This window comes from Spirochaetota bacterium (assembly GCA_025061835.1).
In the GTDB taxonomy this organism is placed as follows: domain Bacteria; phylum Spirochaetota; class Brevinematia; order DTOW01; family DTOW01; genus SKYB106.
Genome location: JANXAC010000007.1, coordinates 1 through 57,671, shown reverse-complemented (window position 1 = coordinate 57,671; position 57,671 = coordinate 1). Strand labels below are relative to the sequence as shown.

At 34.8% G+C, this 57,671-nt stretch carries 56 protein-coding genes and 2 tRNA genes; 34 read left to right on the top strand and 24 right to left on the bottom strand.

Annotated elements, in window-relative coordinates; genetic code table 11:
• The first annotated feature begins 162 nt into the window (after positions 1 to 162).
• The 5 genes from NZ579_04225 (at position 163) to NZ579_04205 (ending at position 6,144) form a co-directional block, all read left to right on the top strand.
• Entirely contained in the window at positions 163 to 696 is a 534-nt protein-coding gene (locus tag NZ579_04225) for a hypothetical protein (protein MCS7299156.1), read from the top strand.
• A gap of 3 nt (positions 697 to 699) precedes the next feature.
• Complete coding sequence (gene nusA / locus NZ579_04220) at positions 700 to 2,001, top strand: transcription termination factor NusA (protein MCS7299155.1); 1,302 nt, start codon at positions 700 to 702, stop codon at positions 1,999 to 2,001.
• Complete coding sequence (gene infB / locus NZ579_04215; protein ID MCS7299154.1) at positions 2,002 to 4,293, top strand: translation initiation factor IF-2; 2,292 nt, start codon at positions 2,002 to 2,004, stop codon at positions 4,291 to 4,293.
• A 62-nt stretch (positions 4,294 to 4,355) separates the two neighbouring features.
• Complete coding sequence (locus NZ579_04210) at positions 4,356 to 5,201, top strand: transketolase (GenBank protein MCS7299153.1); 846 nt, start codon at positions 4,356 to 4,358, stop codon at positions 5,199 to 5,201.
• The gene (locus NZ579_04205; GenBank protein ID MCS7299152.1) at positions 5,194 to 6,144 is read left to right on the top strand and encodes a transketolase family protein; all 951 of its coding nucleotides are present in this window, start codon (positions 5,194 to 5,196) and stop codon (positions 6,142 to 6,144) included. Before NZ579_04210 ends, NZ579_04205 begins: the two co-directional genes overlap by 8 nt.
• Here NZ579_04205 and NZ579_04200 read toward each other — a convergent pair.
• Complete coding sequence (locus tag NZ579_04200; GenBank protein MCS7299151.1) at positions 6,141 to 6,803, bottom strand: hypothetical protein; 663 nt, start codon at positions 6,801 to 6,803, stop codon at positions 6,141 to 6,143. The genes NZ579_04205 and NZ579_04200 overlap by 4 nt on opposite strands.
• A 320-nt stretch (positions 6,804 to 7,123) precedes the next feature.
• On the opposite strand from NZ579_04200, the gene NZ579_04195 reads away from it, so the two are divergent.
• Positions 7,124 to 7,465 carry an STAS domain-containing protein gene (locus NZ579_04195; protein MCS7299150.1) on the top strand — a complete coding sequence of 114 codons (342 nt, stop codon included), beginning with the start codon at positions 7,124 to 7,126 and terminating at the stop codon, positions 7,463 to 7,465.
• A gap of 3 nt (positions 7,466 to 7,468) precedes the next feature.
• The gene (locus NZ579_04190) at positions 7,469 to 7,894 is read left to right on the top strand and encodes an ATP-binding protein (GenBank protein ID MCS7299149.1); all 426 of its coding nucleotides are present in this window, start codon (positions 7,469 to 7,471) and stop codon (positions 7,892 to 7,894) included.
• On the opposite strand, the gene NZ579_04185 is transcribed toward NZ579_04190, so the two are convergent.
• Positions 7,889 to 8,284 (bottom strand): CBS domain-containing protein, encoded by a 396-nt coding sequence (locus tag NZ579_04185; protein MCS7299148.1) that lies wholly within the window; start codon positions 8,282 to 8,284, stop codon positions 7,889 to 7,891. The genes NZ579_04190 and NZ579_04185 overlap by 6 nt on opposite strands.
• Positions 8,285 to 8,438: 154 nt before the next feature.
• On the opposite strand from NZ579_04185, the gene NZ579_04180 reads away from it, so the two are divergent.
• From NZ579_04180 to NZ579_04170, 3 genes are all read left to right on the top strand, one after another.
• Positions 8,439 to 8,990, top strand: a complete 552-nt coding sequence (locus NZ579_04180) for a hypothetical protein (protein ID MCS7299147.1) — start codon at positions 8,439 to 8,441, stop codon at positions 8,988 to 8,990.
• Between the two features lie 53 nt (positions 8,991 to 9,043).
• Positions 9,044 to 10,222, top strand: a complete 1,179-nt coding sequence (gene tyrS, locus NZ579_04175; GenBank protein ID MCS7299146.1) for a tyrosine--tRNA ligase — start codon at positions 9,044 to 9,046, stop codon at positions 10,220 to 10,222.
• 92 nt (positions 10,223 to 10,314) lie between these two features.
• Positions 10,315 to 10,977, top strand: a complete 663-nt coding sequence (locus NZ579_04170) for a riboflavin synthase (protein ID MCS7299145.1) — start codon at positions 10,315 to 10,317, stop codon at positions 10,975 to 10,977.
• Position 10,978: 1 nt separating this feature from the next.
• Here the strand turns inward: NZ579_04170 and NZ579_04165 are convergent, their stop codons facing one another.
• The 5 genes from NZ579_04165 to NZ579_04145 are packed head-to-tail and all read right to left on the bottom strand — an operon-like array spanning position 10,979 to position 15,577.
• Entirely contained in the window at positions 10,979 to 11,551 is a 573-nt protein-coding gene (locus NZ579_04165; protein ID MCS7299144.1) for a DUF2231 domain-containing protein, read from the bottom strand.
• Between the two features lie 26 nt (positions 11,552 to 11,577).
• Positions 11,578 to 13,284 (bottom strand): cbb3-type cytochrome c oxidase subunit I, encoded by a 1,707-nt coding sequence (locus tag NZ579_04160; protein MCS7299143.1) that lies wholly within the window; start codon positions 13,282 to 13,284, stop codon positions 11,578 to 11,580.
• A 22-nt stretch (positions 13,285 to 13,306) separates the two neighbouring features.
• Positions 13,307 to 14,026 carry a cytochrome c oxidase subunit II gene (gene coxB, locus NZ579_04155; protein ID MCS7299142.1) on the bottom strand — a complete coding sequence of 240 codons (720 nt, stop codon included), beginning with the start codon at positions 14,024 to 14,026 and terminating at the stop codon, positions 13,307 to 13,309.
• Positions 14,023 to 14,802 carry an SCO family protein gene (locus NZ579_04150; protein ID MCS7299141.1) on the bottom strand — a complete coding sequence of 260 codons (780 nt, stop codon included), beginning with the start codon at positions 14,800 to 14,802 and terminating at the stop codon, positions 14,023 to 14,025. Before NZ579_04150 ends, coxB begins: the two co-directional genes overlap by 4 nt.
• Position 14,803: 1 nt before the next feature.
• Positions 14,804 to 15,577, bottom strand: coding sequence for a heme-copper oxidase subunit III (locus NZ579_04145; GenBank protein MCS7299140.1), 774 nt, complete (start codon positions 15,575 to 15,577; stop codon positions 14,804 to 14,806).
• Between the two features lie 211 nt (positions 15,578 to 15,788).
• On the opposite strand from NZ579_04145, the gene NZ579_04140 reads away from it, so the two are divergent.
• The 3 genes from NZ579_04140 to glmS all read left to right on the top strand — a co-directional run bounded on the left by NZ579_04140 (position 15,789) and on the right by glmS (position 20,038).
• A complete protein-coding gene (locus NZ579_04140; protein ID MCS7299139.1) occupies positions 15,789 to 17,276 on the top strand; it encodes a leucyl aminopeptidase in 1,488 nt (495 codons plus the stop codon).
• Between the two features lies 1 nt (position 17,277).
• Entirely contained in the window at positions 17,278 to 17,982 is a 705-nt protein-coding gene (locus NZ579_04135; GenBank protein ID MCS7299138.1) for a response regulator, read from the top strand.
• 211 nt (positions 17,983 to 18,193) lie between these two features.
• Positions 18,194 to 20,038, top strand: coding sequence for a glutamine--fructose-6-phosphate transaminase (isomerizing) (glmS, locus tag NZ579_04130; GenBank protein MCS7299137.1), 1,845 nt, complete (start codon positions 18,194 to 18,196; stop codon positions 20,036 to 20,038).
• A gap of 4 nt (positions 20,039 to 20,042) precedes the next feature.
• On the opposite strand, the gene acpS is transcribed toward glmS, so the two are convergent.
• A complete protein-coding gene (gene acpS / locus NZ579_04125) occupies positions 20,043 to 20,408 on the bottom strand; it encodes a holo-ACP synthase (protein ID MCS7299136.1) in 366 nt (121 codons plus the stop codon).
• Positions 20,409 to 20,505: 97 nt separating this feature from the next.
• On the opposite strand from acpS, the gene NZ579_04120 reads away from it, so the two are divergent.
• Entirely contained in the window at positions 20,506 to 21,372 is an 867-nt protein-coding gene (locus NZ579_04120; GenBank protein MCS7299135.1) for a hypothetical protein, read from the top strand.
• A 33-nt stretch (positions 21,373 to 21,405) separates the two neighbouring features.
• Here NZ579_04120 and rplS read toward each other — a convergent pair whose 3' ends face one another.
• On the bottom strand, positions 21,406 to 21,768 hold the full coding sequence (gene rplS, locus NZ579_04115; protein ID MCS7299134.1) for a 50S ribosomal protein L19: 363 nt from the start codon (positions 21,766 to 21,768) through the stop codon (positions 21,406 to 21,408).
• Between the two features lie 12 nt (positions 21,769 to 21,780).
• Positions 21,781 to 22,125, bottom strand: coding sequence for a 50S ribosomal protein L20 (rplT, locus tag NZ579_04110; GenBank protein MCS7299133.1), 345 nt, complete (start codon positions 22,123 to 22,125; stop codon positions 21,781 to 21,783).
• A 295-nt stretch (positions 22,126 to 22,420) separates the two neighbouring features.
• On the opposite strand from rplT, the gene NZ579_04105 reads away from it, so the two are divergent.
• The gene (locus tag NZ579_04105; protein ID MCS7299132.1) at positions 22,421 to 23,578 is read left to right on the top strand and encodes a type III PLP-dependent enzyme; all 1,158 of its coding nucleotides are present in this window, start codon (positions 22,421 to 22,423) and stop codon (positions 23,576 to 23,578) included.
• A gap of 211 nt (positions 23,579 to 23,789) precedes the next feature.
• On the opposite strand, the gene topA is transcribed toward NZ579_04105, so the two are convergent.
• The 3 genes from topA to NZ579_04090 all read right to left on the bottom strand — a co-directional run bounded on the left by topA (position 23,790) and on the right by NZ579_04090 (position 29,818).
• Positions 23,790 to 25,487 (bottom strand): type I DNA topoisomerase, encoded by a 1,698-nt coding sequence (gene topA, locus NZ579_04100; protein ID MCS7299131.1) that lies wholly within the window; start codon positions 25,485 to 25,487, stop codon positions 23,790 to 23,792.
• Positions 25,488 to 27,086 carry a phosphoglycerate dehydrogenase gene (gene serA, locus NZ579_04095; GenBank protein ID MCS7299130.1) on the bottom strand — a complete coding sequence of 533 codons (1,599 nt, stop codon included), beginning with the start codon at positions 27,084 to 27,086 and terminating at the stop codon, positions 25,488 to 25,490.
• A 170-nt stretch (positions 27,087 to 27,256) separates the two neighbouring features.
• The gene (locus NZ579_04090) at positions 27,257 to 29,818 is read right to left on the bottom strand and encodes a hypothetical protein (protein MCS7299129.1); all 2,562 of its coding nucleotides are present in this window, start codon (positions 29,816 to 29,818) and stop codon (positions 27,257 to 27,259) included.
• A gap of 197 nt (positions 29,819 to 30,015) precedes the next feature.
• Here NZ579_04090 and NZ579_04085 point away from each other — a divergent pair, with 197 nt between their 5' ends.
• Complete coding sequence (locus tag NZ579_04085; protein MCS7299128.1) at positions 30,016 to 30,504, top strand: DNA starvation/stationary phase protection protein; 489 nt, start codon at positions 30,016 to 30,018, stop codon at positions 30,502 to 30,504.
• Positions 30,505 to 30,515: 11 nt separating this feature from the next.
• Entirely contained in the window at positions 30,516 to 31,385 is an 870-nt protein-coding gene (gene dapF / locus NZ579_04080) for a diaminopimelate epimerase (protein ID MCS7299127.1), read from the top strand.
• Here the strand turns inward: dapF and NZ579_04075 are convergent.
• Positions 31,374 to 32,315 (bottom strand): ROK family protein, encoded by a 942-nt coding sequence (locus tag NZ579_04075; GenBank protein MCS7299126.1) that lies wholly within the window; start codon positions 32,313 to 32,315, stop codon positions 31,374 to 31,376. The genes dapF and NZ579_04075 overlap by 12 nt on opposite strands.
• Before the next feature lie 95 nt (positions 32,316 to 32,410).
• On the opposite strand from NZ579_04075, the gene fliH reads away from it, so the two are divergent.
• Both fliH and NZ579_04065 read left to right on the top strand, forming a co-directional pair.
• Positions 32,411 to 33,355 carry a flagellar assembly protein FliH gene (fliH, locus tag NZ579_04070; GenBank protein MCS7299125.1) on the top strand — a complete coding sequence of 315 codons (945 nt, stop codon included), beginning with the start codon at positions 32,411 to 32,413 and terminating at the stop codon, positions 33,353 to 33,355.
• 4 nt (positions 33,356 to 33,359) lie between these two features.
• Positions 33,360 to 33,926 carry a PAS domain-containing protein gene (locus NZ579_04065; GenBank protein ID MCS7299124.1) on the top strand — a complete coding sequence of 189 codons (567 nt, stop codon included), beginning with the start codon at positions 33,360 to 33,362 and terminating at the stop codon, positions 33,924 to 33,926.
• Here NZ579_04065 and tilS read toward each other — a convergent pair.
• Both tilS and NZ579_04055 read right to left on the bottom strand, forming a co-directional pair.
• Positions 33,918 to 35,294, bottom strand: coding sequence for a tRNA lysidine(34) synthetase TilS (gene tilS, locus NZ579_04060; GenBank protein ID MCS7299123.1), 1,377 nt, complete (start codon positions 35,292 to 35,294; stop codon positions 33,918 to 33,920). The genes NZ579_04065 and tilS overlap by 9 nt on opposite strands.
• A 254-nt stretch (positions 35,295 to 35,548) precedes the next feature.
• Positions 35,549 to 37,003 (bottom strand): hypothetical protein, encoded by a 1,455-nt coding sequence (locus NZ579_04055; GenBank protein MCS7299122.1) that lies wholly within the window; start codon positions 37,001 to 37,003, stop codon positions 35,549 to 35,551.
• A gap of 310 nt (positions 37,004 to 37,313) precedes the next feature.
• On the opposite strand from NZ579_04055, the gene NZ579_04050 reads away from it, so the two are divergent.
• Both NZ579_04050 and NZ579_04045 read left to right on the top strand, forming a co-directional pair.
• Positions 37,314 to 37,556, top strand: a complete 243-nt coding sequence (locus NZ579_04050) for a sulfurtransferase TusA family protein (GenBank protein ID MCS7299121.1) — start codon at positions 37,314 to 37,316, stop codon at positions 37,554 to 37,556.
• Positions 37,557 to 37,573: 17 nt separating this feature from the next.
• Positions 37,574 to 38,065 (top strand): DsrE/DsrF/DrsH-like family protein, encoded by a 492-nt coding sequence (locus tag NZ579_04045; GenBank protein MCS7299120.1) that lies wholly within the window; start codon positions 37,574 to 37,576, stop codon positions 38,063 to 38,065.
• Positions 38,066 to 38,219: 154 nt separating this feature from the next.
• On the opposite strand, the gene NZ579_04040 is transcribed toward NZ579_04045, so the two are convergent.
• Complete coding sequence (locus NZ579_04040; GenBank protein ID MCS7299119.1) at positions 38,220 to 38,828, bottom strand: hypothetical protein; 609 nt, start codon at positions 38,826 to 38,828, stop codon at positions 38,220 to 38,222.
• Between the two features lie 168 nt (positions 38,829 to 38,996).
• On the opposite strand from NZ579_04040, the gene NZ579_04035 reads away from it, so the two are divergent.
• From NZ579_04035 to NZ579_04025, 3 genes are read left to right on the top strand one after another with little or no spacing between them, the layout of a single operon-like run.
• Complete coding sequence (locus NZ579_04035; GenBank protein ID MCS7299118.1) at positions 38,997 to 39,863, top strand: YicC family protein; 867 nt, start codon at positions 38,997 to 38,999, stop codon at positions 39,861 to 39,863.
• A 3-nt stretch (positions 39,864 to 39,866) separates the two neighbouring features.
• A complete protein-coding gene (gmk, locus tag NZ579_04030) occupies positions 39,867 to 40,454 on the top strand; it encodes a guanylate kinase (GenBank protein ID MCS7299117.1) in 588 nt (195 codons plus the stop codon).
• Positions 40,455 to 40,473: 19 nt separating this feature from the next.
• Positions 40,474 to 42,159 (top strand): hypothetical protein, encoded by a 1,686-nt coding sequence (locus NZ579_04025; protein ID MCS7299116.1) that lies wholly within the window; start codon positions 40,474 to 40,476, stop codon positions 42,157 to 42,159.
• Here NZ579_04025 and NZ579_04020 read toward each other — a convergent pair.
• Entirely contained in the window at positions 42,146 to 42,943 is a 798-nt protein-coding gene (locus NZ579_04020) for a TonB family protein (GenBank protein MCS7299115.1), read from the bottom strand. The two genes, NZ579_04025 and NZ579_04020, sit on opposite strands and share 14 nt — an antisense overlap.
• A 207-nt stretch (positions 42,944 to 43,150) precedes the next feature.
• Here NZ579_04020 and NZ579_04015 point away from each other — a divergent pair, with 207 nt between their 5' ends.
• The 7 genes from NZ579_04015 to NZ579_03985 all read left to right on the top strand — a co-directional run bounded on the left by NZ579_04015 (position 43,151) and on the right by NZ579_03985 (position 48,495).
• Positions 43,151 to 44,086, top strand: coding sequence for a hypothetical protein (locus NZ579_04015; protein MCS7299114.1), 936 nt, complete (start codon positions 43,151 to 43,153; stop codon positions 44,084 to 44,086).
• A gap of 8 nt (positions 44,087 to 44,094) precedes the next feature.
• Positions 44,095 to 44,841, top strand: a complete 747-nt coding sequence (truB, locus tag NZ579_04010) for a tRNA pseudouridine(55) synthase TruB (protein MCS7299113.1) — start codon at positions 44,095 to 44,097, stop codon at positions 44,839 to 44,841.
• 97 nt (positions 44,842 to 44,938) lie between these two features.
• Complete coding sequence (locus NZ579_04005; GenBank protein MCS7299112.1) at positions 44,939 to 45,253, top strand: flagellar hook-basal body complex protein FliE; 315 nt, start codon at positions 44,939 to 44,941, stop codon at positions 45,251 to 45,253.
• 2 nt (positions 45,254 to 45,255) lie between these two features.
• Positions 45,256 to 46,380: a bifunctional diaminohydroxyphosphoribosylaminopyrimidine deaminase/5-amino-6-(5-phosphoribosylamino)uracil reductase RibD gene (ribD, locus tag NZ579_04000; GenBank protein MCS7299111.1), complete on the top strand. Its 1,125-nt coding sequence runs from the start codon at positions 45,256 to 45,258 to the stop codon at positions 46,378 to 46,380.
• 6 nt (positions 46,381 to 46,386) lie between these two features.
• Positions 46,387 to 47,523 (top strand): tetratricopeptide repeat protein, encoded by a 1,137-nt coding sequence (locus NZ579_03995; GenBank protein ID MCS7299110.1) that lies wholly within the window; start codon positions 46,387 to 46,389, stop codon positions 47,521 to 47,523.
• Between the two features lie 2 nt (positions 47,524 to 47,525).
• Positions 47,526 to 48,050 (top strand): hypothetical protein, encoded by a 525-nt coding sequence (locus NZ579_03990; GenBank protein ID MCS7299109.1) that lies wholly within the window; start codon positions 47,526 to 47,528, stop codon positions 48,048 to 48,050.
• A 4-nt stretch (positions 48,051 to 48,054) separates the two neighbouring features.
• Positions 48,055 to 48,495: a hypothetical protein gene (locus NZ579_03985; protein ID MCS7299108.1), complete on the top strand. Its 441-nt coding sequence runs from the start codon at positions 48,055 to 48,057 to the stop codon at positions 48,493 to 48,495.
• 1 nt (position 48,496) lies between these two features.
• On the opposite strand, the gene NZ579_03980 is transcribed toward NZ579_03985, so the two are convergent.
• The 4 genes from NZ579_03980 to fabG form a co-directional block, all read right to left on the bottom strand.
• A tRNA-Pro gene (locus tag NZ579_03980) sits at positions 48,497 to 48,570 on the bottom strand.
• Complete coding sequence (locus tag NZ579_03975) at positions 48,571 to 49,113, bottom strand: flagellar basal body-associated FliL family protein (protein MCS7299107.1); 543 nt, start codon at positions 49,111 to 49,113, stop codon at positions 48,571 to 48,573.
• A gap of 46 nt (positions 49,114 to 49,159) precedes the next feature.
• Positions 49,160 to 49,233 (bottom strand) — tRNA-Arg (locus NZ579_03970).
• Positions 49,233 to 49,982: a 3-oxoacyl-ACP reductase FabG gene (gene fabG, locus NZ579_03965; protein MCS7299106.1), complete on the bottom strand. Its 750-nt coding sequence runs from the start codon at positions 49,980 to 49,982 to the stop codon at positions 49,233 to 49,235. Before fabG ends, NZ579_03970 begins: the two co-directional genes overlap by 1 nt.
• A gap of 153 nt (positions 49,983 to 50,135) precedes the next feature.
• Between fabG and NZ579_03960 the strand changes: the two genes are divergently transcribed.
• Positions 50,136 to 51,446: a hypothetical protein gene (locus NZ579_03960; protein ID MCS7299105.1), complete on the top strand. Its 1,311-nt coding sequence runs from the start codon at positions 50,136 to 50,138 to the stop codon at positions 51,444 to 51,446.
• 331 nt (positions 51,447 to 51,777) lie between these two features.
• Positions 51,778 to 53,358, top strand: a complete 1,581-nt coding sequence (locus NZ579_03955) for an HD domain-containing protein (protein ID MCS7299104.1) — start codon at positions 51,778 to 51,780, stop codon at positions 53,356 to 53,358.
• A gap of 13 nt (positions 53,359 to 53,371) precedes the next feature.
• Here the strand turns inward: NZ579_03955 and lon are convergent, their stop codons facing one another.
• Together lon and NZ579_03945 are read right to left on the bottom strand one after the other, a co-directional pair.
• On the bottom strand, positions 53,372 to 55,891 hold the full coding sequence (gene lon, locus NZ579_03950) for an endopeptidase La (GenBank protein MCS7299103.1): 2,520 nt from the start codon (positions 55,889 to 55,891) through the stop codon (positions 53,372 to 53,374).
• Positions 55,892 to 55,900: 9 nt separating this feature from the next.
• A complete protein-coding gene (locus tag NZ579_03945) occupies positions 55,901 to 56,260 on the bottom strand; it encodes an Hsp20/alpha crystallin family protein (protein ID MCS7299102.1) in 360 nt (119 codons plus the stop codon).
• A 205-nt stretch (positions 56,261 to 56,465) separates the two neighbouring features.
• Between NZ579_03945 and NZ579_03940 the strand changes: the two genes are divergently transcribed.
• Positions 56,466 to 57,671: HAMP domain-containing protein (locus NZ579_03940; protein ID MCS7299101.1), on the top strand; the 1,206-nt coding region annotated here is incomplete at its 3' end.

Here is a 57,671-nt window from a genome sequence, read left to right as displayed (position 1 = left end):
ATTTGACCTACCTTATAGACAGGAAGGATTTGGAAACTGTATGGATGAGTTATGAGCACGAGGTGTTAAGAATTACTCTTCCAAAAAAATGCCAAACTCTTGATCAAACTTCAGGACTTTTCATTTGAATATAGCACTTGAAATTTTATATAATTACATCGTATGTCAAAGAGTTTGAGAAAACAAAAAGAACATGATACATACATTGACATTGAAGGAATAAGTAGTATGGTGAAACCTAAAATTCTCAAAGTTCTAAGCGATATGGGATATCATCTTCTCAATATGGAATTGAAGCGTGGAAAAGTCCTAACACTGGAGATAGAGATATTTTCAAAGGATAAGAACATATCTCTCAAGGATTGTGAAAAGGTGTCTAATGTTGTATCAAGAGTCCTTGATGTTGAGGATCCGATACCTTTGAGGTATAATCTTGTTGTTAGTTCTCCTGGTGCTAATAGGGTCCTGAAGAATACCAGAGAGTATGAAATGTTCGCTGGTAGAGATGTTGAAGTAAAAGTCAAAAACTTCTCAAGCTACAACTTGACAAAAGATACTTTCACAGCAAAGATTCTAGGCGTTGATGGTGATGTTGTTAAATTTGAGTTTTCTGATAGAGAGGTTTGGATTGACCTTTCTGACATAACCTATGTCAAACTACATTTTGATTTAGGTAAATACTTCGGAGGTGTCTAATTTATGACTTTTGAGAATATAAAACAAATAGTTCAGGCTATGGAGTTGCCTGAAGATATTGTTCATAAGATGCTTGAAAAAGCTCTACTGGCAGGATACAAGAAAGAGTATGGAAAAGATTATGATAATATGGTATTTAGGATAAGTGAGGATGGTAAAAAAGCTGAAATATTAGCAATCAAGGAGGTTGTTGAGGAAGTAAAAGATAGTGTCTTGGAAATATCTTTAGAAAACGCAAAGAAATACAAAGATAACCCAAAGATTGGAGATAAGGTAGAAGTTCCAGTTCTGCCGAGCAAGTTTAGCAGACATGCTATTGATGTGATAAGAAATGTCCTTTTATCACAGAAGGCCGAGATAGAAAGAGATAAGGTGAACTCAATCTTCAAAGCGAAAGTAGGTGATATATTCCTGTGCAAAATTAGCAACATGAAAGGTAGGAATATTGATTTAATCATTGATTTCGGGAATTTTAAGATAGATGGTTTCATACCTTACGAACACCTTATGCCTGAGGACCATAAGTTATTCAAAGTAGGCGATACCATAAAAGCAGTCCTTATTGATATATTCAACCCACAGGATAAACAAGAATCTAACAGAAAGATTAACAGGGATGCAAAACTAATACTATCACGAACTGTTCCTGAATTTGTGAAGAAACTATTTCACAACAATATACCTGAAGTTAGTAAAGGTATAGTTGAAGTTAAAGCAGTAGGTAGAATACCAGGTGAGCGTTCTAAAGTTGCGGTTTATTCAGTATTTCCTGATGTTGACCCCGTTGGTGCCTGTATAGGTGTTGGGGGAAGTAGGATAATGAGTGTATCAAAAGAGATAAGTGGTGAGAAGATAGATGTTGTCTTATGGAGTCCTGATACACAGGAGTTTGCCAAAAATGTGTTCGGCAGATCCTCGGTTCATTCAGTTGAGGAGCGGCAGAACGAAATTCTCATTAGGATTTACGAATCATACTTATATGTCTTGGGTAAAAACTCAATAAATGTAAAGATATTTTCACAGATGGTCGGTAAGGACGTTAAGGTTATGCTCGTTGAGGAGAAAACGAGTCAAAAACCTGAAATATTTATAGAGGAGGAAGAAGTTAACGAAAATACCTATGTTGATTATCTACCTTTTGATAAAGACATACTGGACAAAATAAAGAGTAAGAATATAAAAACTATAGGTATGTTGTTGGAAAGAATGGAGGATCTTAAATCTCTGGGATTTTCTTCCAGAGAGATATCACATATAAACAAGATAGTCAATGAGTATATAGAGGTTGAGGTAGAGGAGGAATAAATGGAGGAGAAAAAGAGGTTTAAAATAAAAATAAAGAAGAAGGTTCAGTCTCAACCGATTGAGACTCCTCAACCTGAAAAGACATTTGATAGCAATGTCTCATCAGACTCCTCTTCAGATAATAGCGTTTCTAGTGAAGTTATCAATAAAGAGAATATTACTACAAGGAAAGATTTTCGTAAAAGAGATAACTTCAAAAGCAATAGATATGTAAGACACGGGGGAGAAAGACCTTACTCCTTCAAAGAAGGAGGAGAAGGGAATGGAACATTAGAGCGAGGTGGTTTGACTAGAGAAAGGAGAGATGAAAGATATTTTGGTAGAGATAGTTTCCAGAAGAACAGAGAAAATAAACAAGGACAGAGAGCAGAAAGAAAGTTCAGCATAAGAGATAAGGTTCAGCCACGACCTACTACCTCAAAAACACTTGTTCAAAAACCTACTATACCTAAGAGACAGATACTGAGACGTCCTAAAAAGGAAGTTGAAAACCTTGAAGTCACAGAGGAGTCTTTTGAATCAAAGCTTGACTCAGAGCTTACAAGGCTTCAAAAACAGAAAGTCTACGCAGTTCCTGAAGAGATAGAGATATACGATGTTATAACTGTTGGTGATCTGGCAAAAAAAATGAATGTCAAAGCTGCTGACCTAATAGAAACTCTTGAAAAACTTGGATTATCAGTGACGATAAACGACAAGATAGATTCAGATACCGCCATCGTTGTAGCAGAGGAGTTTGGAACCAAAGTTATAGTTAAATCTGTATTTGATGAGATAAATGTTCCGGAAGAACCAGATGATCCAAAGAATTTAAAGGAGCGAACACCAGTAGTGACCATAATGGGGCATGTTGACCACGGAAAGACAACATTACTTGATGTAATAAGAAATACCAGAGTAGCACAGTCTGAGACAGGAGGCATAACTCAACACATAGGTGCTTCAGTCGTTGAGATTAACGGCAAAAAGATAACATTTATTGACACACCAGGTCATGAAGCATTTACTGCAATGAGAATGAAAGGTGCAAAAATTACCGACATAGTTGTGTTAGTTGTCGCTGCTGACGATGGAGTAAAGGAACAAACAGTGGAAGCATTGAATCACGCAAAAGATGCTAAAGTTCCTATAATAGTTGCGATAAATAAAATTGATGCCCCAGGTTCAAATCCAGATAGAGTTAAAAATCAACTAAGTGAGATGGGACTAATACCCGACGAGTGGGGTGGTGATACGATGTATGTTGAGGTATCTGCTCTCAAAAAACTAAACATTGATAAGTTACTTGAGGCTATACTACTACAGGCAGAGCTTATGGATCTTAAGGCTGATTTTAAGAAAAGAGGAGTTGGATTTGTTATAGAGAGTAAGGTTGAACAAGGAAGAGGAATTGTTTTTACTGTGATACCCAAAAATGGAGTAATAAGAGTAGGGGATAACTTTGTTGTCGGGATCACTTATGGAAAAGTAAGAGCCATATTCAACGACAAAGGCAATAAAATAAATGAATTGTTACCAGGATTACCTGGTGAGATAATAGGTGCAGATGAACTACCATCAGCGGGAGATAAATTAAACATCGTTGAATCAGAGGATATTGCTAAAAGTATATCTGAAAAGAGAAAATACTATTCAAAGATAGAGAATACAAAAAGTTTAAAGAGTAGTAAAAACCTTTTTGAGGAAGTTAAGGAGATTAAATATATTATCAAGGGTGACGTTTTTGGAAGTGTTGAGGCTATAAAATACTCACTTGAGAAACTTTCAACAGATGAGACAATTATCAGAGTTATACACTATGGCGTAGGTCAGGTCAATGAAAGTGATGTTATGCTTGCATCTGCAGGAGGTGCTTCAATAATAGCGTTTAGAACTAAAGTTGTCCCCAAAGCGAGTGAGATTGCTGAAAAGGAGAAAGTAAGAATAAGGAAGTATAATATCATTTATGAGATAATAGAAGATATTAAGAAAGAGATGAAAGGTATGAAAGAACCAACATTTGTTGAGAAAATTCTGGGAACCGCTGAAGTTAGGAAAGTCTTTAGAATAAGTGGTGTTGGTAATGTGGCAGGATGTTATGTAAAAGAAGGAGTAATCCAGAGAAAAGCTAAAGTGAGAATATACAGAGATAATTCACTAGTTTTTGACGGTCAGATATCTTCATTAAAACATCTCAAAGATGACGTTAGTGAAATAAAGGCAGGACTTGAATGTGGTATATCCTTTAAAAACTTTGAGGATGTAAGGGAAGGAGATACGATAGAATGTTACGATATTTTTGAGGATGCTTAGTATTTGAGTTTTTTTATTATGCACTTAAATCTTTATAATTATTGTATTATTAGGAGGTAAATATGTTAGGACAAAAGGTCAGCATGGAGAACCTCAAGGAAATGGCGAAAGATATAAGAGAGAAAATACTGATAATGACACACAATGTTAATAGTGGTCATCCTGGGGGTTCTTTATCTCTGGTTGAAATAATGCTATCACTGTATTTTTACAAGATTAGGTATAATCCTAAGGATCCAAATTGGGAAGATAGGGATAGAGTTGTAATTTCAAAAGGACATGCAACTCCTGTAGTTTATCTTACATTAGCGAAGGCTGGCTTTTTTGAGGAAGAAGAGGTGATGAAAGGTTTTAGAAGGCTAGGTTATAACTTTCAGGGACATGTATACACTGGTGTTCCCGGGGTTGAGTTTAGCACAGGCTCATTGGGACAGGGGTTGTCAGCAGGTATCGGTATGGCACTCGCGGCAAGATATAAGAATAAAGATTATAATGTTTATGTAATACTAGGTGATGGTGAGGTTCAGGAAGGAAGCATTTGGGAAGCGGCTATGTTTGCATCATTCCATAAGATTAATAACTTGTGTGCTATAATTGATTATAACAAGATACAGCAAAATGGTTTTGTGAATGAAATCTTGAGTATAGAGCCTCTTAAGGACAGATGGGAAGCTTTTGGCTGGAACTACATAGAGATAGATGGGCACAACTTTGACGAAATTTTTCAGGCTTTGGATGCATTTGAATCAAGTAAAGTATCTGGAAAACCTACAGTAATAGTATCCAATACAATTAAAGGTAAAGGAATTTCATTTATGGAGTACAATAATGCTTTTCACGGGCGAGCCCCAACAAAAGAAGAACTAGACAGAGCACTACAAGAACTTAGAGGAGGTAACCATGGGTGATTTACAAGCAAAACCTACTAGAGACGGATTTGGTGAAGAGTTATTAAACCTTGGATACGAGAATGAGAATATAATAGTTCTCTCAGCCGATGTTGAGGATTCAACTAGAGCAGAGTATTTTAAAAAGAAGTTTCCTAATAGGTTTTATAATGTTGGAATAGCAGAACAGAACTTGGTTGGAATCTCTGCAGGCTTGGCAAAAGAAGGATTCACAGTTTTTGCAACATCGTTTGCAGTCTTTCTAACAAACAGAGCTTATGACTTTATAAGAATATCTGTATGTTATAATAATCTGAATGTGAAGTTGTGTGCATCTCACGCAGGACTTATGATAGGAGAAGATGGTGCGACTGCCCAATCACTTGAGGACATTTCTATAATGTCTGTATTACCAAATATGAGAGTTGTTTGCCCTGTTGATTATATTGAGACGAAGAAGATAACTAGATACATAGCAAAGGAATTCGGACCATTCTACATGAGACTTGGTAGAACCCCTTATCCAATTGTTACCTCTGAAAGTGATGTGTTTGAATTTGGTAAAGGTAGAGTCTTGATGGAAGGTGAGGATCTTACAATTATATCATATGGTGTAACAGTTTCAGAAAGTTTAAAAGCCTCGGAGGAACTGAGGAAGGAAGGGATAAGTGCAAGGGTCATCAATATGAGCACTATAAAACCATTTGATGAAGAGATTGTCCTCAAGTCTGCTGAAGAAACCGGAGCGATAATGGTTGTTGAAGAACACGAAGTCATAAATGGACTTGGAAGCATGATAGCGAGATTCCTAGCTACAAAAAAACCTATACCTATGGAATTTGTTGGTGTAAATGACGAATTCGGGGTTTCTGGAAAACCTTACGAATTACTTGAGCGGTTTGGATTAGACTATAAATCTATCAAAGAAGTAGCGAAAAGATTAATCAAAAGGAAGAAATCTTAGTTCTTCTCGTAGTGAAAATAGTCAAAATATAGGTTTCTAGTGTAATACTGTATATCATAAGATTTAAAGTATGTATTTATTCTAACTTCAAACTCCCTTGGTGTCTGAATATTAACTCTTCCTACTTCAGAACCTTCTAACTTAAAAACTATACTGTTATAACTAGCATCTACTGTGATAAGTATCTTATTAGTTAGGTTTACATTGTTCGTGTAGGTAGATGTTATGTTCGTTAGGGGTGATACCACTTCGTACTGTAGAACTCCTACATTGTATATAGAAGAAAAGAAAACACTTATAGAAACTCTTAAATTATCTCTGCGGGAATAAATCTCTAGTTCTGATGCTACATTAGTCTGGTAATTCTCAAGATAAACAGAAAACCTACCTCTTGGAAACTCAACCACAGATTGTATACCACCTGTGTCCGAAGTATTAGCAGGTATCACTATGACCAGATTACCATTTGAGATGATAGAGTTCTCTCTCTTGAGCTGAGAAAACCCAATAAATACTTCTCTTTTATCCCAGATTTTGGTATCAAATGTTTGGAAATCATCAAATAAAAAATCCTTATCGTAGAGTTTGTTTTGCTGTTCAAAAATGGGATTACATGATAGAACTAATATAGATAGGATGATAACTAACAGTATCATCATAAAACTACATAAAGTATAATAAAGGATTCGTTGAGTTTCAATTAACGGTCTCAAAAATATATAGTTTAGTTATAAGTTTATCTTTATATCGTAGTTCCTTTCAGGACTGGGTGAACCTCCTCATAACAAGCATCTAAAGACTATCTTGAACTAAAATTTCACAACTTACGGACATTATTTATACCTGAAATGGTGATTAATCAAAAATCTAGGATCTTGTCTTACTCATCTAATGAAAGTTGAGATTTATTAATTTCTTTAGTAAAATGTTGTTTTTGGGGAAGTTATTATATAAAATATTCATCAAGACGGAGGGAATTATGGAAGTCGCAACTGAGATAGTTGGTAATGATATTGTCAAGGTTAAAGTTAAAGGAGAATTGAGTATATTTTACATTGATCCCTTTGAAAGTGTAGTTCAAAAGAATATAATTGACGGCAAAGTCAAGTTTATTTTTGATTTAAGAGAAGTAACATACATTGACTCTATGGGGATTGGCCTTTTATCCATAGCAGCTAATAATGCCTTCCAAAAAGGTGAGAAGGTTGTAGTTATAGTAACAAACCCTAAGATAAAATATACATTAAATGTATCCAGACTACATGATGTAATAAGTATAGTGGAGTCAGAAGAAGAAGCACTAAAATTATTCGGAAAGTAGTCTATGGTCTTCAAGAAAAAAATCCTATCTACCTTTTCTGATTTAAAAGATCTTGAAAATGATATTGAATGGTTTATGAAGATCAACAGAATACCAGGTAGTGAAGTCTATGATGTGAAAATGGCAATTCATGAGTATATACTAAATATTATGGAACACGGATACCATTGGAGTCAAGACAAAGAAATAATATTAGAAGCATCAATTGAAAAAAGTGATAATAACCTAGAAATAAATATAACTATTCAAGACTTCGCACCAAAGTTTGAGATATCCAAGGAAAAGATATTAAAATCCGTTAATAACAGAAGCTTCAGAGGGAGAGGATTACTAATGATAATGACATTCATTGATGACCTTATCTACGATAGTTCTTTTGAGGAAGGAAATAGAGTAATTATGAAGAAATCTCTGAAAATCACTTCATAGCAATTCTATGAGATGTTTGACTACATCAAAAATACTGAATACACCGATAACTTCTCCGTTTTTGTTAACCACAGGGAGCTTTCTTCTGTTCTTTGCTATCATTAGCTTTAGAGCATCCTTTATTAACATATCCTCTTGTAAAACAATTTCTTCCTGTTTCTCAATTATATCTTCAACTACGACATCCTTTGCCTTGTCCTGAGCGAAGATATATTTCACCAGGTCCGTAGCATATATCATACCGACAGGTCTGTCTTTATCAAGAACTATAACCCCACTTATCTTTGACTTTATCATCTTGTCAACAACCTTTGTCAAAGTATCTTTGATACCGACATGATATACAGGAGTAACCATAAGATCCCTAACTTTCATCTTTGAAAGATCCATATCGCCCCCTTAATCTAAGTATAACTAAATTTTGTAATAAATCACAAAGTAGAATCAAAGTATCAAACATTCTATATTGCTTCCGAACATTGTTTTAGGTATAATTCAGATTATGAAAATAGGTTTGTTATTATGTTTATATTTTGCTTCTATTTTGGTTTGTCAACAAGGTCTCTCTCAAGAAACCGTTTTCTTAACTAACTATAACCCTTATACTAACAAAACATACCTGATAACAAACTTCTCCTACAGAGGTATAACGCTAGGTATGGTGAAGAGTAATGTTGAAAGAATAATTGAAGAAGACGAATTCCTTGAGATAGATGAAAGTAGTTATCTAGGATTTTTTGACAAAGAAAAACCGTTTATGCTCAAAGCACTTTCTCTCCCATATATCAAATCAATCTACTTCATATTTGATAAAGACATTCTTTTCAACATAATAATAAGTTTTAATCCTTCAATATACTCATACTCTGAGCTCTTGAGAGAAGCAAAGAGAAAGTATGATGCACCGACTGATGAGTATCCAGATTTCGCAGTTTGGAGTTTTGGAAACTATGAATTGAGAGTTGAAAAACCTTCGGTTGTCAAATTCTTCCTTATAACTGAGGTAAGTAATATTACAATAAGGGCTTACGAGTCAAGTAGGAGAATAAAAGAAAAGTCAGAATATAGCAAAAGAGAACTCTTTCCATTCAAGTAGTATTTATCTCTAACTCGCAATTACTTCAGATTTGGTATTAGAATGTATGTAGTATGAACCTGTCTCTTATCAAAAGAGGTGTTATTGAGATAATATCCGAGAGTGAGTTGGTCTCAAAAATAGAGAGGAAAGGAAGTTTAAGAGTTAAGTTTGGTGCTGATCCATCTGCTCCTGACCTTCATCTTGGACATACTGTTCCCTTAAGAAAACTCAGGCATTTCCAAGAACTTGGACATACCGTTGTATTCATAATAGGTGATTTCACAGCTATGGTTGGAGACCCTTCAGGTAGGAATACATCTAGAAAACGATTATCAAGAAGCGAAGTTATAGAGAATGCTAAAACCTATCAGGAGCAAGTTTTTAAAATATTGGATAAATCCAAAACGGAAGTAAGGTATAACAGCGAGTGGTTTGATAGGATAACCTTCGAAGAGATACTAAACTTGACTAGTAAATATACCGTTGCAAGAATGCTAGAAAGAGACGATTTTGAGAAGCGATACAAAAGCGGTAATCCAATATCTGTAATGGAGTTTCTATACCCACTTATGCAGGGGTATGACTCTGTTATGGTAAATGCAGACGTAGAGATAGGTGGAACAGACCAAAAGTTCAATTTGCTCGTCGGAAGAGAACTACAGATAGAATACGGTCAAGAACCTCAAGTTGTTATTACTTTACCACTACTTGAAGGAACTGATGGTGTTAGAAAGATGAGTAAAAGTTTTGGGAATTATATAGGTATAAACGATAATCCTTCCGATATGTTTGGAAAAATTATGTCAATACCAGATAACCTCATACTAAAATACTTTGAACTTCTTACTGATGTTAGCATAGAAGAGATCCAAACACTCAAGCGAGATATGGAAAATGGGGCAAATCCCAGAGATATAAAAGCAATGCTTGCTAGAGAAATTGTCTCTTTCTTCTACGGAACTGATACAGCAATTAAGTCCAATGAAGAGTTTGATAGGATATTCAAAGAAAAACAGATACCAAGTGATATTGAGGAAAGGGAATTAAAAACTGGAGAGTATAACCTAGTTAGCCTACTCTCAGAGATGGAACTGGTTCCTTCAAAAAGTGAGGTTAGAAGGCTGATACAAGGAGGAGGGGTATATATAGATGGAGAGAGAGTTAGAGATATAAATTACCTTCTAAAACTAGAGAAAGAAGTAGTCGTAAGGATAGGTAAAAGGAAGTTTGTCAAACTAATACCTAGATAGAAGGAGTCATTGTTCTTTACAGTCTCAGTGATGCTTTTTTGAATAAAATTGTTTCTTTGAAAGAATGTTATCCTTATAGATATACTCATCTTATGTTTTCAGGAATAATCAAACACACAGGTATCATCGTTAAAGGACTATATGGTAAAAGAGATGGTTATATTTCAGTAGAGAGCAATGGAATACCTGAATTAACTTATGTTGGAGGTAGTGTTGCTGTTAATGGTGTTTGTTTGACTGTTGTTGAAAAGACAGGAAACTCTCTATCATTCTTCGTAAGTTATGAAACTTCGGAGAGAACTACACTATCCCAACTGGAAGAGGGAACAATAGTAAATCTTGAATTACCAGCAACACCTTCAACATTCCTAGACGGTCACATCGTGCTAGGACACATTGATACTGTAGGTAAGGTTACTACGATAGAGAAAGTTGAGAGGTCTTATAAACTTACTGTATCCATTCCTAGACATTTTATTAGGTATATCGTGTACAAAGGTTCGGTAGCAATTGACGGAATTAGTCTAACAGTTTATGAACTTGATGACGATAACTCAACTTTTTCAATAGCAGTCATACCGTCCACATACGAAATGACTAACATAAAGCAACTAAGAGTTGGAAATCCTGTGAATGTTGAATTTGATGTAATAGGAAAATATGTAGAGAGGTTCTTCCTATTAGGAAGAAACCCCTTAACAGATGGAAGCAAGAACAGTCTGCTTGACAAACTGAAAAAGTTTATGGATTACTAGGTTACATCATGTACTGGTATATTATACCTACTCCATACTCATATACCATTACTCCACCGAGCCATCCTTGATAGAGGAGTAGCAAACATGAGAACGCTAATGCCGATACATAAATCCATCTAATAAGTGACTTAATTTTTTCTTCTTTGATAAACTCATATAATATCCTCAACCCCAGAATACCTATGAATATGACACCCAGTGTTATTCCTAATATCTCGTGTGCTTCATACAATTCATGCGCTTCTTTTATAGTAGGTTCTTGCATATTGTAGTAGATATATAGACCACTAGCAGTAGCTAGCAAAACTCCTCCCGTTGCTACTATTACCATAATAAGTTCCACCACATCTGGCTTTCTTCTTATGATCAAATAAACAAATTCAACAATCAAAAGGAATATGGGAAAACCTATTCCGAAATGGCTTGTAGGTGGATGTATCTTCGTTATAGATGGATAAACCTGTATCCTCTCAACTTCAGACGCTGGTATCTTATCTTCAGCAGCAAAAATGCTACTAGCTAGCCCTATCAGTGTGATAAAAACCAACGCAAAAACTAATATCCCTCTCATAACAACCCTCCATAGATATTATTATTTTAAAAGTGTTCGTGGTAACCTTTGTAGTATGCGTAAGGATGCCAATCCTTGTGAATTTCAATATGATCCTTCTTGAAGTTATTACTCATAACAGGTGTATCAGTAGCACTCCATTCAAGAGAAGGTGAATGCCACGGGTTCTTTGGTGCTTTTTGTCCGCTTCTTAGGGATACAATAATGTTTATCAAGAACAAAACTATTCCTACAAAGAGTAAAACAGAACCGAATGTCTGTATCTGGTTTATCAAAACCCATTCAAGAATATTTGGATAATCCGCATATCTTCTTGAAATTCCTAGAGTTCCTGAGAATGTCTGAAAGAAATAGAAGATATTTGAACCTATGAAAGCAAATATGAAGGACCAGACGCCAAGTTTTTCGTTATACATCTTACCTGTGACCTTCGGGAACCAGTAGAGTATCCCTGCTAGTGCTGCGAATGTAACAGACATACCTAGAACATAATGGAAGTGTCCAACAACAAACATTGAGTCTGTCAATCCTAGGTTCGCTGAAACCATTGAGAGTAGAACACCCGTCAATCCTCCTATCAGGAACATAAAAAGACCACCTAACACAAATAACATAGGTGCTGTAAGTCTTATTGCCCCTTTATACATCGTAGCAAGCCAGTTGAATATCTTTATCCCAGTAGGAACTCCAACCAGTATTGTTGTATATGAGAATAAGACTCTAGCCCAATCTGGTATTCCTGCAGCAAACATGTGGTGTGCCCAAACTAGAAAACCTATCAGTGCTATGAGATATATCGCCAGAACCATTGATACATATCCGAATATAGGTTTTCTGGACATTGTCGCTATAACTTCTGAATATATACCAAACGCTGGAAGCATCATAACATAGACGGCAGGATGAGAGTAGAACCAAAATATATTCTGGTATAGCAACGGGTCACCTCCAATCTCAGGATTGAAGAAGTTTGTCCCTATATACCTATCAAGAAATAATAATGTCACGGCACCGAGAAATGACGGAACTCCGAACAACTGTATGAGATTAGCCCCTAATATGGTATGAGTGAATAAGTTCATCTTTCTAAAACTTAATCCTTTAGTCCTCATTGATATTATCGTTGCTACGAAATTAACAGAACCAGCAGTTGCAGCTATACCGTAAAGAAGTATTATTATTGAGTAATAAGCAACTGGTCCCGCATTTGGATTACTAGCAAACGGTGGATATGCTGTCCATAACATTTTTATCCAATTTCCAGGTATAGCAGTAAGCAGAACCATTACACTAGCACCTAGAAAGACCCAATAGCTAAAGGCGTTCAATCTTGGAAAAGCAACATCTTTAGCACCTATCATAAGAGGTATAAGAAAATTACCAAAAGCACCAGTCCATACCGCAACAGCCCACCACAAAAGCATAAGTGTTCCATGTCCTGTAAGTAGATAGTTATATAAGTCTGCACCTTCCTGTCCTGCTATACTAGGTAATTGAATACCGGGGTTTGTAAGCTCATACCTTATCAACATTCCCATCATTCCTGCTAGCAAGAAGAATATAAAAGATGTGAAAAAATATAGGATACCTATCTTTTTGTGATCTGTCGTGAATATCCAGTCTTTTAGTCCTCCAGAATACCAAGGTTTAACTTCCTTATGTTGATGTCTAGATTCTTCACTTGTTCCTTCGGATGTAATACCTGGCTCTAAATCTTCAGCTCTTTCCTCCATATACAAACCTCCATAAATGAAACTATTTTTGTTCAAGCCACTTATTAAATTCCTCTTCGCTTACAACTTTCAATACTGCTATCATATACGAGTGCCAGCTACCGCAGTATTCCCTACAGAAAGCATAGTATTCTCCTTCTTTATTTATCTGAAACCACATATATGTTATCCTTCCCGGGACAGCATCTTCGGTTATCATTGCTGGTTGAACATAGAACGAGTGAATAACATCTCTAGATGAGAGTAAAACCTTTATCTTTTTACCAACAGGTAAATAGAATTTTTCACTATCATCCTTTTCAAAAGGTTTTTCGGTATTAAAGTAAGTTGATACAACTTTGCCATTAGGATACTCAATTTCCCATCCCCACATAAACGCGGTTATCTTAACTTCTAGTGCGTCAGCAGGTAATGTTCTTTGATACATAAAGTTTGCAAAAGATAGTGTAGCAAGAAACAAAGCAAGTATAGTAGGTATCGCAATCCAAACAACTTCCAAGGCAGTATTACCTTCTATGTGTGCTCCTTCCTCATTTTTACCTTTAACGTATCTGTATCTTATAACGATATAAATTCCTACCAACAATATTCCTACGAAGAATATAATTGAGAATATCAACCAAATAGTGTAAGAGTTATCCCAATACGCTCTTGGTTGTGCTATAATTTCGGTAGTCCCCAAGAAGGGGAATACCATCTTTGATATAAGGTCTAATATGCTTGATATCAAATCTTGGTTCATTGTGTATTCCTCCTCTTAACGATAATAGAGGTTACTAATGTTAAAACAACTAGGAGTGCTCCAAGACCCCCAAAAACCACAGTAGGATTGAGTTCATAGCCCCTTATATTGCTATCGTATGTATAGCAAACCAAGAACGCTAGATCTATCACCGAGTTTATTGTAAATTTTCCAATACTGGCTTCAGCCAGTGCGAGATTTATATTCTGTTCTTTCGGATTTGAACCTATTAGATACCTTACTATCTTTCCTTCTGGCGAGAGGAATATCAAAACAAGAGTATGAACGAAAGTATTGTCCCTTTTGGAAAAGAAAAATTTGAACCCCGTTGAATTAGTAAATATACCGACGCTTTCTGATGTTAGAATACCATACTTTACTCTCTTATCCGTGTAGTCACCGTAATGTGATTCTCTAAAGTGAATCATATCTTCAACAGTATCATTACTGTCAAATGAAAGAACCAAGAGATTAAAATCTCTGTTTATTCTACTAATGTTCCTGAGAGTTGTGCTAAGTATTATAGGGCATCCTGTCATACACTTGTAGAAGAGAGGCAGTATTATGGTAGGTTTATCCTTTATGAATTCTCTTATTGAGTGTGTAGTCCCATCCTCAAGCACAAATTTAAAATCTTTTATGATCTTACCTATGTAATATTTCTCTTCTATTATCATCACACTAGGGTCTAAGAATGAGACTGGCTGTCTTGCCGAAGGTGTAGAGAAAGCATTTATGGATAATGTTATCAGAATGAGTATCCAAACAAACCTCATTCTAGAACCTCCCATAGCCGCCTACTATATAAGCGGTAGAAGCAACGAAAAGCCAAGCAATATCAACGAAATGCCAGTATAAACTACACGCTTTTATAGGCGTTATGTATCCTGATGCTTTTGAAGAATTTATGAGTAGGACAAGTTGTATTAGGATACCAACCAAAACGTGTGATGCATGGACTCCTGTGAGTGAATAAAAACCTGTTCCAAATATACTAGCAGATATTGTAAAACCTTCTTCCCAAAGGTGTGTCCATTCGTAGATGTGTAAGACTAGAAACAGAGTTCCAAGAAGCATGGTAGCAACAAGCCATAACCTATAAGAGTTTATATGGTTATGTTCTAGTGCTTTTTCTGCTTTCCATATAGTATAACTTGAAGCCCATAGTATAAGTGTAAGTATTCCAACGAGATAGTAGTTGAACTTCGGTATTGTTTGAACCCATTGCTCAAAATACTGAACTCTAGATGATATAAATGACACTATTATCACTCCGAATATCACAACCTCCGCACATATAAACCAGATGATACCTCGCGTGCCAAGCTTTTCGTCGTGCCCAATGTAGAATATTTCTTTAGCCCAACCCGCTGAACTGAATATTATTACCGCTATGCTCATACCGATGAGCATTACTCCCACTATCTGTATCTCATAAACGAAGTAGAATATGAAACCAAGAAGAACAAAGAACACTGAAATACCTGCTATAAAAGGCCATATACTCGTATGGTGTTGATGGGCATCTAAACTTTTTATACGATTTTCCATAGAATAAAAATATTAACCAAAATGTAAGTAAAATTCAAGGTAATATTATTCGTAAAATATTCTTTGCCAATTTTAAACTCTAAGAAATAACAAAGATTATATACCTTACTAGTATTATATCAATCCTAAATTTTAGACTTTACTAGCAGTTTTTTTAATTTTCTTGTCATTAACGAGTCTTATCCCTTAATATGATAGAAAGGAGACAAGTATGGACATAGTAGTGAAGGATTACAGGGATTTTGTGAAGGACAAAGGTGATGCATTAATTGTATTCAGCTATGAGGGAGAAGATATTGAGAACATTTACATACCTTCGGTAACCAAACTAATAAGAAGTGTACTAAAATCAGAGAATTTCACATCAAAATTTGGGGAAGTGTTAGTTATTTATAAAAATTCCATACCTAACAAAGCAAAGTTCAGTAAAATACTTGTGATAGGTTGTGGTAACAGGAGTAAAATGAGTGTAGATGCTGTGAGGAGATTAGGAAGTGTAATATCAAAGAATACTACAAAATACAACTATTCCTCCGTTTTGATAACTAGTGGATGGTATGTGAAAGGGCTTGATAAACAACTTTCGTTCAGGGCACTCTTGGAAGGTATTCTGTTAGGAACTTATAAGTTTGATAGGTTTCTATCAAAAAAGGAAGATAAAATAGTGGTTCTTGAAAGGGTAGTTATTCAAAAGCCAAAGAGGTTGGAGTTAGATTACGAGAAGACTATAGATAGGGTTCGTATAGTAGTTGAAGGAGTGTTTTTTGCTAGAGACCTTCAGAACACACCATCAAATGTTGCAACTCCTACCTACATCGCTAATATTGCTAAGGAAGAGTGTAGTAAAGTTGGTGTAAAGGTAAAGATAATAGATAGAAAAGAAGCGGAAAGTCTTGGAATGAACCTTTTTCTTGCGGTTGCAAAAGGAAGTGCTGAAGAACCTAAATTTGTCGTTATGGAGTATGAAGGTGGAGGAGATAAATGGTATGGATTGGTTGGTAAGGGTGTAACTTTTGACACAGGTGGTATATCTCTTAAACCATCTGAGAAGATGGAAGATATGAAGTTTGATATGAGTGGTGCAGCTGCGGTTATAGCATCAGTTGTGACGATTGCTAAACTCAAGATGAAGGTTAATGTGGTTGGGATAACACCTCTAACCGAGAATATGCCGGGTGGGAGAGCAACAAAACCTGGAGATATAGTGAGGGGTATGGGTGGAATATATGTGGAAATTATCAATACTGATGCAGAAGGACGACTCATAATGTCTGATGCATTTGAATACATAAAGAGGTATAAACCAGAATTCGTTATAGACATTGCTACACTTACAGGAGCTTGTGTTGTAGCCTTGGGTCATGAAGCAGCAGGGCTTATGGGGAACGATGATAGATTGAAAGAGATTGTAAAAAAATCTTCAGAAAGAACCTATGAAAGGGTATGGGAATTGCCACTTTGGGATGATTACGATGAGTACATAAAGAGCAATTTTGCTGATGTTAAGAATGTGGGGAACAGATATGCCGGCGCAATAACTGCTGCTGCATTTATGAAGAAGTTTGTAGATTATCCTTGGTGCCATCTTGATATCGCAGGTGTCGCTTACACAGACAAGGAGAAGTATTATATATCAAAAGGAGGAACAGGTTTTGGTGTTAGATTATTTGTTGACTTACTAGAAAACCTCTCAGAGTGAAATGAGAGTCTTACTGATAACTCCATCCAGAATTGTTAGAGACACTTTTATATCTCAACTTATACCTAGGGGAATTGTGTTATCATGGTGTGAGAATATAAGCAATGTAATAAAGAAAATAAAGGAAAGCAATCAGTCATTTGATGTTATCGTGATAGAAGTCGTGAGTAAGTATGATGTAACTAGTTTCTTAAGTATTTTTAGAGAACTTGAGTTAAAGGGAGCAATAGTACTATACACCGAAATACATACTCCTAGCGAAGTGTATGAATACTTAAAGCTGGGTGTGTCTGGTTTTTTACAGAAACCTCTTGTTACAAACAACATATTTACAGTCGTATCTAAAGCATACGAACATTTCAAGGGAGCACCACCAGAAAGGAAAGTTGTCAGAGTTGAACTTAAAGAGGGTGAAGGAACGGTAGAGTTTGTGTCTACATCTGGGATAAGAGTTATAGCCAGTATAGTTGACTTGAGTGTTGGAGGTTTGGCATTTTCTTATACTTCCAAGTTTGAGGATGCATTCTTTGAGGGGGATGAAATTTCTAGATTGAGAATAATACTCAAAGATGAGGAGACCTACGCAAAAGGTAGAATAAAAGCCAAGATCTCTGACAAGAGAATTGGTATAATAGTCTTTACCCAACTTAACTTGGATACAATACAGAAAATATCAAAATTTATATTCTTAAAGATATCAACATAGTTGGTATGTATCTCTTAATCAAGATTGAACAAAAATGAATTTATGTTTGGTATTTCCAAAATGTTAATCTTAGGAATGTGTTTTTTACAATCTGTTGTATATTTATATTCTGTTGTCTCTAGACATTATTCAGAAATATTGAAAATCTTATTCTTCAATTTTTGAAGTGTCTAGGGTGTGGTTTATAATATTCTTGGAGAAAGGGTTATTTATGTGTGGAATAGTAGGATACATTGGTGATAGGTCTAATCCTGTTGAAATAGTGATGGAGGGTCTTAAGCAACTTGAATATAGAGGCTATGACTCTGCTGGTGTGGCTTTTGTAAGGGATGGTAAGTTTGAGACGTATAAAGAGGTTGGTAAAATCTCAAATCTTGAGGAAAAGATAAAGGGTATTGATATATCAAATATTAGGAGTATTTGTGTAGGTCATACGAGATGGGCTACACATGGTGGTGTAACAGTTCATAATGCTCATCCTCACATAAGTAATGATGGTAAGACTATTCTAGTTCATAATGGAATTATAGAAAACTATGCGATTCTTAAGGAAATGCTTACAAAGAAGGGTTATAAGTTCTATAGTCAAACAGATACTGAAGTCATAGTTAACCTAATAGAAGAACATATCAAAGAAGGTAACTCGTTTGAAGATGCAGTCATACTAGCGGTTACTGAGCTTAATGGAACATTCGGTCTTGTAATATCTCATATAGGAGAAACGGATAAGTTGATAGCTGTCAGAAAGGGTAGTCCTATCGTTATAGGTGTTGGGGATGATGAGAGTATAATAGCGTCAGATATAAACGCAATTGTAAAGCATACCAAGAATGTTATATACCTTGACGATGGTGAGATAGCTATCGTCAAAAAAGATGAGGTAATCACTAAGAATTTCACAGGAAAGGATATAAAGAAAGATATTTTCGTGATAGACTGGGAGATAGAACAACTAAATAAAGGTGGTTATCCACACTACATGCTTAAGGAGATATTTGAACAACCTACCGCTATTGAAAACTGTATAAGAGGTAGATTGCTTGAGGATGAGGGGAGTGTTAAGCTTGGGGGTATCGCCAAGTTAGAACCCTTTATACACAAGATAAGAAAGTTTGTTTTCATCGGTTGTGGAACTGCTTATTACGCTGGGTTGGTTGGGAAATACCTTATGGAAAACATAGGTGACACATTGTCTGAGGTTGACTATGCTTCAGAATTCAGATACAGAAACCCAATGGTTGGACCTAGAGATGTTGTTGTTGCTATAACGCAGTCTGGTGAGACTATGGATACACTTGAGGCGTTGAGGGAAGCGAAGAGAAAAGGATCAACTACAATTGGTATAGTTAATGTTGTTGGAAGCAGCATTGCAAGAGAGGCAGGAATGGGGATATATATACACGCTGGACCTGAAATAGGTGTTGCTTCTACTAAAGCATTTACAAACATGATTGTAGCATTAACAATGTTGAGTATAATGGTTGGTAGAAAGAAGAGGCTTGGGCTTTTTGAAGGAAAGGAGATTGTTTCTGCTATGAAGAAGTTGCCTGAACTCGTTGATTACACCCTTAACACGACAGAGAATGTTGTGAAAGATCTGGCAAAGGAATTCTACAAGAGTAGAAACTTTCTATACCTAGGAAGGCATTATAATTATCCAATTGCTCTTGAGGGAGCTTTGAAACTTAAGGAAATATCATACATACACGCAGAGGGATACCCATCCGCAGAGATGAAACACGGTCCTATTGCTCTCATAGATGAAAATATGCCTGTTGTTTTCATAGCAACTAAAGGTTCTTTGTATGACAAGATTATAAGCAACATTCAAGAAGTTAAGGCTAGAAATGGTGTAGTTATATCCATAGTTAACGAGAATGATAAGGAGGTTTCAAAAATATCCGACTATGTTATAACAGTTCCAAGTATCATTGAACCACTATCACCTATAATAAATGTTATACCATTACAACTATTCGCATACCATATTGCTGCTATAAAAGGTTTGGATGTGGATAAACCAAGAAATCTCGCAAAAAGTGTGACGGTTGAATAAATAATTATATCTCAATTACAACGACAGAAACTGCTACCAATTCTGTATGTGATATTGATATTTCAATGTTTTTAGCTTTTAGAGAATCAAATATCTCCTTTGTTTTCCCGTATAGGTTTATGTATGGTCTTCCTGATTGTTCGTTGAGAATCTCAACCTCTTTGAAGTTTATAATACCAGTTCCCAGTGCTTTAAAGAATGCTTCCTTACCAGCAAACCTACCAGCAAGATTGAGTAAGAACTTTTCGTGCTTCATAACATATTCCTTCTCTTTAGGTGTTAAAATCCTATCAATAAACTTCTCACCTTTCCTTTCATAAAACTCCTTTACCCTGGATATGTCAGATACATCGACTCCTAATCTTATCATATTTGATATGATAGTGAATAATTCTTTTGGGTTTTTACAATTTTGTGCAGATGTAAAATTGTCAAGTAGTCAAAAGTTTGTATAAAATTAAGTATGTATGAAAGTATCAATAGACGAATTGATAACTTTGAAGGAGAAGTATGAGGACAGCGTTCCTCTCATATATGCTAAGGACATATATTTTGAAGATAGATTAACAAAGTCAGATATAAAGATATTTCAAGGAACTACTTTTGACCAGTCTCACTATGAAATACTATCTAGGAACAATATAAAGGAAGTTGATATAGTGTTTTCCGAACTTTTGCTAGCAAAACTATCTAGCAACTTCCCTGACAAGTATCGTCCTCCTACTTACATAAAGAGTTTTATAGACTTTGACAGGTATATATCGGCGATAGATGATGCAAACAGGCTTAGTAAGAGGAAGAGATTTGTATTGTCTGCAACTGAGATAGTTTCAAAGAATCAGATTGTCCTAAGGTATAATGAAGATATAACCTTTGAAAAATGGAATAAGCTAAAGACTTACATAGACAAAAAGGCAGAAATACCTTTTTATTCCTCTGAAAGAGGGATTATGATAGTAACACTTACAAATGCTAATGATAGTAATTATCTACAGAAATTCTTTCTACATTCAGAGGCTGTTGCACTATTCGTTGAGAAGGTCAATAAGTTGAATTTTGTGATAGCACCTGACCTAAACACTCAAACTGATATATTTACAGCAACAAAAGAGGAAGAAGTTCTTGAAAAGTATATGAAAACTAACATCAGGCTTATAGTGATAGTTGATAAAGTGATAGATGAAAAATACAAGAATATGATAGTCAAGCTGAGAACATACGATAGGTTTGTTAGACTCTCAGGGATAACTGAACTGTCGCCTGTAAATGAGATTGATGTGTTGAAAGTTGTCAAAAAATCCTATTTGTCAGAGCCCTACATGGAACTCAAGTAGATCATAGAAATCTTTTGGGTAAAAGATTCAAATCTATTTTTTAGTTATCTTTATCTCTTTCATTTTGGCTTCTTTACCTACTTTTTCCCTAAGGTAGTATAGTTTTGCTCTTCTTACTTTGAACCTTCTTACAACTTCTACTTTTGCAATCAGTGGAGAGTAGTATGGAAATATTTTTTCAACCCCAACTCCGTAAGATACCTTTCTAACTGTAAATGTTTTTGAGAGACCACTTCCTCTTATTGATATAACAAGTCCTTCAAATATCTGTATTCTATCTTTACCGTCGGCTTCTTTTATTATTTGATGAACTCTAACTTGATCACCCACTCTAAAATCGTCATAATCCTTACTCGGTCTGAACTTATTATTGACATAATCAATAAGGTTTGACATAGATACCTCCTTTTACTTCATAACTGTTTCTACAAGTTTCTTGAAAGCGGACTTATCCTCAATAGCCATGTTTGAGAGAGCTTTTCTGTTGATGGATATTCCTTTTTTCTTCAAAAGTCCCATAAACTTGCTATATGATAATCCATACTCCCTAACAGCATTGTTTATTCGTATTATCCAGAGTTTTCTAAATTCTCTCTTTCTTAATCTTCTGTGTTCCCAGGCATATTGTAAAGCATGCATAAGTGACTCTTTAGCAGCTCTGTATCTCTTGTTTCTAGCACCTCTATGCCCTTTGACTGACTTTAGTATTTTCTTTCTCCTTCTTCTAGAAGGAACTGAATAAACCACTCTCATAAACTTCTCCCTATGTAAGTGTAAAAGTAATTCTATAAAATTAGCTCTTACAATTTCAAACAATTGAGGGGGTATCAATAGGGTCTAAAATTTTTTGTGTGATAATTGAGTATTGTTGGTAGCATTCGTAGGATAAACTAGATGGTATTTGAGTTGAGAGTGGAGTTTCTAGGAAAGAGGAAGAATTTAGGATTAGTTTTTAGGTTAGGTTTTTATTTTGAATACTCTCTATTTTATTTGAAATTGGTGATTTTAGCTATTTATATTTCTACGCAAATTGTGAGGTATAGTTTAGATGAGAAGAATACGCAAAGATGCAAAAACAGAAATATTCTCTGAAAAGGTATTTACTAAAGTTAGAAGGTTAGTACCAAGACTTATTGAAGAACATAAAACACCTTTTCTACTGATGGATTCATACACCATAAAGCGTAAGTATTATGAACTCGTTAAATTCTTCCCGAGTTTTAAAGTATATTATGCTGTGAAAGCGAACGATGCTTCAGAAGTTTTGGAAGTATTGGCAGGTGTCGGTTCAAACTTTGAAGTATCATCAGTTTCTGAAGTTGTTAAACTCATAGAACTCGGTGTAGGTGGTAATAGGATGATAACGAGTAATCCTGTAAAACCACCAGAGTTTATAGAGGTTTGTAGGCAGGTTGGTATAAACTACCTTTGCGTTGATTCAAAAGAAGAGATAGATAAGATAAAATATCTCTTTCCTAATGCGAATGTTTATGTAAGACTTGAGATAGATAATCCCGAGAGTTCTTGGCCACTCAGTGGTAAGTTTGGGGTTCTTGAAGATGAAATAGAAGACATAATTTCTTATGCAGTTAGGAGGAAGATAAATCTCGTAGGTCTTACTTTTCACGCAGGTTCGCAGAATAATTCTGTTAATAGTATTAAAAATGCTATATTTGCTTCCAAAAGGGTCTTTGATATTGCGAGAAAATATGGTGTGGAGATGACACTTCTAAACATAGGTGGTGGATTTCCTATTGATTACACAAGCACTTCGGTTAGCATCTCTGAGTTTAGTAAGGTGGTTTATGAAGCATTGAATGTATTTGATAATTACGATAAACTAATTTTACAGATGGAACCTGGTAGAAGGATTGTTGGTGAAGCAGGAATAATAGTTTCAAGAGTTGTAGGTAAAGCTTGTAGAACTAAGGAAAACTGGCTATACCTTGATGTGGGTGTCTTCAACGGTCTTATGGAAACACTTGGCGGTATCAAGTATCTCTTCAAAACTAACTCAAGAAGAAGGGAGAAAATCTGGAATATAGGAGGTCCTTCCTGCGATAGTATGGATGTGATAGTAAAAAGCATATCTCTACCAGAACCTGATGTTGGAGATATAGTTTGTATACTATCTGCCGGTGCTTACACTACTGTTTATTCTGCTCCATTCAATGGGTACAAGGTGCCACATGTTGTTTTAATCTAAATCTGGTAAATAGTGCGATTGAGTTCTATACACTTATCTTGTCATTTTACTGGGTCTTTTATGAACTAGGAATTTTGTATGCTTTTTCAAACCAGTTGAGGATAAGTATTTCCTATAACTAGCGATGAATTTACTGGTTCTTTTTTGGAAACTTTGATTAGTGTAATACTAGATTTATGGAGCATTTTAGATGAAAATTTGCGAGTATTTGTTAAATCTCAAATGGAACTTTTATTTCTCTTATCATATCTAGCAATGCTTTTTTCCAATCCTTTTCTTGGTCGTTTTCAATCTTGTCAAGTGTTTCTTCCATTCTTGATGTAAGTTTTAGGTCAATAACAGTTGGATAGTTAAACTTTAGAAATTCATAAACTTTGAAACCTAGTTCTGTTGGTACTAGAGATTTGTTTTCCTTCACAACATACTTTCTTGCTAATAATGTGGATACGATTGTAGCGTAGGTTGAGGGTCTTCCTATGCCTTCATCTTCTAGTTTCTTTATGAGTGTTGCTTCGGTGTATCTTGGTGGTGGTTGAGTTTTTCTCTTAACTGCTTCTAGGTCTAATACCTTGATCCTTTCTCCTTTTTCTAGGATCGGTAGGAAGACATCTTCTGGAACACTATGTGGATAGAACTTCATAAAATGTTCTTCTACTAATCTTTTTGAAATACCAAAGAAATAATACTTTCCATCACTCGCTAGAACTTCTAAAACTGAAAGAACTGCATCTTTCATCTGACTTGCGAGAAACCTTCTCCAAATAAGGTCATACAGTCTGTAGTGGTCTTCTGGTATCTTGTTTTTTAGCAAAGTAGGGACTCTATAGATATCTGTAGGTCTTATACACTCGTGTGCTCCTTGCTCGTTAGGACTACTGCTCTCGTATATTCTTGGGGTTGGTGGTAGATATTCTGGACCTATCCTATCCCTTATAAACTCTCTCGTTCTTTTTAAAGCGTAATCTGATATTCTTACAGAGTCTGTTCTCATGTATGTAATAAGTCCAACAAACTCACCGTCAATATTCATCCCCTCATACAATTCTTGTGCTATCTTCATAGTTTTGGAAGGAGAGAAGGATAATTTTGCTGATGCGTCCTGTTGGAGTGTGCTTGTCTTGAATGGAGGTAGTGGCTTTATGTAATCGTCATATCTTTTGAACGAGACTACTTCTACTCTATCTCTGTTAAAATTTTCTTTTATCTCCTTGAGTTTTCCCTCATCTATCCTGTTGGTGGGAGAGAATTTTATCTCTCTTCCATTTACTTTCTCGCTTATAAGTTTCAGATAATATTTTTTACCGTCCTTGTCGCAATGTATGATAACCTCGTAGTAGTGAGTTTGTTTAAAGTTTTTTATATCTAACTCTCTTTCACATATAAGCCTCAGTGCTGGTGATTGAACTCTACCTGCTGAAAGCGATGCGTCTTTATACTCGTTCTTGAGGTTTCTGTATAGTATAGGTGATAGAACATATCCTACAATTCTATCAAGCACACGGCGTGTCTTCTGAGCATTTACCAGGCTCATATTTATATCTCTTGGGGTTTTCAAACTATTAAGTATTCCATTCTTGGTAACTTCAGTAAATTCAATTCTTTTTATGTCCTTGACATACCTTGAGAGTATCTCTTTTAAGTGAAAAGAAATGATCTCACCTTCTCTATCCTTGTCTGACGCTAGAAATATAGTTTCAGAATTTTTTGCTACCTTGATTATATATGAGATGACTTTTCTCCTGCCGGGGAGTATAACATACTTTGGTTCAAGTGTTTTGATGTCAATGCCCATTTCTTTTTGAGGTAGGTCCTTTATATGCCCCTTGGTTGCTAGAACTATATATTCCTTGCCTAGGTATGATTTGATTGTCCTTGCTTTGGCAGGAGATTCAACTATAAAAAGTTTCATCTAAAGTGTTACTTTTCTAACCTCAATTATGTCTGGATGTGAAGATATTTTGTCTAGTATCTCCTTTGGTGCTTCGGAGTCTAGTGTTATTATTGTAAGTGCCTTTTCACCTCTCCTTGCCCTCGTAACCTTCATCTCTCCTATGTTTATACCGGCATCTCCTAACACAACACCGAGAAAACCTATCACTCCGGGTTTGTCATAGTTTCTTACAAATAGCATGTTTTCTGTTGGGTTCAGTTCAAGATAGTAATTGTCTATTCTAACTATCTTTGCATCATTGTTAGGATATACTGTATACCAAATCTCAACTTTCTTGGTTTTGGTTATAAGTGAAACTTTTATGAGGTTTGAAAATACTGAAAATGCTTCATCCTCTTTCGTTTCAGTCAGTTTTATTCCTCTTGCTTCAAGGTAGAGTAGTGAATTTACAAAATTGACAGTTTCGTCACCAACTATCTTTTCCATAAAACCTTTAGCGACTGCTCTTGTAATTATTTGTACTGGGTCTTCAACTATGTGTCCTGAATAAGATACGACTATCTGTAATACACCACCATCGGATAGTTGAGATATTATCTTTCCGACAGTCTCACCCATGTCTATGAAGGACTTGAGTTCTTTATATTTCTGTAGGCTTATTGATGGCATATTGACAGCGTTTATGATAACTTCATCTTTGAAGAACTTTATAATAGACTCTGCTATCTCTATTGAGACATTCTCCTGTGCTTCTTCTGTTGATGCACCTAGGTGAGGAACGACAATACAGTTTTTCGCACCAATTAGAGGATTATTTACTGGTGGTTCTGTGGAGAAGACATCAATCGCAGCACCTGCTATTCTACCGGAATTCAAAGCATCAGCAAGGTCTTTCTCGTTTATTATACCTCCTCTTGCGCAGTTTATTATCCTAACACTAGGTTTCATCATCTCAATCTCTTTCTTTGTGACCATATTTTTAGTTTGTTCGGATAGCGGAACATGGAATGTTATGAAGTCAGACTCTTTATATATCTCTTCAAGCGAACATAATTTTACACCTAGTTGTGATGCTCTCTCATCTGTTACGAATGGGTCGTAAGCTAGAACTTCCATACCTAGTGCTATACATCTTTTGGCAACTTCTGTTCCGATCTTTCCAAGCCCTACTATACCTATCTTTTTCCTATAGAGTTCAACACCTCTGAATGATTTTCTATCCCAACCTCCATTAACAGTTGAGATGTGTGCGAAAGGAATTTTCCTTGCTATTGAGAAAAGAAGAGCAAGAGCATGTTCTGCGGTGGATATCACATTTCCTGTTGGTGAGTTCATTACTATTATCCCCTTTTGAGTAGCGTAATTAACATCAATAGTGTCAAGACCAACTCCTGCTCTGGCTATTATCTTAAGTTTCTTACTAGCGTCAATTACATCTTTATCAACTTTGGTAGCACTCCTAACTACTAGAACATCGTAGTCAGGGATTTGAGATATAAGTTCCTCCTTTGAGGTTTTTTCATTAACCGTAACAGATATATTCTCGTAATATGAAAGTATTTCCAATCCTGCTTTTGAAAAACCATCAGCACACAAAATCTTTACCTTGCTTCCCATATTTTTTCCTCATTTTGAGGATTAGGTTAAATGTCAAGCGCAATCTCTTTCAACTAATTTTGGTTCTAAAACCTTATTTTTCTATTAAACTAAACACTAAGTGAATTGAACTGGAATGGCAAAGTGTTTTAGTTAGTGATCCAAAAATTGACTTTATTGAAAATTGAGAGTTATTCCCTACCTATCTCTTTGACTTTTTGTTGGATATACCTAACGAGTTCGTAATATGTGCTATCGCCATACACTTCTCTTATATGCTTTTCATTGCTTCTAACGAACTGGACAAACTCTGGGAAGACTTGTGCGAATAGAAATTTTATGTAGAAGTTTTCACTGTTCAACCTGATACCTTCGTCCATCTTTTTGAGTGCTTCATAGTGTAATTTCCTTTGATAATCAACGAGTGCTTTCTTTGCAAGTATCATACTCTGATGCTTTTTTTGATCTAGACCAGTGAATTCTGAAAGTCTCTTGTAGTCTGAATACTTGAGTATTAACTCAAGATTTTTTGGTTTCGTATCTTCAATTACTCTTCTATGGAATTCCGCAAACTCAACGGAAGATTTATAGTCACTCAATATCTCACCTTCTTCGCTATCAACGAGTTCAGTGAATAGTTGGGGAGACAAGAATATTAAAGATTTCAAATCTTCTCTACCTATACCTAGTTTCATAATGTCATCAAAATTAATGTCCGAGAACTCTCCATTGAATTCTACCTTCTTCGCTACTACAACGGTATATACACCAGTTATAAGTAATATTGAATTACTGAATACGCTTCTTATCGTTTTCAGTATTGATACATAATCGTAGGTCTCAAGGTTGTGGATTGGTATCCATTGAGCGAAAACGCCATCTTTGGAGAGTTTGGAATAAGCAAGTTCATAAAACTCCTTTGTGAATAGCATCCAACTTTCGGATGATACAGGATGAGTAGCATCCGCAACGATAATATCAAATGTGTCCTCGTATGATTTAAGAAAGTTCCTACCGTCCTCTGGATTAAAAAACCAGTTCGTTTTTGTAAAAATGTTGTTGTTATAGTCTTTATACAACTCCAAAGCATCCATAATATCTGGACAGATATCAACGACTTCAACTTTAGCGTCTGTGTTGTGTAGAACACTACTCAATGTTATTCCGCCTCCCAAAGCATTAACCATCACGTTTGAGTGAGACTTTGAGAAAAGGAAAGGAATGTTTCCTAATACCTTGAAGGCTATCAGAGAGTTATAATCATTTGGTACTTCGTCAATCCCGTTTATCTTAAGGTATCTTGTATTATTAACATCAAAAACTGCAACCGTTCCATACAGCCCTTCCTTGTAAAATTTTAACTCTCCTTTAATGTCAAAGAAGCCGTTATAATACTTTGTGAATGTTATATCTTTTGGAAGAATGAAGGTTAAAACAGCAACCGCTGTTCCGACCATTCCTAGAACTCTATTACATCCTAGAGTAGCAAGTGTTACAAATCCAGCCCCAATGTATAGAAGAGAGATAACAAAAACACTATATCCGAAACCTAGGTTAGGTATCATTAGGTATGTCATTAGGAACGCACCTAAAATACTACCAAGCGTGTTTATTGCAAGTATTGTCCCCGAGATACTCTGGGCTGTTATGTTTTCTGATACATAACCACGAATAAGATTGAATAGTGAAGGAATAACAATTCCAGAAGATAACGAGACTATACCAGATGTAATTAAAACTAATGAGTATCTTGTTAGGTTTAGTGTGATAGTTTCAGATACTTTAGTATCTCCTAGAATTCCAAAAACGATATTCCCAAATATGTTATAGATGATTCCCATAATTGAGTATGAATTGTTGAGTATCAAGATTGTTATAGTTGTGTATAATCCTGTGAAGAGTGATACTGCGAATAATAGATAGAAGTCGTTTTTGAATACTTTTAGTAGAGATTTGTATATCAGTGAGCCTATCGCTATGCCTAGGATTACAACGGACAAGATGATTGAGAATGAGAATGTGTTGTTTGCAACGAAATAGACTAGCATTCTATACCAAAGTATTTCAAGAGCCATCCCAGAGAAACCATATAGAAAAGCAACCAATCCAAAACCTATACCTATACTGACAAATCTTATATCGCTTTTTACGATTGAAAAAGAAGGAGAATAGGACTTTGATAGATATATTGCACCTGCGAATACTATTACATTCAATAAAAACGCAACTACAAATGTTGGTATAATACCTAGAAGGTTTATAAATACGACAGATGAAACGAAAGCCCCTATACTAGCACCGAGTGCATTTATACCATAAACCTTTCCAACCATCTCTTGGTTTTGAGTTTTCTTAAGATATTCAATCACTACAGGAATTGTTATTCCCATAGCAATCGTAGGTAAGAGTAGAATGATGGATGATAGGGCAAACTTCACAATGATACTATTTCCTAATATAGTGTATAGACTGTCAATAGGTCTGAATAGCGCAAGGACTAGAATTGCGTATATACCTATAGCCAATTCAAGGTAACCGTAGAGTGATAGATGGTTTTTGGGTGATATGTTTCTTGAAAGATAGTAGCCGAGTGCTAATCCAAGCATATAGGTTATAACTACTACCACCGTTGAGTGAATGAATAGCCCGAATGTGATATTAAAAAGTCTTGTGAATAAAACCTGATAAACTAGTGAGCAAAAACCTGAGATGAAGAGTAAAACCAAAACACCACTTTTAGCACTTACTTTCATAAGAAGATTATACTTTTGTGTTGTCTGGTATTTCAACCTCTAGTGTTGAGATGTGTAAAAATTCTTATCATTCTCAAAAGTTGCTTCTAGTCTTTTTGGAGTTCAAATAATCTTTGTTGGATCAGTTTAATTTCTGTGTTCCTGTTGCTTGACTTTTTCAATACAAGTTAGTATTATAAAACAAATAGGAGGAACATATGATTAAAGTAGATGTTGAGAAGATGGACGTTGGACTATCGGAGAAGGTTAGAGAGCAAATAGCGGGAATGTTGTTCAAGGTTCTGTCGGATGATTTTGTTGTGTATGTTAAGGCTAGGAATTATCACTGGAATGTCGTAGGACCTCACTTTAAGGAATTACACGAGTTTTTCCAGAAGGTATATGAACAGATATTTGAAGAGATTGATGATGTTGCCGAGAGAATTAGAGCACTAGGATTGAAAGTTCCTGCGAGTATGAAAAACTTCCTTTCAGAAACCAAACTTTCAGAGACTTCAGAGTTCTTGACTGATAGACAGATGCTAGAGAGCCTTTTAGCGGATTACGAGAGTATGATAAGAGACATAAGAGAGTATGTCGGTATAGCATCCTCAAACAAGGATGAGGCAACCGCAAACTTTTTAGCAGAAATACTAGAGAGGAAGGAAAAAACTGCCTGGATGATAAGGGCGACGCTTGAGAAATAGTTTCTTAAGAGATGAACCTAGAATTTACTAAAGCCGAAGCCTTAGGAAACGACTATATTCTACTTGACCTTTTTAGACATCCAGATTATGAGAGACTTTTAGATAAGATGGGGGTTATTGCTCCCATCCTTTCTGATAGACACTTCGGGATAGGTGGAGATGGTGTAATATTTATCATACCTTCGGAGAGTTATGACTGTGAGATGAGAATATTCAACTCCGATGGTAGTGAAGCAGAGATGTGTGGAAATGGAATAAGACAAGTTGTCAGATACTTCTACGAGAATATAAACAGCAAAGAAAGTGTATCTGTTAATACGAAAGCAGGTCTCAAGGTTATTGATGTCCTGAAGAAGGATGAGGGTTTGCTTTTCAGAGTTGATATGGGTGATCCTATATTTGAGCCAAGTAAAGTTCCTGTAGATACGTCTGTAATTGATGGAGATAGGATTATTAACAGATCGTTTGATTTTGGGTTTGGTAAGTATAGTATAAATGTTGTTTCAATGGGTAATCCTCACTGTGTTATATTTTCCGATGACCTTTCAGGTGTGAATTTAAGTGAGATAGGACCTAGGATAGAAAGACATCCTTTATTTCCGAATAGGGTGAATGTAGAGTTTGTAAGAATTTTGAAGTCTGATGAGATTGCTATGAGAGTTTGGGAGAGAGGTAGTGGTGAGACTATGGCTTGTGGAACTGGTGCTTGTGCGTCAGTAGTTTCTGCGGTTGTAAATGGACTAGTTAGACCGGGTAGAGTCAAAGTTCATCTTCTTGGAGGAGACTTGGAAGTTGAATATGATGGTAGTGGTAGAGTTTATATGATAGGCGGAGCAAATATTGTATTCAACGGGTTTTGGCAGAAAAAACTATACATTTAGTCTTTCAAACTCTGTTTTAGCAAGACCTGCTGCTCCAAGCATCCCAGCGTTATTACCAAACCTACTCAAGGCTATTTCCAACCCTTCTCTCAATGGAGGTAAAATATTCTCAAATGCTACTCTTCTGACGGTTTTAATTAGGTATTCTCCAGCGAGTGATACACCACCTCCTATCACAACCATTTCAGGGTTTAGAATATTTACAAGAGATGCTATACCTATACCTATGTAGAAGAAAGCATTTTGGGCTATTCCACTACAGAATTCATCACCTTCTTTTGATAGTTCAATCACCAACTTTGCATCTATCTTTTCACTAGGATAGTCGTTTAGTTTTGAATTTATGTCTCTTTTCTTTGAAGATAATGCGTTCCTTATGATGGCGGTAGCAGAGCCGTAAGCCTCCCAACAACCAAACTTACCGCAATTACACTGTTGTCCGTTTGGAGATATTACCATGTGTCCAACCTCTCCTGCATAGTTTCTGCTACCTCTATATAATCTTCCATCAATAACTATCCCACCACCAATCCCTGTCCCAAGTGTTATTCCAATTACATACTTCTTTCCTTTAGCAACCCCAAAGACAACTTCACCGAGTGCGAAATTGTTAGCATCATTATCAACAAAAGTAGGTTTCTTAAAATCACTTTGAATTTCTTTTGCTATCTCTACATTCTTTGCACCGGGAATGGCTGGCATCTCCTTTATTATGCCTCTCTCAAAATCTACAGGTCCTGGAATACCTATTCCTATCGCTTTCACTCTATCGCTTACCAAGTCTTTCAAAATTTTTTTGATGTTTGATATTACCTTATCCCAACCTTGATTTGCTTCTGTTGGTATTGAAAGGCTTGATACTATCATTCCTTCGTCGTCTATCATACCTGCTTTTATATTAGTCCCGCCAAGGTCAATGCCTACGTACATTCCATACCTCCATAATTGCGTTTAATTTTAAACAACCGATTAATATCAGTAAAGATTTTTTGATTGAATTATTCCGATCATATACAATAATAGGTATGGATGAGATGGATAAGAAGAACAAAGACAAAATTATGATAAGCCTATCTGTGAAAAAGAAGTTAAACGAAGATGAGTATGTGATTGATAATGAGTATAGGCTAGAAACACCAAAGTTTTTTAGAAAAAAAATAGAAGAGAAGATAACAGAAGAGGAGAAAAGGTTATCATCTCTTCAGAGCGAAATTGAAAACCTAAACAAAGAAATTGAAAGGAAAAAAGAAGAACTTAGCAAACTTGAAGAGAATATTATTGAAGAGGCTAACGAGAAGGCAGCAAAGATTATAGATGAGGCTGAAAAAGTTGCGTTCAATAAAGTGAAGTCATCGTTGGAGGAGAAGAACTTAAACATAAAAGAAGGTGAAAAGGAGAAGGAGAGGATAATTGAAGAAGCGAAGAGAGAAGCAAACAGGATAATTCAAGAGGCAATGGCGGAGGCTGAAAGAATAAAGAAAGAGGCTTATGAGAAAGGTTTTGATAAAGGGGTAGAGGATGGATTTAATGCTGGAAAGAATGAGATTGTTTTGTTGTCAAACAGACTAAAGGAGATAACATCTTACATTGTAAATAAAAGGAATGAAATAGTGAATAAATCAGAGAGAGAGGTTGTTGAACTAGCACTTGAGGTTGTGAGGAAGGTTCTTAAAGAGATAAGAGAGAACGAAAAAGATATTGTTGTCAGACAGATTAAGTATGTCCTTTCAAAACTTTCTGGTAGTACTAAATTTATAGTTAGGGTTAATCCAGCAGACATTGACATCGTTTCAAGGCACAAAGAAGAGTTTATCAAGATGATTGAACAAGGTAGTGATGTAAAGATATTTGAGGATCATTTCGTTGAACAGGGAGGTGTGATTGTTGAAACTGATACCACTACGATTGACGCACAGATAACTTCACAACTCCTTGAGATAGAGGAGAAAATTAAGACACTTCTTCCATAAAGTTATGGTCAAGACAATAAAAGATGTTATTCATTACTTATACAGGTTTAAAAGTCCGATCCTAATAATATCCAATCTTGATGGTTTTCAAGGTTATGTAAGAACAAAAGATGTAGTTTCACTTATGAACTTAGGAGTTGAGGATGTGTTAAGCATATACAAAGAACTCAAATTAGAACCAATTTCTAATATTTTCAGCGAAAACCTTAACGATAATAATGTAATACCTGTTATACTTACTTACGATAATACTATTGATTTAGTATCAAAAAAAGAGTTGAAGTATATCACAAGTGATGATCCAACATTGCTTGAGATTAACTTTGAAAGTATACTCAAAAATTTACCTCTTCCTATCATAATAACTGATAGGTTTAATAGGATAGTTTGGTTGAATCTTGCTTCTACGAGAGAATTATCTTTAAGTTATGATGATTTGGTTGGTAAGAGCATATTGCCTTTCCTTGACAGTGGTAAAGCATCAATAAGCATAAGGAATAGGAATTTCAGAGTTATACACTCCGAGCTAATAGCAGTAGATGTGAAAGTTAATATTTATATGTTAATCTGAATTGAATCTTATCCTGCAAACTTTTCTGTGTCCAGTTTTGAGTAGAAAGTTGCTTGCTACTCTAATCTTGCCGTAGTAGATGCCAACGATACCTTTGTTACTATCTACAACTACTGCCTTATCCCTTTCACTTAATGGTATCTTCTCGTCTATTAGTATATCCTTTATCTTCTTGTTGCCAAAGTCTAGTTTAATGTAGTCTCCTTTTTCCCTTCTTCTTATCTCAACCTTCTTGACACCATCTAGGTCAAAGTAAAGTACTCTTGAAGAGTTTGTCTTTATCTTCTGGATAAAATTTTCATTGACATCTAACTCACTAACATCTATATCAACATCAAAGTATGAGATAAACTCAACTTCCGAGATTTTTGTTTTCTTTGGTTCTCTTGAATAGTGTTCAATCTTCTTTATCCTTAATTTATCATACTCTCTCAAGACAATAATGTTTTTGAATTTCACAACTACTTTATTCCCATATCCTCGTGTTTCGTAAGAAATCCTGTCAAGCACCTTTCTACTAATGGGAGTTTTAAAGTATGAGAGTATTTTTTTTACGACTTCTCTGGTGATTATTTTGGGGTAGTCTTCGGTAATCTTTAAGTTGATTACCGCGGAATCCTTCTCAAATACCACATACTGGTTAATAGCATTTTTTGTTAGCATCTCAACTATACTATACAAATCTCTTAAATCACTTATGAGGTTGTATATCTTCTCTCTGAAGTTTGGGAACCTTGGATAGATTGTTGGTATGATGATGTTTCTTACATAGTTTCTCTCGTATTCGTTAGAGTAGTTTGTCTCATCAATTATGAAACTGAGTTTTTGCTCTTTTGCATACTCTATTATTTCATATTTTGTTATCTCAATAAGAGGACGAATGATGTTTTGAAACTTCGGTCTTATTAGTAGAAGCCCTTTCAGAGATGTCCCTTTGAAGATTCTCAAAAATAGTGTCTCAATGTTGTCGTCAATGTGATGTGCGGTTGCTATCTTGGTAAAGCCATTTTCTCTAGCGAATTGCCTTATTGTGGAGTACCTTACTATTCTACCTGCTTCTTCAATGGATAAGTTGTTTTCTCTAGCAAACTCTCTTACATTCTTACGAAAAGTGAAACAAGGTATCCCCATTTCATTACATAAGTTTATGCAGAAAAGTTCGTCTCTTGAAGAAAAGTGTCTCAAGAGATGGTTAATGTGTATAGCACCTAACTGGATACCAAGTTTTGCCTTAAGGTTATCTAGAACATTTAGTAGGACAACAGAATCTACACCACCAGACAGAGATACTAATATTTTGTCACCTTCTGACACAAGTTTATACTTGTTGATGGTATCTAGCACCTTTTTTTCTAGTTCTGCTTTCATTACAAAGAAATAATGAAGAATTTAATAGTATCCTTACGAATTGAATCTGCTAATAGAGTTGCCTACTGTTAAAGTAGTTTTATTAATCTGTTTAGGTTAAAGGACAAAGTTGAAGTTTTGACATTTTCTTGTTGATTGAGAGGATATTGATTTTGTGAATATCTTAAGATAAAAGGATTTTTGAAGAATAGATTTGGTTAGATACTTAAGAGTATCTTAAGAATAATTACCAGCAACTAAGCCATGGTTAGAGTCTAACTTTGATTTGAATATACCATAATCTCGTCTATTTTTACACTGAAGTAGAGCTTCTCAACGAATTCTTTTGTCTTCTGATTTATCAGTGTGTCTCCGTATATGTATGTAAGACCGATTTCCTTTCTTATGAACATCTCTGCTAACTTCTTTAAAGGTCCTATCGTTTTTGATAAGAATTCATCAAGCATTTTCCTATTTTTTTTCGCAAGTTTTTCACAAAAAAGCAGGTATGCATTACTGCCTGTGAGATTGACAGCGTAGTAAATTTTTGGATAGTTAAGTTTAGGTATGATTTGTGCAAAGACTTCAAGCAGGTTTCCTTTTTCTCTCTCTATATCTATGTTTAAGAGTAGTCTAGATGTGCCTTCTAGAAACTCTATTCGTTCCGTTATAAAAAGATTATTAGCATTGGAAAACGATGATACATCGCTTATAAGTTGTCTATACCCATTAGAAGAGAGAACTTTTGAGAATTTTTGTATTACCTCTTCGCTAACTCCGACGAGGGATTTTGCCAAAGATGTCCTATTCACATACTTTGTAATCTCATCAAGCTTTCCTTTTCTTTCAATCTCTTCTATTATTCTTGTTATTGCTTTCGGTGTAACTCTAGGTAAGAAGAAAGAGTTCATAATATGTTCTCTTATGGTTTCAATATGCTTTGATGCTGTTAAGTTTTTGCCATCCTCTCTTATTATCTTGTTTATCGTCAATGCTGTTTGTAGTTTTGTTATTTCTACCCAGTCACGATTGAATGCAAGATCTCGGGCTTTATGTCTTGACATATCTAATATCCTTTCCCAGGCTCCCTCTGATATATTTGCCCCTATTTTATGACTATTTTTAAGAGACGTAATTAGAGTTATCATCTCATCCTCGCTAAACTCTGATAAGAGTCTTGAGAGTATGAACTGAAGACTAACATCGTCAATCACTTTGAAGAAATCATCAATATCCCAAGGTATTCCAGATAACCTATAAAATATCTCATCAATCAACATTTCTATGTCGTTTGAGAATTGAACCACATCTAGAATATTAACTTTAATATTTAAGTTTTGGATTATAGGTTTCATAATCTTTTCAAGAAAATCACCTTTCATCACAGCCTTACAATCCTTGAAGTGTATCACTAGTAGAACCTTCTCTGATATTATGTTTATTTGGTTTATACGCTTTTTGTAGAATTCTAATGTAATTTTCGTTGAGGAAAATATACTCAATACATCTCCTTTTATGAGCTTACTGATATCATGGTTGTTGTTATCAACTACAATTACTGACTCATTCAGAGGTTCAAGTATCTTTATTACGAAAATTTCTTTCGTTTCTAAGTTGAAAGAGTTTGTTATCTCCAAATTCTCAATAGGTAATGAAAAGAATTGTGTTAGTAAGGATTTTATCCTGTCTTTAGAAACTTGTGGTAGAGGGTTAGCTTTTGAATTATTCATCAAATCCCCCTAATATAGTTTGTAAGTGTGGTTTGAATTGAAATACACATCTAAATATAATCAAATTTTCAGTTTTCATCTAGTATTTTTTAGATTTTCTATGATACGCTAGCAGTTTTTTAACAGGGACAGGTTTATTGGTGTTTTGAATTTGGAAATCTCGGGAATTTACTGTCTATAGTTTCGTCGCCTATTGCTCCTAATGGTCGTAGGAGTTTTTTAAAGATTTTGGATTTTTACCGTTGCGATTTTAAATTATTTGACTTTTTGAAATTTTTAGTTATTATAATATTGACATTTGGAGGTTTATATGTCTGTAGATTTTAAGGTTGATAAAGAGTTAGACATTAGGGGTTTGGTATGCCCATTTACATATATAAAGTCAAGGTTATTTTTTGACAGTGAGGTTAAGGTTGGTGAGGTTGTCAGGATAATAACTGACCACGAGCCTGCATCAAGAGATGTTCCTAGAAGTTTCGTAGAGGATGGGCATGAACATTTAGGAACTGATGTTTCTGATGGCAACTGGATTATGTATTTTAGGAAGAAGTAAGTCTGGGGGTGCTTGGTATGGAGAAGAAAAAAGATTCTCTGTCAATAGTTGTATTTACTGACGATTATGATAAGGCTATGGCTTCACTTGTTATGGCTACTGGTGCAAAAGCAACAGGTTGGGATGTAACGCTATACTTTACATTCTGGGGTTTGAACCTGATAACTAAAAAGAAACTTTCAGGAAAGTATAAGAGAAATCTTATTCAGAGGCTCTTTGGCATTATAAACAGACCTTCAGTTGATAGTGCTAAATTATCAAAGTTTAACTTTGGTGGAGTGGGGAAAGGAATGTTGGAAGTATTACTGAAACAGAAGAAAATTCCTAATCTCAAGGAACTGTTTGATTACGCTAGACAGCTTGGTGTGAAGATAGTTGCTTGCTCGTTGGCTATGAATGTTTTTGGTTTAGCAAAGGATGACCTTGAGGATTTTGTAAGCGATATAGTTGATGTTCCAGACTATTTAAGAATAGCGAAAGAATCTTCAGTAGCACACTTCATAGCGTAAAAACAATAAAGTCTAAAATTCCACTAAGAATTTCACTACGATTAGGAAAGGAGTGGATGACAGAGAATATAAATCTGTGATTGAGGGTGATCAGTTTTTGGAGATTTTGGAATTTACCGGTATAAAAATACTTAGGTGTATAATCCTAAAGAACCTATTTCACAATCTTTGAGATTATTGTTCTAATTTTTGATGCTTTTTCAAAGTTTTCTCTGACCACCTCTATCATCATTTTACTGGACAGGTAGTCTTTGAATTTTTCATTTATGTATATACTTCTATAGACTCTTGGAACTCTACCTTCAAACTTTGCAGGTTTATGTTTTATCTTTGTTCCAAAGAATTCAATACAGTTTATACATCCTAAGTTTTGATTACCTATTACTTCTTCAATTGAGGAACCACAGTAGGGGCAGATACTCTCAGTTTTTTTCATATCACTACTCCTTGTAACAGATTTATTTTCGTCTTGGATTGGTTGTTTATTATTAGAACTTATCATACTTATTATATTGTCAAATGAGAGAAGTTCTTCTTCAAATTCTTGGTTTTCGTTCTGTTCTTCAGATGTTATTTCTAGATTTTTCACTATGTTTTTTCTTATGAGTTCCATTATATCTTTAATGAGGTTATCTATATTGCTAGTATCCAGGCCGAATTTGTTTATACAGTCCTTACATATATGAACTGTTGTTTCTCTACCATTGTATTGGACAGATATGCTTAACATACTATCATTCTCTCCACATATAGAGCAAACCATAGGTATCTCCTTATGCAACTGCTAATAATATAATAATACATTTTGTTTTAAATTACAATTATTATTAAACTTAACCAGAAAATTTGGACTTTGTTGGAGTTCAGTTTGGTAAATTGAATTGTATCTTTGTGAATTGGTATAATCCTTAAAAATCCGATAATATCTACGATGAGGAGCATGACGGGTTTCTCATACATATCAAAAGACACAGACTATGGAAAGATAACAATTTATTTAAAGAGTTTAAACTCACGCTTCCTTGAGATAAAGACAATTATCCCTACCACTATACAGTTTGTTGAGGAGATTGCTAGAAAGGTAATAAAGAACTCGTTTAAGCGAGGTAAGGTTGAACTTGTTATAGATTTCTATCCAAAGACAAATGACTTTGATATACATATTAACAAGGAACTAGCAAGGGTTTATTTTGAATCACTTAGAAGTTTGAGTAATTATCTTGGTTTGTTACCGGACATAGAGATAGTTGATATCGCAAGAATGCAGGATGTCATAAGTATAGTAAGGCCTGAACCACCTTTAGAACTTAAAAAGCAGATAGAGATACTCATAAAGAAGTCAGTTGCTAATGTTTTGAAGCAGAGGATCAAAGAAGGTGAACTTGTAAGGAATGAATGTATTATGGCTGTAGATAAAGTTAGGAAAAATCTAGAGAAGATATCAGAAAGATGGAATATTGTTAATACTAGCATAGAAGAGAAAGTGAAAGAAAGGGTAAATAAATTTCTTAAAGAGTATGAGAATAGAAAAGAGATAGACACATCAATTATAAGTTTTCTTATGAAGGTTGACATAAATGAGGAAATATTTAGATTATCGCAACATCTTGATGATCTTGAAAACCTCCTGAATAGTGATGGAGAGTTGGGTAAGAAAGTAGAGTTTCTTCTTCAGGAGCTTAATAGGGAAGTTAATACAATAGCTTCAAAGTCTTTTGACTATACAATATCATCTTTAGTCGTGTATATAAAGACTGAACTAGAAAAGATAAGGGAGCATATACAAAACATAGAATAGTTTATGGAACAGAAGGTGAAGTTAGGTAAAATATTTATCATATCTGCACCATCCGGAGCAGGTAAGACTACAATTCTTAGGAGAATCCTGAAAGAAGTTCCAAACCTACATTTTTCGGTATCAGTTACAACTAGAAAGCCGCGGGAAGGAGAGAGAGATGGCATAGATTATTACTTCGTTTCCGTTGATAGAGTCCTTGAAATGTTCAGAAACAAAGAACTTCTGGAATGGGCTATGGTTCATGGTAATTTTTACGGAACACCTGTTTGGGAAGTTGAGAATAAAATAAATGCAGGTATGAATGTGATAGTTGACGTTGATGTTAAAGGTTTTATGAAGATAAAGAGAAGATACCCTGAAGCCATATCAATATTCATAGTGCCTCCATCAATTGAAGAACTTAAAAATAGACTATTGTCTAGAGAAGGCAAGAAAGAATTTGACGAAAACCTTAGAAAAAGATTTGAGAAAGCAACTTACGAAATGTCCTTTAGGGAGCTTTATGACTATGTAGTAGTAAATGATGACCTTGATAGAGCTTGTGAAGAATTAAAATCAATAATCCTAAAAAACATTGAAAAACAGTTTTAATTTTGTTTATGCTAGAAATATGGATTTTTTCATAACCAATCTTTTGGATGCTTCATTGATAACACTCTCGTTGTCGTTATCACTAATTAGTATATTCTTCTCAATATACCTATGGCTAAGACAATACCTTTTAGGGAATCTTGATAATAAGATACTACTACTGTGCTTACTACACACATTTATTTTTATATCATCTTCCATGTTACTTGTATCTCAACTTAAAATATTAAAAACTGAAATTACAACTGTAACAAACGTATTACTTATGTCTCTTCTGACTTTGGTCCTGTATGAAAATTTCAAGAATTTTGAGGGAAAACCATTACTGAAAAGAATAGAAATACTAACGATACTAATTCTTACATTCATAACATTATATCCTTTCAATGACATATTAGCGACACTTGTAATACTAGTAGTGTTTGTAGTTGCTATTTACCAAGTGGTAAGGTTCTATATACTAAAACCAAAATCTGAAAATGTTATTAATATTTTAGTTGTTCTATCCGTGGTTGCTGGGACTATATCAAATAGGTTACTTTTCCCTGAAGATACAATAATTATCTTGTCAGGTCTAGTAGTATCACTTCACGGTGTTGTGCTAATATTTTTGGTATTCCTAGAAAACTATAAATCTTTAAGTAATACTGATATCGAAGTTAGAAATCAAATAGAAAAGATAAGTTCAAGTGGTAGTAGGATAACGAATTTTATTGATAAGATAAAGTCTTACAGAAACTCTCAGTCTAAGTTAACATTCTTAATAAGTGCTGATAGTAAGAAGTTATACAATTATTCAAGATACTTTGAAAACGTAATATCAGAAGCAAAAGATAGTATAAGTAAGATAAAATTCAACTTTACAAAGAATTCTCAGGAATTAACCTACATGGATGAGGTTCTGAGTTCAATATCTGAGACTATTCAAGGTGTTAAAAGTATCCAAAATGATGTGATTAAAGAACTGAGGGATATAACTATTAAGACAGACTCAATCATAAACACTTTTAAAGTATTGTCGGAAGATATAAACACATTATTGTCATACATAAAATCAATTCAAGAATTTCTTTCAGAAATATCAAATTTAGTAAACGATTCAATTGATCTACTGGCAAGGATAGGTAATGCGATATATCTGTTTGAGCAGATAAGTATAGAGGGGGAGATGGTGTCAAAAAACAATGATGTTACTTCAATGTGGCAATCCTTCAGAAGAATTAAAAACCTTTCAAAGGAGATAGTGATAGATATAAATCAATTTAAGAGAAATCTGACTTTAATAAGCATAAATAACAACATTAATACAGATAAGTTGAAGAAATTAGAAAAAGATGTATATGATCTTTTATCGCTGTCTGATAGTGTTGTAAATACTGTATCAAACATACTTAGTGATCTAAGAAAACTGCAGGAGCTTGTAGAGGAGTCTATGAGGTTAAATTTAACATATTCTTATAGCGTCAAATCTTATCTTGATAGTATCAAATCAAGTTCAGAAGATAGCAAGATTATGCTTGAAAAGGAGTTTTCAGAAATAGATGATGGTATTTCAACACTTAATACAATAGTGAGCAAGATATCTGATATCACTAAATCAATAAACACGATATCTGACTTGACTAGCCTTATAGACCAAAATTTAAACAGTATAAGAGAGACATTGAAGGTAATAGAAAGAGATATATATGTTATTTTGGAGTGATGGTTATTGATACATTTGCTACTGTTGAGAAATTCGCAGGATTGAACCTTATTCTTCTCATAGTTTTTAGCACTATTTCATCAACTAGTGGCTCACCAGATGTTTTCAAAACCTCAACTCTTGATACAAAGCCTGAAGGTTCTATGTAGAAAGTGAGTATTATCTCTGTTTGTTTTCTTAGTATATTTGGTGGTATTTCCGGAGAATACCATTCTACTACCTTTCTAGGCCCTCCTTTTATCCAAGATATATTACCACTTATGCTGTCTGTGGTAGAACCTTTTGATGAAGGTAGAGGTGTAGGTTTGCCAGAAAGCAATTCATTTTCATCAACATCTTTTGAAATCTCCCCTTCTTTAGAACCTTTAATTGAGGATGGTGTTTGTTCAGAAGCTCTTTCATACCTTTTGAGGTCTGAACCAATCTTTCTATCAGATACTGTAATCTCTTTCGTAGGTTTGGCAAGATCCGATGTGTCGCTAGCATCTGATAGAGACTTTGAAATCTTGGGAGAGACGATCTCATAAACTATATCATCTACTTCATCTTTGGAAATATTCTTTTTGGTAGTTTGAATTTGTTGAACATCAGATAGAGACCTTGATGTTTCAGGTCTCTGAGTGGATATGAATTTTATATTCACTTCCTTAACACTCAGTTCAAGATTAGTATCACTAAAATAAAGAAAAATCAACATTATAGCAAGTATATGTATTAAAACTGATACTACGAAAAATAGAACCCATTTAGGACTATAATCTCTTGAGTAAAACTTAAATTCCATAACTACAATATACGACTTGGTCAAACAGTTTGTCAAGAAAAACATTTTAAATGAAAAGTTGTAGAATTAAGATCATTACTACAAAATTTGTATCAAGTCTGAAATTATTAATTTGGAGATTATATGCTTATTTTTCGGTCTTAAGTTATTGAAAAGTCAATAAGTTTCTTTAATAATAATTTTACAATTGAAAGTAGGAGGTTATTTATGAAAGCTATGTTATACTCTTTGACATTCAAGGATAAAGAGAGGTTTTTAACTCTCTTCTCAAATAGAATGCTTACTGTGATTTCTGGTTTAGTTGCTTCAGTATTGCTGTTCTTGGTTATATACTTTTCACTTGTTTGGTTGGGTGTAGTTCCATTTAGTTATATAAGTTTTATTGGACATCTTTTAGCTGTAGTCTTCCTAGGACTTCTCGCGGTTTATTTAAAGTTACTAGAATACAGACTTGAGATGATATCTTACAAGCAGGCAAGTATCCGAGATGTTATACCAAACTTTTTGTATGTCCTATTACTATCAATATCAATACTCTACATATTGGCTTATTATGTTATTTCTATTGATATCAATGCGTTGAATGTAGAGAATGTTTCATCACTTATTGTTATAGCACTTATAGGTTCAATAATATTTGCTTACATGCTTGCGTCTGCATGGTCGTGGATATATGTAAATATACTTAACTACATAAGTAATATTGATTGGATATCAAAGTTTGATGAAGATGCTTTCTATAGGCTTCTACCTCTCAAGTTCTATGAGAGTAAGAGGTATCATGTTCCATTGAGTTTGGGTATAGTTGATATTAAGAACTATCAGGATGTCGCTAAAAGGTTAGGAAAAAGAAAGATGCAAAGAATAATGTTGGAACTGATGGAGGATATCTCATCGAAATTGAGGTTCGTTGACCTGATCGCTAGGATAGATGATAGTAAGAAGATAGTCGTTGTTATGAATGTACCAAGTTCTTCAGCAGTCATTCCTATTAGCAGGGTTCTTGAGTCTATTAGGGATTTTAACAGTAAATATGAACTAGGTTTGGATTATAGAGGTAGAGTAGTAGGTTTTACACCTGATATGATATCTGAGATGGATCTTCTGAAGTCAGAGGGAGAGGAAGTTAAACTTGAATCTTAATCAATTAAATGATGTTTGATGGAATCCTTCCTGTTAACAAAAGTAGAGATGTCTTGTCAAATAGTGTAGTTGTGAAGATAAAGAAGATAATTAAACGAAGTGGTATTATTGTGAAGGTTGGCCATGGTGGGACACTTGATAAGTTTGCTAGTGGATTACTTCTTATACTTATAGGTAAAGCAACAAAGCTGTTTCATGAAATCAGTGTACTTGACAAGAGTTATGAAGCGGTAGTGAAGTTTGGAGAGTTGAGAGATACAGATGATATCTATGGTAGGGTAATTGAATACTCATCAACTTCACATCTTGATAGAAAGGTTGTTGAGAATGCTCTTAAAAACTTTGAAGGAGAAATACTTCAGATACCTCCCGCTTACTCATCAGTTCACATAAACGGAGAAAGAGCATATAAGTTAGCCAAGAAAGACTACTACTCAACGCTAAAAATGCTCAGGCCACGAAAAGTGAATGTGTATGAAATAAAACTTTTGAATTTTGATAAAGATAATTCTGAAGCAACAATATTCGTCCGATGTTCAGGTGGAACATATATAAGGTCAATAGCAAGGGATCTCGGGTATAAACTAGGTGCGGTTGCTTTTCTTAAAGCCCTTACTAGAAAAAGTATAGGTGGTATATCCTTGGATAGAGCTATAACTGATGATCTAATAAACTCTCCCCAAGATATTGAAAGAAATCTTATTAGTATTGAAGAGTTTAGGAAGATTTTTGATTTCTATTCTTCTGCGACTTAGGTCTATATTGTGTTTGGTAATGTCAAGTTTTTTAAACAACTTGAAATAACTTGAAGGTTCGTAGTTGTATCCGAAAATATTTAGAAGAGGTCTAAGTATGATAAGCTTTGTCAGTGATTACAATGTAGAACTGAAAGCATCAAGAGAAAAACATTTTACTCATCCAAAGGATTTTAGGTCTCGGTCAGTAGAAGAAAGTTTTGGAGAAGTTTTGCTAAAAGCGTTTGATGATGTTAGGATCAAGGAGTCTAGCGCAAGGCAACTTCAAGAGCTTGCGATAGTTTCTCCAGAAGAGGTTAATGTTCATGAGATTATGATAGCAGAAGAAGAGGCAAGGTTATCATTACTCTTTGTCAAAACAGTTATAGAAAAAGGAATTGGTGCTTGGAAAGATTTACTTAATCTAAGATAGTTATGACGCAGAGTGATACAATAAAGGTAGAGTATTTTGAATTAGCATATTCTCTTGCGAACAAGGCTAAAGGCATATCCTCTCCAAACCCTGCTGTTGGGGCTGTGATTGTGAAGAATGGTAGATTAGTATCAATGGGCTATACACAGCCGAATCAAGGTAAGCATGCAGAGATAGTTGCCATAGAGAATGCTAAAGTTCCTCTTGATGGTGCTACTATGATAGTTACACTTGAACCTCATCAGTATCAGGAGATTAATCCACCGTGCACTGAAAAGATAATCGAATCAGGTATAAAGAGAGTATATGTTGGAACAATAGACAAAAATCCAAAAGTCAATGGAAAGGGGATAGCAAGACTCAAATCTGCTGGTGTAGAAGTGAAAGTCGGATTTTTTGAAGAGGATCTACTTGAGTTGAATGAGGATTTCTTTAAATTCGTCACAACCGGTAAGCCGTTTGTTACTGTCAAATACGCTATTAGCATTGATGGAAAGTTAGGAACGATAACAGGTGATTCAAAATGGATATCATCTGAGGCAAGTAGGGAGTTTGAGCATACCGAGATAAGAAGAAAGGCTGATGCAATAATAGTTGGTGTTAATACAGTTATACTGGACAACCCTTATCTGACAGTAAGGTATAGAAAGAAGGAATATTTATACAAACAGCCACTTAGGTGTGTAATTGATCCGTTCGGTAAAACACCGATTGACTCTATATTGGCTAGTGATGAGTTACCAACCCTGTTTTTCGTATCAGAGAAGGTTAATAGAGACTTTTTGAATTATATATCAAAGAGAGAAAACAAACAGTATGAATATATAAGTTTGGTAGGAGATAGGTACCTTGATGTTAGAGAGATTATTGATAAACTTGGAGAGAGAAAGGTTATAAATGTTCTTGTAGAAGGTGGTGGTGAGATAATAGGTAGTTTCTTTGATAACAATCTAGTTGATAAGGTATTTGTTTTCATATCACCGAAGTTCATAGGTGGTAGCAATGCTAAGGTAATTGGTGGTAGGGGGGTTGCAAAAGTTGAGGATAGCATAAGACTCTATGACATAACTGTTATGAGAATTGAAGATGATGTTGTTATGAAAGGATATGTAGAGAAACCATACTAGGAGGTTATGGATATAAATAATGGTATCAAGAAAATACTAGACGCTTACGAGAGTGGAAACTTTTTGAGAGTATCACAGTTAGGTAAGAGTCTGTTCAAAGATATTCCAAATCATATTAGAAAGATTGTTGAGGTTTCTAACTTTCTTACCGGTTCTCTTTTGTGTGGAGATGTTGAGGATGTTATAGATTACACATCACACTTTGATGTGATACTAGCAAAGGTTCTTTTCCTAGAAGGGAATTTTAAAAGTTATAGGAATACAGTTTATAGTGTTTTAAGGAGGTCTAGCGATGCACTATCAAAGCTTTGTTCTCTTAAAGAGATTAAGATGTTTGATGAAAGGGGAGCATCAGACTATTTAAAGAGCTATAACCTTAAGCCTTCATCGGAGCGCGAAGAATATCTGTTGAATTTCTTGAAAAATGATTACAAACTATCTATAAAGATTATATCATCAATACTATCAAAGAACTCTAACTATGAGATAGTCTTGGATCTTATGGATATATGGCATTATACGGGACAGTACAGAGAGTTATCGGAACTATGCCTTCAGTTTTATAAGGAGGGTAGAATAAGTGACTATTTTTTATATCTTTATGGATACTCTTTGTTTTCTTCTGGGCGAGTTCATGAAGCAATAAATATTCTTGAAAAGCTTATGGATAAATATCCAGATAATGTAAATATATCTTATAACCTGTCATCTTCGTACTACAAGATAGGGAACTTTGCCAGATCTCTTGAGATAATGGAAAGCGCACAGAGGCTCAATAGTTCGGTAGAAATAAATTTTGCTAAAGGTGTCATACTATACAGACTTGGTAGGTATTTAGAGAGTAAGAATGAGTTTCAGAAATCATCTTCTGTTGAAGACTTTAGGTTCTCAAGCAAGTATAATATCAGTATATGTGAATACAAAATGGGGAACTATGAGAGTGCTATAGCCAAGTTGGTAGAACTGAGAAATGAGAAGTTTGTTGATAGAAGGAATTTTGAAGCAATTAATAGAACAATATCTGTTGTGAAACGGTCCAGTATGAAGATTTCGTATTATCTTTTGTTTATCATATCAGTGATATTTTCGTTTGGGATAGGGTTTCTTATATATTTCTTAATAACTAACTTCGGGCTGAGGTAGTTATGGAAAAAGCTAAGATGATGTTAAACTCTGTTTTACACGAGAAGAATCCTGTTGATAGGACTATTCTGATAAGATACTATATAAGTGAATATAAGAGTGCAAACCCTATATTTCTATCTCAGTTCTTCAAGGTTATGTTTGACCACATATATAGGGAAGGAGACATAGAACTTCTTAATGTGTTGATTGATAACTTTTATGATGAAGTTTGTGTGTATGGTCATGGCTCAACTAGAGAGATAAACAATTTACTTTCATACTTTATCTCTTCAGGTAAGATTTCGTATATCATAAGACTTTCACCTATTGCTTCAGAACTTGGTGATAGTAGAACTTTGAAGATAATGAGTAGGATACTTCTAGAAATAGGGCGATCTAGATATATTGACCCTAAGGACATATTCGCTATCAAAAAATCAATTCATGATCTTCAAACAAAGATATCACTAGGCAAAAGGGTAAAGGTTGATATAATAGATCAAGGAATTTTCAGTAAATGGAGGAGATTTGAGTGTCTAGAGTGAAGATATGGATGACTTAAAAAGAGTTTTGGAGATGTTTGATAATTTAGGAGCAAGTTATTTCTGTGATTATACGGATCTCAAGAAAGCGTTTAGGGCAGAAATAAAGAAACATCATCCAGATGTTTCAGGAGATAGTAATAGAGCAAAAGAAATTATAACATCATTTAGAGAACTCCAAAAAATCTACAATGATAAAGAGAAGCTTGAGTATTACAGAAACTTGTTCATCATGACTCGTGAAGCGAGGAATGGAATTGAAGCAGGGGATGATGTATTTCAAAATGCTTCCATTTTTGACAAGATAAGAAATTTTGTAAAATCTAAGGTTTTGCTAGTTGGTTTGGCAGGAGTATTGTTGAATTTCGTTTTGATCGGGGATATTATCATAGGTTTGCTTATTTCTGTTGTAATGGTTTTGGGTATATGGGCTTATAGGAGATTATGATTCGGGCCAGTGGGACTTGAACCCACGACCTCACGCGCCCGAAGCGTGCGCGCTAGCCATCTGCGCTATGGCCCGTCAATACACAGTGAATTCATCAAAGAATATGTCAAGTATCTCTCCATTAACAAGAATATTATTCATAAGTTTCTTTAGTCTCTCTTTGAGTTCCTCTCTTTCAATCGGTTCGTCAAGGTCCTCTTTCTTCATAGATGAAACAGTTGTTATAACGATGTCTCTCATCTGAAACTTCCTTTGACCAAGTTCCATCATTAGTGGATTATTCTTTTCGGGGTATGCTACATATATCTTGACTCTGACGAAGTGAGGCTCATCTGTATCCGCAGTGTTTATGTTGAAGCTTCCAAGGTCAAATGTCATTGGAGGTGGCTCTTTCTTTATAGGTCCTCTGGCTACTACGATCTCTTCGGCAACTCTTGCTCTCATCTGGCTTACTACTATGAACGCAACTATTGCTGCGATTATTCCTGCTATGACAAGTTGTAGTACATGGGATAGTATCCATTCTATTATGGCACCTAGACTGAAACCTGGTTTTTTGGCAGCCTCTTCACCCTCTGGTGCTTCTACTTGTAGTTCTTCTTTCTCATCATCACCCATAATACCACCTCTATCTATGATTATCGGAATATTTTATTTAGGTCTATGTGCCTGAGGGGACTTGAACCCCTGACCACTGGACTCGCATTCCAGTGCTCTATCCACCTGAGCTACAGGCACTAATACATAACCATTCCACCATCAACTAGTATAGTTTGCCCTGTAATGTATGATGACATATCAGAACACAGAAACGCAACTACATTTGCAACATCTTCAGGCTGTCCCATCCTGCCAAGAGGTATGAATTTTAAAATTTCTTGCTTGACATTATCTGGTAAAACTCTTGTCATATCAGTGTCAATATAACCTGGTGCAACAGCATTTACATTTATGTTTCTTGACGCAAGTTCCTTCGCAAGAGACTTCGTTAGTGCTATTACACCACCTTTTGAAGCAGAGTAATTTACCTGTCCGGCATTGCCCATTACACCAACAACCGAACTTATGTTGACTATCTTACCATACTGCTGTTTTATCATATACTTCACAACTGCTTTACATCCGTTGAAAACACCCTTGAGGTTTGTGTTTATGACTTCATCCCATTCCTCCTCTTTCATCCTAAGTATCAAAGTATCTTTCGTTATACCTGCATTATTAACTAGAATATCAATTCTGCCAAATTCTTTTACTATCTCATCAACGATACTTGTAAATTCGTTTAGACTAACTACATTTAATGCATATCCTCTGGCTTTAACTCCATACTTGTCCTGTATCTCCTTTGCAACAGAGTTTGAAGTATCTGCTTTAGTGGAAGTAACTATGACATTGACTCCAAAAGAAGCAAGTTTATCAGCAATCGCTCTTCCGATTCCTCTTGATGCGCCTGTAACTAAAGCAATTTTGCCTTTTAAATCATTCATATCAACCCTCCTCAAACTTGAGTATAGTTTATAGAATGAAACGGTTCTGTGACAAATTGTAATGACTTGTTAGTCTTTTAATGAGAAGGGTTCAAAAAATTGCGAAGCAACCAGTATATTAGTTAGTATATTACCAGTTAGAGAGTTATTGTTATGAGAGTAGTGATTTTGATTATTGTATTTATCTTATCTATCTTCATACTGATACCAAAATCATATCCTAACACTCTAGAAGACTCTAGAATATTATTATCAAGAGATAACTTTATATCAATATTTTACAAGTATGACGATTTCACGAATGTTCTTCTGTTTGGAGATGTGTTTGATAAGTTTGTTGATAAAAGCAAGTATGTAATTTATGAGATAACTAGAGATAACTTTTCTGTTGTCTATATACCTCTATCAGCCAAGTGGTTGGACTTTTACAACTCATTCGTTGATAAGGTGGTGCTTTCGGAGTTTTCTTTCTTGCTAAAGATTGATAATCAGTCTTACTGTATCAAGTTGGAGACTAACAACTATGTGTGCGTGTTTAATGGAAATTTCATAAACAACTACAATAACTTGGTCAAAGGTTTATCTCAAGAATATTTTTCAAGACTGGAAAAGTTCTTACCTATACTGATCCAAACCAATCTGTCAGGCTTTTTTTCTTACCCTCTGGGTAATAGAGAAGTTTCTAATTTGCTAAACCTAAATATAGGTTTGTTTGACAGAAAGTATAATTTTCTAAGTGATATTAACTATGTATCTGGTTATGTAGTTGGAAATGGATTTTATGGAAGTTTGATTATGAGTAGAGTTGATAAACTCAGAAACATATACACTCCAGTCTCTAAAAGACAGTTGAGTATTCTATCTCAATCTGAAATACCATTTTATCTAACTATTTCTGTAAATCCTGAATTTTTATCCGATGTTGTTGAACTTCTTTATCCGGATTTGATAAGTGCTTACCCTAGACTTAAAAGGGATATTATAAATACTTTCTCTGGGACCATGTTTGTAGGAACATACAGCCCGATATACTCTGACAACCTAGACATAGTTGTAATTATGGGTGTTAGGTCCAAAAGTGAAGCAGATAGGTTTATAAAGAGTATTCTAGGCTTGCTTGGTAATTACAAGATTACCAATATATCAAGAACTAGAGTGTTTGAAATAATACTCCAGAATAACATTAATCTTTATCTTTACTTGTCAGACAGCGAGATCGTTTTGACATCTAAGGCTAGCAGAATGGAAGGTTTCATAACGCTTTATAATAGAAAGGCTAGTAGTGTCGTTAATAGATTCCCAACGATAGGTGTTAGTGGTAATATTGAGTATGTGTCTCGTATAACAGAAAACGATTTAGAATCATTCAAGAGATATCTTTTCAGGAGCACGTTTAGGAATATAAGTTTAGTTTTGGATATAACTGACGACCAAAGACAGGTTAGTATAGTGATACTAAATTGAATTTATGATGCGAGGTATTTTTATACTTAATGAAGCATCTAGATTTGAGGTTGTTCAAAACTTGATTTTTAAATGAAAAATATTATATTAATTGTAGTAATTAAGAATTTTCCACACCTCCTTCCCGGGCAGGTTTCCCCCTTCCTGCCCGTTTTCTTCATTTCGTTTAATTTAATCATAAATATCATTAGTTTTTATTTTTTACTCTAATTGTTAGATAGATTGGTCATGCCCAGGAAAAAGAATTTATATGTTTAAGTGCTAGTGGTTGTATGTGTTTATTTTTTCATTTGTTGAATTCTAAATTAAGGATTTATAAGAATTGTTTCGTATGAGTGAAAACGTTACAAATGATATAGGAGAAATTAGTGAAGTAAAAGTTCCTATAAAAGTTTCCAAGTTTTATCTAAAGGAAGGAGATATACTAGATGAGAATATTCTCTATTATGATAACCTCAAGAAAGGATTGATTCTTGATAAATCTGCTATTTCTGCTATTCAGAATATAAACGAAGTTAAAGAGGTTAGGGTCTTGAGGTCTAAAAGTCTAATTATAGAGGAAGAGAAACAAACAACACCAAGTAATGTTGTGATTGAACCCGTTAAGAAAGAAGAGCAGACAATAGAGACATTAGATAATGTAAGTGATGTTGACATAAAGATGGCGTTCAACGATGAGAAACTAAACAGGAAGATAGCAGAGGCTATAAGAAACACTATTCAGAACATAAGGGGACAGGATTATGATGCTAAAGTAGATGAAACTAGTTCCAAAATAGAAAACATGCTCCAAAAAGAACAGATCACTACACAAGCTGTTCAGTTAGAAGCACAAAAGATAATAAGGGATCTATCTCAAAGTTTTGTGGATAATATCTCTCTACAAAAAATCGTTCCTATCAAGAGTAAGAAAGAAGTTTTGTCTCTTAATTTTTCAAACAAGAGTATATCAAACTATTTTCTGGATATTGTTATTGAAGATAAGGTGTCATTTGTCAGCTCGGCTAAAAGTGTGGTTCTGAAGTTCATAAACGCCTTTGGTGATGACAATAGTGGTATAATGTTAAGTTCGTTGTTTCAGTTATCTGAGAGTGATGATTATGTTTTATCGCATTCTATTTTTGTGATGGCTCTGTCAATAATGGTAGCGAAGGAATTGACAAAAATAGTCTATGATAAGCTTTTGTCAAATCAAAACAACAAGATTGATACAAAATCTCTTAAAGTGGTTTCATTGAAAACTTTTGGAATAGAAGATTTAACGAACATAGGGCTTGCTAGCTTGCTACACGACATAGGTATCAGGAAGAACTTTGGTATCATACCACCATCTTACAAGATACCACCTTTAAGTCGCTCAAAGATTGATCTACACCCTAGCGAGTCAAGTTATATAGTTCAGAAGCTTAATTTGGATATAAGTATTCAGAGAGCAATCTATGAACATCACGAATACCTAGATGGTAGTGGCTACCCGAAAGGTGCGAATAAATATCTATCAAAATATTCACCAATACTTGCATTTGTTGAGAGGTTTGGAGAGTTAGTTTTACAAAACCCGTTGGTTGATAAAACATTACCGCCTCCACTGGCTATCAATAATATTTTGAAAAATGAGATAAGGAGGTTTGATAAAGATGTAGTCTATGCTTTCATAAGAGCTACATCAACTTATCCGATAGGTAGTTGGATACAAATGTCGGATGGAATGATAGGATTTGTTAAAGATGTGAGTCAAAAGGATAGGACTAAACAGGTTATAAAAGTTGTTTTTGACAATAATCTTAGACAGCTCAATGAGACTAGGTTAATTGATCTAGGAGATGTTCAGGATATTAAGATTGCTAAAATAATGAACCCTGTTGAACTATCACAAAAAGTTGGCGAGTTAAGAAGATACTATTTTGATTAGTAGGGTGATATATTTAATCCTGAATTACTTTTATATTTTTAGATGACTTCTTTTTGTGTTTACTTACGTCTTCTTCTTTCGGTTGCTTCTCAAAAACTTTGGTAACATCTGCAACAGGTTTTTCTTCAAGCGATAACTCCAAAACTTCCTTTACTCTTTTGATAGGTATTATTTCTAGGTTTCTTTTTTGTTCTTCTGGTATTTCATCAAGATCCTTTGAATTCTTATCGGGGATTAGTATTCTATTTATTCCATATCTTTTGGCTGCAAGTATTTTTTCTCTTATGCCACCTACTGGTAGGACAAGTCCTCTTAGTGATAGTTCTCCTGTCATTGCGATGTTTTCTCTAACTTTTCTTTGAGTTAGCAATGATACCATTGAAGTTAATAAGGTAATACCTGCGGAAGGACCGTCTTTGGGTATCGCTCCTGATGGTATGTGTATGTGTAGATCATACTCTTTGAAGATGTATGGGGGAATACCTAATTCTTTTGCGTTTGACTTTATATAACTGTATGCCAAGGAAGCAGATTCTTTCATCACATTACCTAGAGAGCCTGTTAGTATTAGGTTTCCTCTCCCCTTCATAGCGGTTGTTTCAATGAATAGTATTTCGCCACCAACTGGTGTCCAGGCAAGACCTATTGCAACACCTGGTATTTCTGTCATCTCTTTCACTTCGGATATATACTTTTCGGGACCTAGATATTCCCTAACTTTGTCATTATCAACTACTATGGTTTCATCCTGATACACGATCAAGTTCTTTACGATATTTGTTGCAATTGATCTCATAACCGAACCTATGTTCCTTTCTAGTTCTCTTACACCTGCTTCTTTGGTGTAGTCGTTTATTATCTTGCTTAGTGCCGAGTCTGTTATCTTGATATTATAGTTTTCAAGCCCATTTTCCTTCTGTTGTCTAGGGATTATGTAATTAATTGCTATCATTTTCTTTTCAGGCTCTGTGTATCCGGGAATTGATATAACCTCCATTCTATCAAGTAAAGGCCACGGTATGTTGTTAAGGTAGTTTGCCGTAGTTATGAATAAAACTCTTGAGAGGTCATAAGGTATCTCTAAGTAATGGTCGCTGAATGAGTTGTTTTGTTCTGGATCAAGTACCTCAAGTAATGCAGAAGCAGGATCACCTCTAAAGTCAGAGGCAAGTTTGTCAATCTCATCAAGCATAAAAACTGGGTTTGATGAACCTGCTTTCTTAATTCCTTGAATAATTCTTCCCGGTAATGCCCCTACATAGGTTCTTCTATGTCCTCTTATTTCTGCTTCATCTCTAACACCACCTAGTGAAATTCTTATAAATTTTCTACCTAATGCTTTAGCTATTGACCTTCCAAGTGAAGTTTTACCAACACCTGGAGGTCCGTAAAAGCATAGTATGGGTCCTTTAACACTACCTCCCTTTAGTTTCATAACCGAAAGGTATTCAAGTATTCTCTTCTTTACCTTTTCAAGGTCATAATGATCTTCATTTAAAACTTTTTCAGCGTATTCTACATCTAGGTTATCCTCTGTGTATTCGTTCCACGGTAAATCCAAAATTAGGTCAACGTAATTCCTTGTAACAGTATATTCGGGAGAGACAACAGGTATTTTTGATAATCTTTCTATCTGTTCGGCAGCTACTTTTCTTGCTTCTTCACTCATCTTCTTCTTCTCAAGCCTTTCTCTGAGTTCTTGAATATCTTTCTCTTGTTCGCTTAACTCTCCAAGTTCTTTTTGAATTGTCTTGAGTTGCTGTCTTAAGAAGTATTCTCTTTGAGATTTTTCAACATCGCTTTTTACTTTGTCCTGTATTTCCTTACTCATCTTTGCTATTTCAAGATCTCTTCCTATGTAGTTTATGACAGCTTTGAGGAGTTCTTTGATATTGTTCTCTTCAAGAATCTTTTGTTTCTCATCAATTGTAGCATTCACACCCGAGGCTATAAAGTATGCTAGAAGGTCAGGTTGTTCCATACTCTGTATTGCAAATTCAACTTCAGGATGAACCTCCGTAACAAGATGTAGTAGTGATGTAGCCATGTCTTTTAATGTTTTTACATAAACCTCAACTTCGTTATCTCTAACTATCTCCATGTCAAGGTATTCAACCTTTGCTTTCAAGAATGGTTCTTGCTGTAATATTTCAACTATCCTAAATCTTTTCTCAGACCTTACAACGAGGTTTATACTTCCGTCAGGTGACCTTAATACCCTAAAGATACTAGCGAGCACTCCAACAGAGTATATGTCGTTAGGTGTTGGTTCCTCAATATCCTTTGACTTCTGAGTAATGAAACCTAGAGATTTATCTTTCATCAAAGCTTCTTCAACAGCATTTAGAGACCTTTTTCTTCCAATGGATAGAGGTGTTGACATTCCTGGGAATAGAACTATACTCCTTAAAGGAACAATAGGAATAGTATCTGAGTATTTTCTCTGATTACCAGTTTGGTTAGTATTGTCTTGTATATCCTCTCCTATGCTTCCAAAAACACCACCAAACGAACCAATGTTGTCAAAAAGCATACCACCACCCTAGGATTTTTTTATTGTTATCACTAAAAAGCCGTTTTTTAAATCGGCTTTTATGTTTTTTTCACTTACATTTCCTACATCTATGACTTTTTCAAAGTATCCATAGTTAATTTCCATCTGGTGTATCTTCACACGGTTTTCGTTATACATTTCTTTCCTATAGCCTGATATCTTTAGAAATCCATCTTTGAATGTGATATCAATATCTTCTTTCTCAACGCCTGGAACTTCAGCAATAATAATGAACTTATCAACAAATTCGTAAACATCAATAGGTGGTATCCAATGAATATTAGGCTTGACAGGGCTGTAGTTTCTAAAGCCTATGAGCATTCTAAAAAATTCAATATCTCTAGACATAGTATAATTATAACAAAACCAAACCTTCTGTTCCACTTTAGTAGTTTATAAGATATTCTTGTAAAGAAATTCTAAATTTCTGACTGAACTTTTGAAGCATTTAGGTAGGATGTCTAAATTTTGCAGAAGAGTTTGGTCAAGAAGACTTTTTATGTTTTCATAAATATCTTTATTTATAATTGCTATCAAGGAGGTAGTAAAAAGTATGAAGAAGGTTAGGTTTGGTTTCGCTTTCAAAATGGCTGTTTTGGTGTCATTAATTACTTTCGTGGTGATTTTGGTTGTAAATTACCTCGTTCTTGATTACTTCTATGGTTTAGTTAGGAACTATACGGAGAATATGTTGAAAGTTATGAACAAAGGTCTCAAGGATGATTTCTTCTTGTGGAGTGTTGAGGAAATCAAAAACTATGGTGATGAGATAGTTGAAAACAACTATGATGAATATGAGTTTTATAATGATACAGTAAAGGGGAATATTGTTGCTTTGACTAGGAGCTACGATGTAATTTCTGGTGTTAAAACTGGTTATTTGAGTGAATATGAGGATTTAGCTAAGGGTGAAAAACTTAAAGATTTGTTTACCTCAACGTTTTACTGGGATGGTAGTAGAATATATTCTTTGGACTATAAGTATGATGATGAGGAGTTTATTGAATACCTAAAAAATTCCAAGTTTGAGACAGGGCAAACAAATTTCTTTCTTTCCAAGGATCAATCAAAACTGATCTTTATCTACAAGCTCAAGAAAGGAATATTAGGTGGTTCAGTCTCACCGGAAAAGTATAATGAAGTTTGGATAAGAAATGTATTTAGAGGAGTCAAATTGAATTTTTATGTGAATTATGAGCAAAAATCAGATAACAGGATGTCTCATCAAAAGTTTTCAAAGATAATATCAGATGTCTCTACAACAAGGGATATTGAAAGCGTTTATGTTTCATTATCAAAAAAGATGAAGAAGCAAGATTTAGAGGTAGTTGGAGATATTCTTTTTGATACAATCTTTTTCTTAGTTTATCAGAATTATGAAGCAGTTACATTTAAAGGAATATTGGAAATACCTATAAAGAGTGTTTTTCCATTCTCAGCGCTAGAGATGTCTGTTATATCAAGTGGACCTATCCTGATTCTGGTTTTAATAATTATGTTCATCGTGAATAATCGTATTTTTGTCAGGATACGCAACTTGAGTGAGAGGATATCAGAACTTGGCAGGAGTGGAGGGGACCTGTCATATCGTGTAGAAGCAAAAACTAACATATCAGAAGTCAGGGAGGTTGCGGAGAACATAAACAACTTCCTTGACGCAGTTGAGGAAATAGTCAAAAAAAGCAAAAACACATTCAGAGACGTTGAACAAAATATCCAGGTCCTGTCAGAACTCGGCGAGGAGGTTGTCAGGGTTAGC

What these genes read in the sequence shown, in the direction of transcription:
- fliH (MCS7299125.1), top strand. Translation starts at nt 32,411, where the DNA reads ATGGATGAGATGGATAAGAAGAACAAAGACAAAATTATGATAAGCCTA.
- NZ579_04050 (MCS7299121.1), top strand. Translation starts at nt 37,314, where the DNA reads ATGTCTGTAGATTTTAAGGTTGATAAAGAGTTAGACATTAGGGGTTTG.
- NZ579_04085 (MCS7299128.1), top strand. Translation starts at nt 30,016, where the DNA reads ATGATTAAAGTAGATGTTGAGAAGATGGACGTTGGACTATCGGAGAAG.
- NZ579_03995 (MCS7299110.1), top strand. Translation starts at nt 46,387, where the DNA reads ATGGATATAAATAATGGTATCAAGAAAATACTAGACGCTTACGAGAGT.
- infB (MCS7299154.1), top strand. Translation starts at nt 2,002, where the DNA reads ATGGAGGAGAAAAAGAGGTTTAAAATAAAAATAAAGAAGAAGGTTCAG.
- fabG (MCS7299106.1), bottom strand. Translation starts at nt 49,982, where the DNA reads ATGAATGATTTAAAAGGCAAAATTGCTTTAGTTACAGGCGCATCAAGA.
- NZ579_04015 (MCS7299114.1), top strand. Translation starts at nt 43,151, where the DNA reads ATGAAAGCTATGTTATACTCTTTGACATTCAAGGATAAAGAGAGGTTT.
- NZ579_04075 (MCS7299126.1), bottom strand. Translation starts at nt 32,315, where the DNA reads ATGTACGTAGGCATTGACCTTGGCGGGACTAATATAAAAGCAGGTATG.
- gmk (MCS7299117.1), top strand. Translation starts at nt 39,867, where the DNA reads ATGGAACAGAAGGTGAAGTTAGGTAAAATATTTATCATATCTGCACCA.
- NZ579_04055 (MCS7299122.1), bottom strand. Translation starts at nt 37,003, where the DNA reads ATGAATAATTCAAAAGCTAACCCTCTACCACAAGTTTCTAAAGACAGG.
- tyrS (MCS7299146.1), top strand. Translation starts at nt 9,044, where the DNA reads ATGAACCTGTCTCTTATCAAAAGAGGTGTTATTGAGATAATATCCGAG.
- NZ579_04105 (MCS7299132.1), top strand. Translation starts at nt 22,421, where the DNA reads ATGAGAAGAATACGCAAAGATGCAAAAACAGAAATATTCTCTGAAAAG.
- NZ579_04140 (MCS7299139.1), top strand. Translation starts at nt 15,789, where the DNA reads ATGGACATAGTAGTGAAGGATTACAGGGATTTTGTGAAGGACAAAGGT.
- coxB (MCS7299142.1), bottom strand. Translation starts at nt 14,026, where the DNA reads ATGAACCAAGATTTGATATCAAGCATATTAGACCTTATATCAAAGATG.
- truB (MCS7299113.1), top strand. Translation starts at nt 44,095, where the DNA reads ATGATGTTTGATGGAATCCTTCCTGTTAACAAAAGTAGAGATGTCTTG.
- ribD (MCS7299111.1), top strand. Translation starts at nt 45,256, where the DNA reads ATGACGCAGAGTGATACAATAAAGGTAGAGTATTTTGAATTAGCATAT.
- NZ579_04035 (MCS7299118.1), top strand. Translation starts at nt 38,997, where the DNA reads ATGAGGAGCATGACGGGTTTCTCATACATATCAAAAGACACAGACTAT.
- NZ579_04160 (MCS7299143.1), bottom strand. Translation starts at nt 13,284, where the DNA reads ATGGAGGAAAGAGCTGAAGATTTAGAGCCAGGTATTACATCCGAAGGA.
- NZ579_04025 (MCS7299116.1), top strand. Translation starts at nt 40,474, where the DNA reads ATGGATTTTTTCATAACCAATCTTTTGGATGCTTCATTGATAACACTC.
- tilS (MCS7299123.1), bottom strand. Translation starts at nt 35,294, where the DNA reads ATGAAAGCAGAACTAGAAAAAAAGGTGCTAGATACCATCAACAAGTAT.
- NZ579_04090 (MCS7299129.1), bottom strand. Translation starts at nt 29,818, where the DNA reads ATGAAAGTAAGTGCTAAAAGTGGTGTTTTGGTTTTACTCTTCATCTCA.
- NZ579_03985 (MCS7299108.1), top strand. Translation starts at nt 48,055, where the DNA reads ATGGATGACTTAAAAAGAGTTTTGGAGATGTTTGATAATTTAGGAGCA.
- NZ579_03955 (MCS7299104.1), top strand. Translation starts at nt 51,778, where the DNA reads ATGAGTGAAAACGTTACAAATGATATAGGAGAAATTAGTGAAGTAAAA.
- lon (MCS7299103.1), bottom strand. Translation starts at nt 55,891, where the DNA reads ATGCTTTTTGACAACATTGGTTCGTTTGGTGGTGTTTTTGGAAGCATA.
- topA (MCS7299131.1), bottom strand. Translation starts at nt 25,487, where the DNA reads ATGAAACTTTTTATAGTTGAATCTCCTGCCAAAGCAAGGACAATCAAA.
- NZ579_04195 (MCS7299150.1), top strand. Translation starts at nt 7,124, where the DNA reads ATGGAAGTCGCAACTGAGATAGTTGGTAATGATATTGTCAAGGTTAAA.
- NZ579_04020 (MCS7299115.1), bottom strand. Translation starts at nt 42,943, where the DNA reads ATGGAATTTAAGTTTTACTCAAGAGATTATAGTCCTAAATGGGTTCTA.
- NZ579_04200 (MCS7299151.1), bottom strand. Translation starts at nt 6,803, where the DNA reads ATGATGATACTGTTAGTTATCATCCTATCTATATTAGTTCTATCATGT.
- NZ579_04120 (MCS7299135.1), top strand. Translation starts at nt 20,506, where the DNA reads ATGAAAGTATCAATAGACGAATTGATAACTTTGAAGGAGAAGTATGAG.
- NZ579_04210 (MCS7299153.1), top strand. Translation starts at nt 4,356, where the DNA reads ATGTTAGGACAAAAGGTCAGCATGGAGAACCTCAAGGAAATGGCGAAA.
- rplS (MCS7299134.1), bottom strand. Translation starts at nt 21,768, where the DNA reads ATGTCAAACCTTATTGATTATGTCAATAATAAGTTCAGACCGAGTAAG.
- NZ579_03975 (MCS7299107.1), bottom strand. Translation starts at nt 49,113, where the DNA reads ATGGGTGATGATGAGAAAGAAGAACTACAAGTAGAAGCACCAGAGGGT.
- nusA (MCS7299155.1), top strand. Translation starts at nt 700, where the DNA reads ATGACTTTTGAGAATATAAAACAAATAGTTCAGGCTATGGAGTTGCCT.
- serA (MCS7299130.1), bottom strand. Translation starts at nt 27,086, where the DNA reads ATGGGAAGCAAGGTAAAGATTTTGTGTGCTGATGGTTTTTCAAAAGCA.
- NZ579_04185 (MCS7299148.1), bottom strand. Translation starts at nt 8,284, where the DNA reads ATGGATCTTTCAAAGATGAAAGTTAGGGATCTTATGGTTACTCCTGTA.
- NZ579_03990 (MCS7299109.1), top strand. Translation starts at nt 47,526, where the DNA reads ATGGAAAAAGCTAAGATGATGTTAAACTCTGTTTTACACGAGAAGAAT.
- NZ579_04145 (MCS7299140.1), bottom strand. Translation starts at nt 15,577, where the DNA reads ATGGAAAATCGTATAAAAAGTTTAGATGCCCATCAACACCATACGAGT.
- glmS (MCS7299137.1), top strand. Translation starts at nt 18,194, where the DNA reads ATGTGTGGAATAGTAGGATACATTGGTGATAGGTCTAATCCTGTTGAA.
- NZ579_04045 (MCS7299120.1), top strand. Translation starts at nt 37,574, where the DNA reads ATGGAGAAGAAAAAAGATTCTCTGTCAATAGTTGTATTTACTGACGAT.
- NZ579_04040 (MCS7299119.1), bottom strand. Translation starts at nt 38,828, where the DNA reads ATGGTTTGCTCTATATGTGGAGAGAATGATAGTATGTTAAGCATATCT.
- NZ579_04165 (MCS7299144.1), bottom strand. Translation starts at nt 11,551, where the DNA reads ATGAGAGGGATATTAGTTTTTGCGTTGGTTTTTATCACACTGATAGGG.
- acpS (MCS7299136.1), bottom strand. Translation starts at nt 20,408, where the DNA reads ATGATAAGATTAGGAGTCGATGTATCTGACATATCCAGGGTAAAGGAG.
- rplT (MCS7299133.1), bottom strand. Translation starts at nt 22,125, where the DNA reads ATGAGAGTGGTTTATTCAGTTCCTTCTAGAAGAAGGAGAAAGAAAATA.
- dapF (MCS7299127.1), top strand. Translation starts at nt 30,516, where the DNA reads ATGAACCTAGAATTTACTAAAGCCGAAGCCTTAGGAAACGACTATATT.
- NZ579_04065 (MCS7299124.1), top strand. Translation starts at nt 33,360, where the DNA reads ATGGTCAAGACAATAAAAGATGTTATTCATTACTTATACAGGTTTAAA.
- NZ579_04005 (MCS7299112.1), top strand. Translation starts at nt 44,939, where the DNA reads ATGATAAGCTTTGTCAGTGATTACAATGTAGAACTGAAAGCATCAAGA.
- NZ579_04190 (MCS7299149.1), top strand. Translation starts at nt 7,469, where the DNA reads ATGGTCTTCAAGAAAAAAATCCTATCTACCTTTTCTGATTTAAAAGAT.
- NZ579_04205 (MCS7299152.1), top strand. Translation starts at nt 5,194, where the DNA reads ATGGGTGATTTACAAGCAAAACCTACTAGAGACGGATTTGGTGAAGAG.
- NZ579_04135 (MCS7299138.1), top strand. Translation starts at nt 17,278, where the DNA reads ATGAGAGTCTTACTGATAACTCCATCCAGAATTGTTAGAGACACTTTT.
- NZ579_03960 (MCS7299105.1), top strand. Translation starts at nt 50,136, where the DNA reads ATGAGAGTAGTGATTTTGATTATTGTATTTATCTTATCTATCTTCATA.
- NZ579_04150 (MCS7299141.1), bottom strand. Translation starts at nt 14,802, where the DNA reads ATGAGGTTTGTTTGGATACTCATTCTGATAACATTATCCATAAATGCT.
- NZ579_04170 (MCS7299145.1), top strand. Translation starts at nt 10,315, where the DNA reads ATGTTTTCAGGAATAATCAAACACACAGGTATCATCGTTAAAGGACTA.
- NZ579_04225 (MCS7299156.1), top strand. Translation starts at nt 163, where the DNA reads ATGTCAAAGAGTTTGAGAAAACAAAAAGAACATGATACATACATTGAC.
- NZ579_03945 (MCS7299102.1), bottom strand. Translation starts at nt 56,260, where the DNA reads ATGTCTAGAGATATTGAATTTTTTAGAATGCTCATAGGCTTTAGAAAC.